Annotated in this window: 40 protein-coding genes and 1 other RNA gene (2 of these 41 cut by a window edge); 16 read left to right on the top strand and 25 right to left on the bottom strand. The window is 35.2% G+C overall.

All coding sequences use genetic code 11. The features are described 5' to 3' along the window. Positions 1–192 carry the final stretch of a sulfatase gene (locus tag FS85_RS0101870; RefSeq protein WP_050809600.1) on the top strand. It extends 1224 nt beyond the left edge of the window, so 192 of the gene's 1416 nt are visible here — the last part of the coding sequence; its start codon lies off the left edge, out of view; it ends in the stop codon at positions 190–192. A gap of 36 nt (positions 193–228) precedes the next feature. Here the strand turns inward: FS85_RS0101870 and FS85_RS0101865 are convergent, their stop codons facing one another. Further along, a complete protein-coding gene (locus FS85_RS0101865; protein ID WP_010134281.1) occupies positions 229–1581 on the bottom strand; it encodes a UDP-N-acetylmuramate--L-alanine ligase in 1353 nt (450 codons plus the stop codon). Positions 1582–1679: 98 nt separating this feature from the next. Between FS85_RS0101865 and FS85_RS0101860 the strand changes: the two genes are divergently transcribed. The 3 genes from FS85_RS0101860 to kdsA all read left to right on the top strand — a co-directional run bounded on the left by FS85_RS0101860 (position 1680) and on the right by kdsA (position 9792). After that, on the top strand, positions 1680–8297 hold the full coding sequence (locus tag FS85_RS0101860; protein WP_010134280.1) for an alpha-2-macroglobulin family protein: 6618 nt from the start codon (positions 1680–1682) through the stop codon (positions 8295–8297). A 73-nt stretch (positions 8298–8370) separates the two neighbouring features. Continuing rightward, positions 8371–8844: a hypothetical protein gene (locus tag FS85_RS0101855; RefSeq protein WP_010134279.1), complete on the top strand. Its 474-nt coding sequence runs from the start codon at positions 8371–8373 to the stop codon at positions 8842–8844. Positions 8845–8973: 129 nt separating this feature from the next. Then, entirely contained in the window at positions 8974–9792 is an 819-nt protein-coding gene (gene kdsA, locus FS85_RS0101850; RefSeq protein ID WP_010134278.1) for a 3-deoxy-8-phosphooctulonate synthase, read from the top strand. Between the two features lie 544 nt (positions 9793–10336). Here kdsA and FS85_RS0101845 read toward each other — a convergent pair. Beyond that, entirely contained in the window at positions 10337–10558 is a 222-nt protein-coding gene (locus FS85_RS0101845; protein ID WP_010134277.1) for a DUF3820 family protein, read from the bottom strand. A gap of 67 nt (positions 10559–10625) precedes the next feature. Here FS85_RS0101845 and ssrA point away from each other — a divergent pair. The 5 genes from ssrA (at position 10626) to FS85_RS0101825 (ending at position 13257) form a co-directional block, all read left to right on the top strand. Then, positions 10626–11025: a transfer-messenger RNA gene (ssrA, locus tag FS85_RS16315) on the top strand. Between the two features lie 277 nt (positions 11026–11302). Continuing rightward, positions 11303–11536 carry a hypothetical protein gene (locus FS85_RS0101840; RefSeq protein WP_010134276.1) on the top strand — a complete coding sequence of 78 codons (234 nt, stop codon included), beginning with the start codon at positions 11303–11305 and terminating at the stop codon, positions 11534–11536. Between the two features lie 61 nt (positions 11537–11597). Next, positions 11598–12320, top strand: a complete 723-nt coding sequence (locus FS85_RS0101835; protein ID WP_029489194.1) for a hypothetical protein — start codon at positions 11598–11600, stop codon at positions 12318–12320. Between the two features lie 8 nt (positions 12321–12328). Further along, positions 12329–12592, top strand: a complete 264-nt coding sequence (locus tag FS85_RS0101830; RefSeq protein WP_010134273.1) for a DUF2024 family protein — start codon at positions 12329–12331, stop codon at positions 12590–12592. 53 nt (positions 12593–12645) lie between these two features. After that, on the top strand, positions 12646–13257 hold the full coding sequence (locus tag FS85_RS0101825) for a MarR family winged helix-turn-helix transcriptional regulator (protein WP_010134272.1): 612 nt from the start codon (positions 12646–12648) through the stop codon (positions 13255–13257). Between the two features lie 173 nt (positions 13258–13430). On the opposite strand, the gene FS85_RS14930 is transcribed toward FS85_RS0101825, so the two are convergent. The 3 genes from FS85_RS14930 to FS85_RS0101810 are packed head-to-tail and all read right to left on the bottom strand — an operon-like array spanning position 13431 to position 21234. Continuing rightward, complete coding sequence (locus tag FS85_RS14930) at positions 13431–16628, bottom strand: glycoside hydrolase family 2 TIM barrel-domain containing protein (protein WP_010134271.1); 3198 nt, start codon at positions 16626–16628, stop codon at positions 13431–13433. A 50-nt stretch (positions 16629–16678) separates the two neighbouring features. After that, the gene (locus FS85_RS0101815) at positions 16679–18370 is read right to left on the bottom strand and encodes a hypothetical protein (protein ID WP_033194505.1); all 1692 of its coding nucleotides are present in this window, start codon (positions 18368–18370) and stop codon (positions 16679–16681) included. Positions 18371–18381: 11 nt separating this feature from the next. Then, on the bottom strand, positions 18382–21234 hold the full coding sequence (locus FS85_RS0101810; protein WP_010134267.1) for a glycoside hydrolase family 2 protein: 2853 nt from the start codon (positions 21232–21234) through the stop codon (positions 18382–18384). Between the two features lie 281 nt (positions 21235–21515). Between FS85_RS0101810 and FS85_RS0101805 the strand changes: the two genes are divergently transcribed. Further along, positions 21516–22709, top strand: a complete 1194-nt coding sequence (locus FS85_RS0101805; protein WP_010134266.1) for a hypothetical protein — start codon at positions 21516–21518, stop codon at positions 22707–22709. 93 nt (positions 22710–22802) lie between these two features. Here FS85_RS0101805 and FS85_RS0101800 read toward each other — a convergent pair whose 3' ends face one another. From FS85_RS0101800 to FS85_RS0101735, 14 genes are all read right to left on the bottom strand, one after another. Further along, positions 22803–24620, bottom strand: coding sequence for a T9SS type A sorting domain-containing protein (locus FS85_RS0101800; RefSeq protein ID WP_237706931.1), 1818 nt, complete (start codon positions 24618–24620; stop codon positions 22803–22805). Between the two features lie 19 nt (positions 24621–24639). Next, positions 24640–25668, bottom strand: coding sequence for a pectate lyase family protein (locus tag FS85_RS0101795; protein ID WP_139062120.1), 1029 nt, complete (start codon positions 25666–25668; stop codon positions 24640–24642). A 505-nt stretch (positions 25669–26173) separates the two neighbouring features. After that, on the bottom strand, positions 26174–27742 hold the full coding sequence (locus tag FS85_RS0101790; protein WP_010134263.1) for a sulfatase family protein: 1569 nt from the start codon (positions 27740–27742) through the stop codon (positions 26174–26176). Between the two features lie 2 nt (positions 27743–27744). Further along, positions 27745–28590, bottom strand: coding sequence for a LamG domain-containing protein (locus tag FS85_RS14925; protein ID WP_010134262.1), 846 nt, complete (start codon positions 28588–28590; stop codon positions 27745–27747). Positions 28591–28717: 127 nt separating this feature from the next. Next, positions 28718–31249, bottom strand: coding sequence for a glycoside hydrolase family 2 TIM barrel-domain containing protein (locus FS85_RS0101780; RefSeq protein ID WP_010134261.1), 2532 nt, complete (start codon positions 31247–31249; stop codon positions 28718–28720). A gap of 23 nt (positions 31250–31272) precedes the next feature. Beyond that, positions 31273–32391 (bottom strand): glycoside hydrolase family protein, encoded by a 1119-nt coding sequence (locus tag FS85_RS0101775; RefSeq protein ID WP_029489191.1) that lies wholly within the window; start codon positions 32389–32391, stop codon positions 31273–31275. Positions 32392–32403: 12 nt separating this feature from the next. Then, positions 32404–34194, bottom strand: coding sequence for an arylsulfatase (locus tag FS85_RS0101770; RefSeq protein ID WP_139062119.1), 1791 nt, complete (start codon positions 34192–34194; stop codon positions 32404–32406). 39 nt (positions 34195–34233) lie between these two features. Then, entirely contained in the window at positions 34234–35751 is a 1518-nt protein-coding gene (locus FS85_RS0101765) for an alpha-L-fucosidase (protein ID WP_010134258.1), read from the bottom strand. 21 nt (positions 35752–35772) lie between these two features. Beyond that, complete coding sequence (locus tag FS85_RS16515; protein ID WP_010134257.1) at positions 35773–36435, bottom strand: L-rhamnose mutarotase; 663 nt, start codon at positions 36433–36435, stop codon at positions 35773–35775. A 4-nt stretch (positions 36436–36439) separates the two neighbouring features. Continuing rightward, a complete protein-coding gene (gene fucP / locus FS85_RS0101755) occupies positions 36440–37699 on the bottom strand; it encodes an L-fucose:H+ symporter permease (RefSeq protein WP_010134256.1) in 1260 nt (419 codons plus the stop codon). 10 nt (positions 37700–37709) lie between these two features. After that, a complete protein-coding gene (locus FS85_RS0101750; RefSeq protein ID WP_010134255.1) occupies positions 37710–38726 on the bottom strand; it encodes a zinc-binding alcohol dehydrogenase family protein in 1017 nt (338 codons plus the stop codon). Positions 38727–38730: 4 nt separating this feature from the next. After that, a complete protein-coding gene (locus tag FS85_RS0101745; RefSeq protein WP_010134254.1) occupies positions 38731–39672 on the bottom strand; it encodes an aldo/keto reductase in 942 nt (313 codons plus the stop codon). A gap of 107 nt (positions 39673–39779) precedes the next feature. Beyond that, entirely contained in the window at positions 39780–40541 is a 762-nt protein-coding gene (locus FS85_RS0101740; protein ID WP_010134253.1) for an SDR family NAD(P)-dependent oxidoreductase, read from the bottom strand. Then, positions 40541–41629 (bottom strand): mandelate racemase/muconate lactonizing enzyme family protein, encoded by a 1089-nt coding sequence (locus tag FS85_RS0101735; RefSeq protein ID WP_010134252.1) that lies wholly within the window; start codon positions 41627–41629, stop codon positions 40541–40543. The genes FS85_RS0101740 and FS85_RS0101735 overlap by 1 nt, the downstream gene beginning before the upstream one ends. 176 nt (positions 41630–41805) lie before the next feature. Here FS85_RS0101735 and FS85_RS0101730 point away from each other — a divergent pair, with 176 nt between their 5' ends. The 3 genes from FS85_RS0101730 (at position 41806) to FS85_RS0101720 (ending at position 44800) form a co-directional block, all read left to right on the top strand. After that, entirely contained in the window at positions 41806–42672 is an 867-nt protein-coding gene (locus FS85_RS0101730) for an AraC family transcriptional regulator (RefSeq protein WP_010134251.1), read from the top strand. A gap of 94 nt (positions 42673–42766) precedes the next feature. Continuing rightward, on the top strand, positions 42767–44032 hold the full coding sequence (locus tag FS85_RS0101725; protein ID WP_010134250.1) for a putative DNA modification/repair radical SAM protein: 1266 nt from the start codon (positions 42767–42769) through the stop codon (positions 44030–44032). Further along, entirely contained in the window at positions 44033–44800 is a 768-nt protein-coding gene (locus FS85_RS0101720) for a TIGR03915 family putative DNA repair protein (protein WP_010134249.1), read from the top strand. A gap of 56 nt (positions 44801–44856) precedes the next feature. Here the strand turns inward: FS85_RS0101720 and FS85_RS0101715 are convergent, their stop codons facing one another. The 4 genes from FS85_RS0101715 to nadE all read right to left on the bottom strand — a co-directional run bounded on the left by FS85_RS0101715 (position 44857) and on the right by nadE (position 52215). Further along, positions 44857–47511 (bottom strand): WD40/YVTN/BNR-like repeat-containing protein, encoded by a 2655-nt coding sequence (locus tag FS85_RS0101715; RefSeq protein WP_010134248.1) that lies wholly within the window; start codon positions 47509–47511, stop codon positions 44857–44859. Positions 47512–47752: 241 nt separating this feature from the next. Beyond that, positions 47753–50452, bottom strand: a complete 2700-nt coding sequence (locus FS85_RS0101710; protein ID WP_010134246.1) for a TonB-dependent receptor — start codon at positions 50450–50452, stop codon at positions 47753–47755. Positions 50453–50455: 3 nt separating this feature from the next. Next, entirely contained in the window at positions 50456–51310 is an 855-nt protein-coding gene (locus FS85_RS0101705; RefSeq protein ID WP_010134245.1) for a GLPGLI family protein, read from the bottom strand. A gap of 116 nt (positions 51311–51426) precedes the next feature. After that, positions 51427–52215, bottom strand: coding sequence for an NAD(+) synthase (gene nadE / locus FS85_RS0101700; protein WP_010134244.1), 789 nt, complete (start codon positions 52213–52215; stop codon positions 51427–51429). Between the two features lie 60 nt (positions 52216–52275). Here nadE and gldB point away from each other — a divergent pair, with 60 nt between their 5' ends. Both gldB and gldC read left to right on the top strand, forming a co-directional pair. Beyond that, positions 52276–53235, top strand: a complete 960-nt coding sequence (gene gldB, locus FS85_RS0101695; protein WP_010134243.1) for a gliding motility lipoprotein GldB — start codon at positions 52276–52278, stop codon at positions 53233–53235. A 57-nt stretch (positions 53236–53292) separates the two neighbouring features. Further along, positions 53293–53643, top strand: a complete 351-nt coding sequence (gldC, locus tag FS85_RS0101690; RefSeq protein ID WP_029489189.1) for a gliding motility protein GldC — start codon at positions 53293–53295, stop codon at positions 53641–53643. A 76-nt stretch (positions 53644–53719) separates the two neighbouring features. Here gldC and recA read toward each other — a convergent pair whose 3' ends face one another. Next, entirely contained in the window at positions 53720–54733 is a 1014-nt protein-coding gene (recA, locus tag FS85_RS0101685; protein ID WP_010134241.1) for a recombinase RecA, read from the bottom strand. Between the two features lie 281 nt (positions 54734–55014). After that, entirely contained in the window at positions 55015–57330 is a 2316-nt protein-coding gene (locus FS85_RS0101680; RefSeq protein ID WP_010134240.1) for a TonB-dependent receptor, read from the bottom strand. A gap of 114 nt (positions 57331–57444) precedes the next feature. On the opposite strand from FS85_RS0101680, the gene FS85_RS0101675 reads away from it, so the two are divergent. After that, on the top strand, positions 57445–57671 hold the start of the coding sequence (locus FS85_RS0101675) for a metal-dependent transcriptional regulator (RefSeq protein WP_010134239.1). Its footprint extends 442 nt past the window's final position; the window shows 227 of its 669 coding nt (coding positions 1–227); its start codon is at positions 57445–57447; its stop codon lies beyond the right edge, outside the window.

Here is a 57671-nt window from a genome sequence, read left to right as displayed (position 1 = left end):
CAGCTATACAATCTTAAAGAAGATCTTGGGGAAACTAAGAATGTGGCCATTCAGAACACCAAAAAAGTAAAAGAGTTACTTCAAGATTTAAATCAATGGAAACAGGATGTTGGTGCTCAGTTACCCACTCCAAATCCTGATTATGATGAAACTAAAAATAAGTTTTACTTTGATAAAAGTATAAAACACTAAAATAAAAGGCTTCTTTGCAAAAAAGAAGCCTTTGGTTTATAACAATCTTTTTACTTCCTCAAAATTGAGTCCTCCGTAGTTTCCTGAACTCATCAACAAGACAGCAGAATTGCTCAGGTTTTGTGAGAATAAAAATTCTTGAAACGCTTCGGGTTGGGTGTAAACAATCAAATCGTTTCTTTTAAAAGCCTTTTTTATTTGTTTTTCAGAAATTTCGTCTAATTTTTTAATAGCCAATGCTTTGGGCGAATAAAAAACAACCGCTTTGTCTGCTTTGTCTAAGGCTCCTGCGTATTCGTTTAAAAATTCAGCATTTAGGCTACTGTAGGTATGTAGTTCCAAACAGGCCAATACTTCACGGTCTGTGTATTGATTTTTTACCGCTTGGGTAGTTGCAGCTACTTTGCTAGGAGAATGGGCAAAATCTTTAAAAATAACAGTTTGGGTATTTTCTGCAATTTTCTCCAATCGTTTACTAGCTCCTTTAAAGCTCTCAATTGCTTCGTAAAATTCTTCTTCGCCAATTCCCATGTGTTGACAAATCCACTTGGCACCTGCCAAATTTTGTAAATTGTGCTTGCCAAAAACCTCCAAGGGCAAATCTCCTTCAGGAGTGTCAAGTAACGTTAAACCGTTTTTGATGGTATATGTAGGTGTTTGGTAAGGATATTTTTTAATAGGATTTTCAGAATTCTCTACGACTTTTTTAACAATTTCATCTTCAGAATTGTATACCATAATTCCACCAGGAGTTAGGCTGTCTGTAAAAATAGAGAACTGCTCTGCATAGTTTTCAAAAGTAGGAAATACATTGATATGATCCCATGCAATTCCACTAATCAAAGCGATATTGGGTTGATACAAATGGAATTTAGGTCTGCGATCTATAGGGCTTGATAAATATTCGTCCCCTTCTAACACCATAAACTCGTTTTCTTCGGTTAAATGTACCATAGTGTCAAAGCCTTCTAGTTGAGCCCCTACCATATAGTCAACAGATACATCGTGGTAATTAAGCACGTGTAATATCATAGAAGTAATGGTGGTTTTTCCGTGCGAACCTCCAATAACAACTCTTGTCTTTTGCTTGGATTGCTCGTATAAAAATTCGGGGTAAGAATATATTTTAAGTCCCAGCTCTTGTGCTTTTAACAGCTCTGGATTGTCGGGTTTGGCATGCATTCCTAAGATGATGGCATCCAAATTGCTAGTTATTTTTTCTGGATACCATCCAAAAGTTAAGGGAAGCAGTCCGTGTTTGTCTAAACGAGACTTTGAGGGTTCAAAAATTGTATCGTCACTTCCTGTAATTGAGTATCCTTTTTTATGCAAAGCAATGGCTAAATTGTGCATTGCACTACCGCCAATGGCTATAAAATGTACGTTCATGTTTGGTGGTTTGGAATGTAAAAATAGTTATTTAACATACGATTCAACTCACAATCTACAAAATTCACTATTTTAATACTCAAAAAAATAACACGTTTATGAAAAAAATACTCTTGGTCTTGTTTGCATTGGTTTCTCTGACCATAACAGCACAAACATCTCCATCACCCTATAAAAAACAATGGGAAAAAGTTTACAAAGATGAACTGGATTTACTACCAAAATCGGCATTAGAAAAAGTGCAGAAAATCTATCAAAAGGCACTAAAAAGTAATAATGAGCAAGAGCAAATTCGTTGTTTGGTGTATCAAAGTAAGTTTGCCATCAAGCTAGAAGAAGAGGCACAACAAAAAGTAATTGATGCTTTTAAAGCCCGTATACACAGCAACAAAAAACCTGTTTATAAAGCTATTTTGAATAGCATGTTGGCCAAAATGTATTTGGAATATTACAATAGCAATCGCTGGAAAATTATGAATCGTACCGAGGTCGTCTCTAAAAATGAAATGGATGATTTTAGAACTTGGGATGCCAAACAGTTGTTTGCTACTATTCGCAGCCATTATCAACGTTCTTTGCAGGAAGCAACTGAATTACAGCAAGCAAAAACAGCAGACTTTGCTACTCTTATTGATGTAAAAAATGAAGCATTAAAATACCTACCAACACTTTACGATTTTTTAAGCTATCAGGCAATAAATTTTTATAAAGACACTCAGGGAGATTTAACACAGCCCAAAGAACCTTTTTTAATTGATGATGATAAGTATTTATCTCAATTTCACAATATAACGCTCAAAACAACGGATGCTACTTCACATACATTTTTAGCTTTACAGACTTATCAACGGTTGTTACAATTTCATCAACAAAAACAAAATAAATTACCTTTTTTTAAGGTTTGGATAAGTGCTTTTAAGTACATAGAAGACCATGCTGTTTTTGAAAATCCTGTTGAGGTAAAATTACAAGTATTGGAGCAGATGATACAAGAATATCCTCTTAACGAAGCCTCATCTTTGGTGTATTTTGAATTGGCAAAAACTTATTTTGAACTTACTAAAAGATATCCCCAAAAAACCAATCAACCTTATGATTATGAAAAAGCGTTGGATTTGTGTCAGTTGATTTTAAAAAAAGTATCTAAAAGTCATGTGGTTGATGCTGCAGAAGAACTAAAAAAGGTCATTCTTCAAAAAAGTGTAAAAGTCCGAATGGAAGAGTATCTGCCCATTCATCAAAAATCGAAATTATTATTAACCTACAGAAATACTTCAAAAGCTCAGTTTTCTATAGTTCGCTATGATACAACAGGCAAAGGTGATTTTTATAACAAACGAAGTAAAGAGGAACAAATAAAATATATAGAAAGTTTGCCTAAGCAAAAAGAGTGGGAGGTAGTTTTGCCCACTCAAAAAGATTACAAATCCCATCAAACAGAAATCGTGTTGCCAGCTTTGCCGCAAGGAGCTTATCGATTGATTGCCAAATCATCACATGATAAAAATTATTACGCTACAACTTTTTGGGTAAGCAATTTAACGTTGTTAAAAAGAGAAGACAATATTTTTCAGGTTTTAGACAGACAAAATGGTGCTCCTGTTGCCAATGTGAAGGTGCGTTTTGATAAAGAAAAACGTTACAGAAATGATGTTAGTTATCACAAAAAATTTAAAACCGATTCTTTGGGAGAATTTAAGGTAAACGATTCAAAAAGGTATTATAGTTACATAACAGCTACCTTAATGACGGAAAAAGACACGGTGGTATTTGATGAGAATAGCATTAGCAAAAATAGAAAAAAGTATACCAACAAAGCTAGTACATGGCATACACGCGCTTTTGTGTTTACTGATAGAAGTATTTACAGGCCTGGACAAAAAGTATATTTTAAAACCTATTTGCTAGAAAAAAAAGACGAGGAAACACGAGTGCTATCAGATCAAAAAGCAAAAGTGATTTTGTATGATGTAAACAATCAGCCCGTAGAAGAAAAAGAACTAGAGTTGAATGATTTTGGAACTGCAGCAGGTACTTTTCAATTGCCTATTGACGGACTAACGGGACGTTTCAGATTTAAAGTTTTTATAGGGGCAAATGAATATGATGTAGGTAATAACATTTCGGTTGAAGAATACAAAAGACCTAAGTTCGAAGTAGATTTTAAAACCGTACAAAAAGGATTTAAAATAAACGATAGTGTAACAATTGTGGGTAATGCTATGGCTTTTGCTGGGAGTCAAGTTTCCGATGCCAAAGTAGTGTACAGAGTGGTGAGACAAACACGCTACCCTCGCTGGTGTTGGTGGGTGCCAAGAAATAACAACAGTCAAGAAATTGCTCAAGGTAGCATAGTTACGCAAGCTGATGGCAGTTTTAAGATTGTTTTTAAAGCACAACCCGATGCAAATGTTTCTAAAAAAAACTTACCTACTTTTTACTATTCTGTTACAGCCGATGTTACCGATATTAATGGAGAAACAAGGAGTGCTAGTACTAAAGTAGCAGTGGGGTATCATAGTTTACAACTTTCGGCTACTACTCTAGAAAAGTTGTCGGTATCAGCCAAAGATGTTCCAATTCATTTAAGCACAGAAAATTTAAACGGTGCTTTTATGCCTGCCAAAGGCCAAGTAAAAATTTACAAGTTGCAAGCACCTACGCATCCACAGAAAAAAAGACCTTGGCCGCTACCAGATTTGCCTAGTATTGATGAAGATGACTATCAAACATGGTTTCCTAACGAAACGTTTCAAGATTTAAATAGCCCTTTTAAGTGGAAAAAAGGAGCGCTGGTTTATGAAAAGAGTTTTAACACAGCAAAAGAAAAAACACTTTTGATTGCTGCGTTGAAAAATTGGCAAATAGGGAATTATCTTTTGGTAATGACAGCAAAAGATGAAGCATTGAAAAAAGAAGTTAAAGATGAAAAGGTTATTGTGGTAACAGACCATCATGCATCAAAGGTAGCAGACAATCAGTTGTTTGAGATTTCGTTAGATGCAAATGAATACCAACCCAATGATAAAGCATTGATTAAAATTGGTTCTGCTGCTGAAAACATGACGGTATTTTTAAGTATTGAAAAAAATCATCAAACAGTAGCCAGACACAAAATTGTGTTAAATAACGAAATCAAAACCATTCAAGTTCCCGTTACTGAACAAGATCGGGGAGGTTTTGCTATCAAGTGGCACTGGGTATATATGAATACTTACGACAGTGGAGTAAATTATGTATCGGTATCTCATAAACCGATTGATTTGCATATAGAAACGCAGACATTTCGTGATTTGTTAACCCCAGGGTCGCATCAGAAATGGTCTTTTAAAATAAGTGGAGCTAATAAAGAAAAGGCAACTGCAGAGTTGTTGGCTTCAATGTACGATGCTTCTTTAGATCCATTAAGAAAACACCAATGGAGCTTTTATCCCATTCAACAAACTACGTACAGAACGCATTATGCGGTACATGCAAATCAAAGTTTTCATCAAAAAACATTGGTAGTGGGCAAACGTAATTATCATTCTTTTTATCATTACAATCGTTTTTTACAGGGAAATTTTAAAACGTATGGCTTTAGTTTTGTCAATAATAAATGGGTTGAAAAACAGTATTTACAAAGCATATCTTATATAAAACCATCTCATAGAAAATTAAAAGACAGTTCTGTGCCAAAAGGACAGGTAAAAGTTACTGTATTAGACTCTGAAACTAACGATCCGTTGATAGGCGTAAACATTGCAAACAAAAAAGAAGTAATTGTTACTAATTTTGATGGCATTGCTTTGCTAAAAGCCAAAAGAAAAGACAAGTTGCAACTATCTTATTTAGGATATAATAATTATACGTTGCAAGTGGATAAAAAATACAACCATTATATTGTTCGATTAAGAGCAAGTGACAGCTCTTTGGAAGAGGTAGTTATTGTGGGGTATGGTGCTCAAAAAAAGAAAGAAGTTACTGGGGCTGTTAATTCAGTAAAAGCCTCGATGTTAGCAGAATCAGATGTAGCAGATGTAGGACAAGCTTTACAAGGACAGGTTGCTGGTGTAAATATTGTTGCGAGGTCAGGAGAACCGGGGCAAGAGTCTAATATAAATATTCGAGGGTATTCGTCTTTACTAAATAAAGAAAACAACCCTTTGTATATTGTTGATGGAAAAGTGTATGAGAAAGACCCAAAGCTATCCGTAGCAGAGATAGAAGCTATAGATGTGCTAAAAGATGCTGATGCAACAGCTATATATGGAGCAAGAGGTGCCAACGGAGTTATTGTAATAACCACCAAAGCAGGAGCTAAAAAATTAGCAGCACAATTAGCAGCAGTAAAAGCCAGAACCAATTTTAACGAAACTGCTTTTTTCTATCCCCAATTAAAAACCAATGTCAAAGGAGAGGTGAGTTTTGAGTTTACCCTTCCAGAAGATTTGACTCGTTGGAAATTACAATTATTAGCACATAATAAAAAATTACATACAGGGTACAAAAGTTTAGAAACCATTAGTCAAAAGCAATTGATGGTGATGCCTAACTTGCCAAGATTTTTTAGAGAAGGAGATAAAATTACAATCAGCACAAAGATTTCTAATTTAAGTAATGATGTGTTACAAGGACAAGCACAGCTAAAATTAACAGACCCTATTACTGGTAAAAATATTGATGCTTTGCTTCTAAACTATCAAGAAACCAAGCCTTTTAAAGTAGCTAAAAAAGGAAATACTTCAGTTTCTTGGCAATTGATGTTACCCGAAAATGTATCGGCAGTACAGTACAAAATTGTAGCTGCAAGCAAAGATTTTTCTGATGGAGAACAACATATTGTTCCCGTACTTTCTAACCGAATGTTGGTTACAGAAACGTTGCCTCTGTGGGTTAATAGTGGGCAGACCAAAACGTTTCATTTCAAGGGCTTAGAAGAAAATAAATCTCAAACGTTAAAACATCATCAACTTACGTTAGAAATGACCTCCAACCCAGCATGGTATGCTGTGCAAGCATTGCCTTATTTGATGGAGTTTCCGCACGAATGTGCAGAACAAACTTTTGCAAGATTGTATGCCTATGAGCTAGCAAACCATGTAATGGTTACTCACCCTAAAGTAAAAGAAGTGTTTGAACAGTGGAAACAGTCCGAATCTTTACAGAGCAATTTGGAGAAAAATCCTGAATTAAAATCCATTTTGATTTCGGAAACTCCTTGGTTACGAGATGCTATATCTGAAAGTGAACAAAAAAAACGTATTGCTTTGCTTTTTGATTTGTCTAAGATGAAACAACAATCAGAAAATACAATAGAGAAATTAGAAGATATGCAGCTAAGTAATGGTGGTTTTCCTTGGTTTAAAGGAGGTGATATTGCCAATAGATACATTACGCAACATATAGTTCAAGGATATCATCATCTTAAGCAATTAAGGGTAGTGCTAGAAGATAGAAGATTGAAGAAAATTATTAAAAAAGCAGAAGAATATTTAGCATACGAAATCGCTTATGCTTATGAAAAGCTGCTAAAAAGAGCTCAGCAAATTAAAGAAGAAGAAAAAGATACACAAGAAGGAATAAGAAAAGAGCAAGCGTTTTTAAGTCAGTTTCATTTAGGCAGTTTTGAGTTGCAATATTTATATGTGTTGAGTTTTTCCAAGGACCAAAAAAATGCCAAACAAGTAAAAGAGGCAGTAGCTTATTATACAGAACAATCAGCTACTTTTTGGTCACAGTTATCTTTATACAACAAAGGGCTAGTAGCATTAATTCATCAAAGAAATGGAAATAAAGAATTGGCCAAACAAATTGTACGCTCTTTAAAAGAAACCAGTGTGATGAACGAGGAATTAGGAAGATACTGGATTGAAAATAAGTCGGGTTGGTTTTGGTATAGAGACCCTATTGTAACTCATAGTTTAATGATTGAAGTTTTTACCGAAATTGGGAATGATGCGTTGTTGGTAGATGAATTAAAGCAATGGTTGTTAAAAAACAAACAAACCCGACAATGGAAAACCACCAAAGCTACTTCGGAAGCAGTATATGCACTTTTATTGCAAGGTTCCGATTGGTTGGCTGTAGATGAAGCTGTAGCTGTAACTATAGGAGGCAATCCAATTTCAAAAGAAAAGATGAAGCAAGTAAAGGTAGAAGCAGGTACGGGGTATTATAAAACACGCTGGAAGGCAGATGAAATTTCATCAAAATTGGCCACCGTTACTTTAAGTAAAAAAGAGAAAGGAGTGGCTTGGGGAGCCATGTATTGGCAGTATTTTGAAGATTTGGATAAAATTGAAACTTCTAAAACACCGCTAAATATTAAAAAACAAATTTTTCTTAAAAAGCATACAGATGCAGGAAAGCAATTGTTACCCGTTACCACTGAAAATCTACTACAGGTGGGAGATTTATTAACGGTACGAATTGAGTTAAGAACAGATAGAGAAATGGAATTCATTCATATGAAAGATTTAAGAGCGGCAGGACTAGAACCTGTAAGTGTGATTTCTAAGTACAGATGGCAAGACGGGTTAGGTTATTACCAAAGCACCAAAGATGCAGCAACACATTTCTTTTTTGATAGAATACCAAAAGGAGTATATGTGTTTGAATACGATTTAAGAGTTACTCATCAAGGAAATTTTAGTAACGGAATTACGACCATAGAAAATATGTATGCACCAGAATTTAGTAGTCATAGCAAAGGAATTCGAATAAAAGTTAGATAAAGATCAATTCGCTTAAATTTGAAGTACGTAGGGTATTTCGTAAATTGCGGGTTAACCATAAAAACAAATATTCATGAAAAAATTATTTTTTGTAGTTGGATTCATATTCATTGGTTTAACAACACAAGCACAAGAATTGTCTAAACATGCTTTGGGTTTAAGGCTAGGGGACAACGATGGCTTGGGCTATGAAATTTCTTATCAAAGAGCTTTAACAGGAGCTACTAGAATGGAATTTGATTTAGGACTTAGAAGTAGTGACAATGTAGAAGCTTACAAACTTTCGGCCATCCACCAATGGGTTTGGGACTTAAGTGAATTAGCTCCAGGTTTTAACTGGTTTGCTGGTGCAGGTGGAGGACTTGGAACTTGGGAAGTTGCAGGTGAAAGCGAAACTTTTGTAAATGCAGCAGGAAATGTAGGTATTGAATATCACTTCAACATTCCGCTACAATTGTCTTTAGACACAAGGCCTGAAATAGGAATTATTAATGGAGATAGTGATTTGTCTCTAGAAATTGCACTTGGAATTAGATACAAATTCTAAGAAAATCAATACTCATCAAATGAAAAACCTTTGCATATTGCAAAGGTTTTTCATTTTTATAGCAAACTAAAATTATTGTGATGACCATGCTAGAATAATTATCTTTGACAATCAGAAATTCGATAAAAGATGAACCTAAACGTAATCCCAAAAATAAAACACGCTACGTCAGATAACTTTTTTTTATTAGCAGGACCTTGTGCTATAGAAGGTGAAGAAATGGCGTTAAGAATTGCCGAAAAAGTAGTAAGCATTACCGATAAATACGAAATACCTTATGTGTTTAAAGGCAGTTTTAAAAAAGCCAATCGTTCTCGTATAGATAGCTTTACAGGAATAGGTGATGAAAAAGCACTAAAAATATTACGCAAAGTTTCTGAAACATTTGATGTACCTACAGTTACAGATATTCACGAAGTTGCCGATGCAGCGAAAGCCGCAGAATATGTAGATGTATTACAAATACCTGCTTTTTTAGTACGACAAACAGATTTGGTGGTGGCTGCAGCAGAAACTGGAAAAGTAGTCAACTTAAAAAAAGGACAATTTATGAGTCCAGGTGCAATGCAACATGCTGTTCAAAAGGTAAAAGACACGGGGTCTGATAAAGCTTGGATTACCGACAGAGGAACTATGTTTGGTTATCAAGATATGATTGTAGATTTTAGGGGAATTCCTGAGATGAAACAATATGCTCCTACCGTATTAGATGTTACGCATTCGTTACAACAACCAAATCAAACTAGCGGAGTTACTGGAGGAAGACCCGATATGATAGGAACCATTGCCAAAGCAGGAATTGCTGCGGGTGTAGACGGTTTGTTTGTAGAAACTCATTTCGATCCAGCCAATGCAAAATCTGATGGGGCTAATATGCTAGACTTACAATATCTAGAGAAATTACTATCAGATTTAACAGCAATCAGAAACGTTATTAATACGCTGTAATTAATTTTTAGAAAAAGTAAAATCAGAAAGGAAGCACATAGCTTCCTTTTTTTTGTGAATTTTATATAAAAAACTTTTTTTTAGATATAAATTACTAATTTAATATGTTTTTATTTAGGAATTTGTTGTTTTTATTGCTATATTAGTAAGAGATATAATTATCACCCTAATATAATATCTAGTTGATTTTAAGAAATAAATTATTTTGTCAACAAAGACCCCCAAAGTACCTATACCCCACTTATTTGAAAAAGTAAAAGTTGATTCAAGTAGTGCTGCCTAAAATAGCACACCTTGTTTCAATAGTCGTTTGTTTTCTTTAGCATAAAAAACAACGATTAGCAAAGAACGGAATCACTTCATTAAAAATTCAAATTATGGGAAATTTAAGCTCAATTAAAACGTTTTTTATTTTGTTACTGTTAAGTGCCACATGGTTTACAGCCTTATTCATAGCAATCTCTTATTTAAGGTATTAAAAAATCAATTAGCATAACAGAAATCAACCATGAGAAATCAATCATCATCATTTCTTATGGTTGATTTACTTTTTTAACTTTCGAATTAAATCTTCTAAGCCATTTAGTTTTAGTTCATACACTTCTGCCATCATTTTTCCTAAACTGCCTTGTGGGAATCCCTTTGTTTTGTACCAAACAATGTAATGTTCGGGTAGGTTAATAAGATGGTAGCCTTTATACTTTCCAAACGGCATTTTGGCATTGGCCAATTTTACCAAATATTCTTTGTCTGACAAATTGTTCATAATTTGTATCTTGGTATCTAATTTGTGAGGATAAATATATACATTTGCAAACTTCTTTGAAATTTTTGGGGGTGACTGGTTTTGACAGCGAGATCAATTGACTAGTAAGCATGCCGAGAGATGGAACTCATTCTCGTTAATCGAGGTTCCAACACAATAAACGGTGAAGAATCTTTCGCCATGGCTGCCTAATTATCCGAATTAACAGTACGATAAGGCCTAGGCTCACAAGGTGAGCAAGCTATGCATCTCATGTTAGCGCTGATAGACCGCGAACAATCTAGAGGTGTCGTAAAAGTCTAGATAGGAAAAGTAAAGCTTTGGTGCTTTTCCGAAGTTTAAGAAGATACGTTGTAGGTAGATCGTTTTTAGTTAGCCTATAGCCGACAATATTTTAAAAACTAAGCATGTAGAAAGCTACGAGGTTGCTTGTTTGGACCCGGGTTCGATTCCCGGCACCTCCACAAATACAATACAAATCCCAATTCTTCGAAGTATAGAATTGGGATTTTTTTGTTATATACCAATATTATAGCTAAACCTTTAAAAAAAATTTTATATCTGGTACTGTAAAAAGTTCATTATGAAATAAAATTAGCACTCTACAGAGTAAACAAATACAAACAAAGTTTTTTAAAAAGGATTACAAATTTTTTTATCTAAAGAAAAAAATGAATGTAAATTATTTTTTTAGTTAGTAATCCTTACTATATTTGTATTGCAATAACTTAAAATTTTATAAGAATGAGTAAATCAATTTTTTATCACGCAGGTTGTCCAGTTTGTGTAAGTGCAGAGCAAGACATCATTAATTTAATTGGAACTGAAAATGTTGAAGTCGTAAACATAGGTGAAGACCGAAGCAGAATTTCAGAAGCAGAAAATGCAGGTGTTAATTCTGTACCTGCATTGGTAACACCAAACGGAAATACATTGCACATCAACTTTGGAGCATCAATGGCAGATGTAAAGGGTTAAATTTTATATCAAATAGTTAGGATTCCTTACTTTGTGAATCCTAACTTTTAAATCAATTACAATGAAATCAATATTATTATTTCTATCAATAACCATGCTTTTTTGTACTACAAGTTCTAGTACTCAGGAAGGTGAATATAAAAATGACAGTTTTAAAATTAACAACGTAAGCGTTCAACATCAATCCGATTTAGAAATCACTATTTGGGAAATAAATGTAGATGGAGTAGCAGGCAAAACCATACCTACTAAAGTTGGTCAATTAGATGGTGCCCCTGTTCTTGGCTATGTTTTTCCTACAAGTTTAAAACCCAACGATGTAGGTTTTAGTTATACAGAAGGAATTGTAGCACTAGCTATTACATCGCATCCAGATTTTGATGATACACCATTATGGGATGAGAATAGCGACTCTATTTTTGATAATGATGGATATGTATGGCATCCACATTGGGTAGTACTCTGTAAAGATAAACGTGTGGCTGGTGGCTTGGCTGTAAAGCAGTTTGATAAAGAAGATAATTCGGTTAAATTACCACCAACAAACCCAGGAATGCCTATGTATATGGATTCACCAGGTTTTTCTGTAATAACTAAAAATAATACAATTAAAATAATTGTTCCAGATTATCGCATAAACAACCAAACAGATTTTACTTATGATGGTGTTACAGCATTTATGAAAGTAAATACAAAGAATAAGAATTTACCTATGTTAGGAGTATATGAAGTTTTTAGTGTAGCAAGTGATGATTTGTCTATGCCATATAAAGTAAAAAATTAATTGTTTGTATGAAAGTAGCAGTTTGGGACACCTATGTAAAAAGAGAAGATGGCAATACGATGCATTTTGATATTCTTGTTCCTGATAATCTAACTAATGAACAAACCATTTTCAATTTTGGTAAAGATTATCTAAAGACTAAAAATTTTAAGACATTTCAATTATCATCAAATGAATGCCGTCTTTGTCATATTGAAAAAGTAACGGATGATATAGCTTTATCGATTAAGGAAAAAGGATATTTTATACTAGAAATGGAAAACTGTAATTAATTTAATTAGGATTGCTAACTTTGCCTATCAAATATATTTGATAGGCTTTTATTATGGAGAAAAGTACATTTAACCCAGTACATCAAGAAAAAGATATTTCTAGTAAAATTGTGGCAGGATTAGAACGAATATCAGAAGTGTTCAAGGTATTGTTATGGGAAAAAGCAAAATTAGTTGGTTTAAGTCCTATCCAAATTCAAATATTAATTTTTATTGCTTTTCATAAGCAAGAATTATGTAATGTAAGCCATTTGGCCAAAGAGTTTAATGTAACCAAACCAACGGTTAGCGATGCGGTTAGAGTGTTGAATAAAAAAGAAATGGTTTCAAAAGATTTTTCATCTTCGGATAGTCGTAGCTACTCATTACGGTTAACGGAATTGGGAAAAAAATTAGTATCAGACACAAATGATTTTTCACAACCATTAAAAAAACAGATAGACAAGTTTAATGAAAATGATTTAGAAAGTCTGCTTGGTTCTATTAGTGAACTGATTTACAAATTAAACCGAAATGGAATTTTGACTGTACAACGAACTTGTTTTGGGTGTGTATTTTATCAAAATAATAATGGAACAGACTACTGCAATCTTCTTCAAAAAGAATTAAAGAGAACTGAAATAAGATTAGATTGTCCTGAATTTGAAGAAAAAGTTAGTGGTTAATTTGGAATGATTGTTGAAACATTATCCACTAAATATTAAAAACCCGCTTTCTGCATATAAAAAAAGGAAAGGTCCTCAAACATAATCGAGGACCTAATCATGTAAAGCTTTAACTACATTACCTTGCAGTAACAGGTTTTTAAAACAAAATTTCATGTTTTGCTTCTTCTATATTAATTAAAACTTAAAGTAAATTCAAACTCATAAGTTTTTACAGGTACTAAATATTGTTGTAAAGGCTTAGGCCCACAACTAGCATTCCCCAATCCAAGCATTGCAGCATCCAAACATAAAATGGTTTCTTTTCGTTCTTTTAAAAATGCAGGTCTGCTTGCTTTTATCAAATCTGAGGCATCGTAGTGTAAAGCCGAAAAAACAAAAGGTTGGTTTGAACTTATTTTAATGGCTGGTTTCTTTTGATTTTTAAACCCCATAGTAAGCCAACGTATATCCGATCTAGCTCCGTTTTCTTGTGGCACTACATAAGGAGTGTACAATTGGGTTACGGTACTTTGGTATTGTCCTAAAAATGCGGATTCTTTTCTATCAGGATAATTTTCTTGAGGTCCACGTCCATACCAATTCACCTGTTCTAAACCTTGAGCCAATCCAAGTTTTATACCTATTCTTGGTAGCACTTCTAAGCTTTTTCCTCCTTTCGGAATTACTTTGTTTTTTAGAGTGATTTGACCTTTTCCTGTAATGTTATAAATACATTCATGAACAAAAGTAATAGAATCTGATTTGTATTCTTTAACAATATTTACAGACACCAAAGATTGGTTTATTTGCTTAGATTCAATAGAAATTACCTTCTCTGTTAACTTGTTCAGTTCAGCCGCTTTCCATCCTTCTTTGTAATGATTGTCATTTTCAATAGGAGCACGGAATACATTTAATTTAGGCCCTGTTACTTTGCCAGACTGTGCAATCAATTCTTTGTTTTTAACAAGAATAGAGGTAATAGTTCCATGGTCTTTGTTAAAGCGAATTTTACTGTTTTTTGTTTGGGTAGTAATTTCTGTTGGGGTTTCTGTAATTGTAACAGTACCCCTTGTTTTTTGGGTGGATGAACATCTTTTCTGAAGAATGATTTCGTCTTTGGCTACTTCAAATCCTGCTTTGGCCCACAAAGTATTGTTTTTTAGACAATAGCTGAATTGCAACACATATTCGGATCCGTTTTTGAACTTTGGTAAAGACACTGAGATTTCTTTGGATGCTCCAGGTTTAAGATCTAAAGATGCAATGTTTCCTTGTTTTATGACTAGCCCCTCTTTTAAGAGTACCCAGCTTGCAGTAAACTCCTTTAGATTGGTAAAGTTGTATTTGTTTCTTACAGCAAACACATGGTTTTTTCCTTTAACCTGGGTTGTTGTAATAAACTGTTGTGCTTTTTTTACTTCTAACAAAGTGGGTTTGGGTGTTCTATCGGCAAATACCAATCCTTTGGCACATTCGTTGGTTAATTTCCACGTTTCAGAAAAATCGCCGTTTACAGGCAAACTGTCTAACGGATGATAATCCAAACGGTGGCTTTGGCGAATTTTGCCATTTGACATTTTTTCATCATAAGTTTGATTTACCCAATCCCAGATATACCCTCCCAAAAACGAAGGATTTTTTTCAATTACACGCCAATAATCTGCAAAATTCCCTAAGGAATTCCCCTGAGCGTGTGCATATTCTATCATAATATAAGGTTTGTTGTAACGAGGTGTAGCCCAAAAATCGAGCAATTTCCAATGCTTTTGTTTACCATCATCCTCAATAAAAGGATACATAGAACTGTTCATGTCAAAATAATCTTTTACGTCCCAACGGTCGGTTTCTCTTCCGTCATAGGAAACCAATCTAGTGGGGTCAAATCGTTTGATATAATCACTCATCAAAGCGAAATTTTGTCCAAATCCAGACTCATTTCCCAAAGACCAAATAATGATGGAAGGATGATTTTTTGCACGTTCTACCATAGCCACTACTCGATCTAGTGCACTTGCCATCCATGAAATATCGCTACCAGGCAATACGTTGGTACGTACAGATTGATCGCTAGATTCCAAGGCTTCATCCATTACGTACAAACCGTACTCGTCACACAAAGCGTACCAGCGTGGGTCGTTGGGGTGATGGCTAGAACGTACTGCATTGATGTTGTGTTGTTTCATCAACAAAATATCTTGAATCATAGATTCGGTAGTAAGCGTTTTTCCTGCTTGTGGATCGGTTTCTCCTCGGTTTACACCTTTTATCAGAATAGGTTGCCCGTTAACAAGTAATTGTAAATTTTTAATTTCTACTTCCCTAAATCCAAATCGTGAACGTGTTATTTCAACCACTTGTTCTTTTTCATCTATCAAGGTCATTATAACGGTGTGTAAATTGGGTTTTTCTGCCGACCATAATTTGGGGTTTTTAATAAAGGTTTCACAATCGAACACAGTTTCTGTACCCGGATTTCCTTGTTTCCATCCAATTCCTTTGGTAGCAAATTTAGAATCGGAAATCAGCTGGTTTTCATCATCATAAATGGCGATGTTGACTTTGTATTTCTGAACAACCTTTTCGGTATTGTTGTATATTTTTATTTTGGCTTTAAAAGTGGCGTTCTGATAAGTGCTGTCCAAATCGGAACTTAAAAAAAAGTCTCTAATTTGTACCTGTGGTTTACTTTGTAAATACACGGTTCTAAAAATTCCGCTAAAGGTCCAAGTATCACCAGATTCTAAATAGCTTCCGGTAGACCAACGTTGCACCTGAACAGCTAAGGTGTTGGTGCCTTCGGTTAAATACGGGCTGATGTCAAAGACAGCGCTTGTAAAAGAATCTTCATCATAACCTACTTTATGGCCATTTACCCATACGTAAAAGGCACTTCCTACACCGTTAAAATGTAAAAGGGTTTGTCTGTCTTTCCAGTTTTTAGGAATTTTAAAAGTGGTTCTGTAGCTTCCTACAGGATTGTCTTCTGGCAGTCTAGGGATTTTTATTTTTCCTTCTCTTACTAAAGTTCCCAAACCTCGATGCGATGGTTTTCCGTAGCCTTGTCTTTCCCAAGAAGAGGGCACGGGTATGGTGTTCCAAGAACTCACATCAAACGAGGGCTTGTAAAAATCTTTGGGTTTTTCGTTCTCATTTTTTACCCAGTTAAATTTCCAATTTCCTTCTAGACTTTGGTAGTAAGGAGAGGTTTTGTAATCACCCTTTAGAGCAGCATCTTTATTGGCAAAAACATAATGCGTAGCAGCATGGGGTTCGGTACCTAAGGTATAAACTTGCTTGTCTGTACTTAGATTTTGTGCATTTGTTCTTTGAAGAGAAAAAACAAGGAGTATTAAAAAAAAGTGGGTTATAAAGTTAAAATGTTTCATAAAAAGGAAGTTGTTTTAAGCAAATGTAGCTGATAGGAAGTTTTAGATACTTATTTTGTGGTTAATAAATTTTCTAGTTTTTCAATAGATTTGATAAACGGATCGTTCCCTTGACAGTGAATTGATTCGTAGTCCACATATAAGGTTGGACAGTTGGCATTTTCTCTTTTTAACTGAAACCACTCTTCCCATTTTTGATGGTAGCGAGTCACGATATGTTGTGCTTCTTTGGTGTCCAAAGCTTGCTCTTTTAACTCTATTCTTGCGAACATAATTTGAGTACGATAAATCAATTCGATGAGTTCGTATTTAATTCGTCCGTAAGTAGTAGACACTCTGATGAAATCTTCGTCTTTTTTGTTGGGAAGTTGAATGCTGTTGGCCAATTTTTCCATTTGGTACCAACGTTTTAAGTTTTCTTTTTTCTCTGCTAATACTTCTTTATCAATTCCTTTTTTTACAAAAATAGACATGTCTAATGCAGTAAAGAAATGATCTCGAATCCACCAAGGAGAAGTGTGTTGCAAACTAGTAGCTTGTCCTTTAAAAACAGCATCTACAGATAACATACACAGTTCTCTTAATTTACGAATGTTTTTTGGGGACATTTGTAAGATATTTTTAGCGTATTCATTAAAGATGTCTTCTTCTGGTTTTAAAGGGTGTTGCGCAAATTGTTGGATGACATGGGCGTTCAAATCCATCCAAAATTCATTTCCAAAATAAGGGCCAAACCAACCGTCTCCCCAAGTCCAGGTGTAAAAACCTTTAACCTGTTTACTGTTGTACAAATCACGAATTCCTTTTTTTTGTTCCATTTCTGGCCAACCTTCAATCACTCCTTTTCCTATGTAGTATGGGTGTGCATTTCTACCGTACATTCCCGCTTGATTGATGGAAACTTCTACAATTTGTTGATGTTTCCCAATTCCTAGCGTTTTATTAAAAGGCAATCCTCGTAAGAAATCTCCATTTACATGCTTGGTTGAAAAATACAAGTTTGGATGAGGTGCTACCGCATTGGTGATTTTTAAATAAACTTCGGGGATTAAATGGAATTTTCTTTTGATTTTTCCCCAATCCCAAGTTCGGTAAAAGATTTTTTTGTTCCTTTTAACACAAACCTCTTCTCTTAATATATTGATGATTTTTGCATGATCTTCAGGAGAATATACAGGTCTATTTCCTACGTGAAAAGGAGTGTCGTGCAAATAGGTCTCTCCAAAGCGTATAGTTAAACCTCCTAATTCAGGAAACTTCTTAAAAATCTCATCAATTTGAGCGATTATAATTTCTTGTGTTCTCTTTTTTTGAATAGATAGTTTGCCATCAATTTTCATTTCATCACCGTATTTTTCCATAACCGATTTAGGAACCACAAACACATCCATAAAAGGATAGGTTGGCATGCCTGCTGCAAGGGCATTGTTAAGTTGAATTCTGATATCTGCTGCTTTGCGACCAATCCACATTCTTTCGTTACTGCGTAGAGGAACCAAATTCAGTTCATAATCATCATAAGTAACAGCGCACTGAATTTCATACTTAGGAGCTTGTCCATTATAGCCCAAAGATTTTATGTAAGTAGGTTCGGTATATTTGGTATTGAATCTAGGTTTGCCAGGGTTGTGGTGTACCATGTTGGTAAGTATTGAGTATCTTTTAGAAGCGTTTTTTACTTGGGCTTTTAAGAGGTTCAATTGACTAATTATGAATAGGCAAAGGAGGAATGTTTTTTTCATGTTTGCTGTTTTTATTTAACTCTTCTTAATTCAAAACCATTTAACCATGTAAAACTATTGGGTTTATCTACAATAAAATCTAATTTGATTTCTTTTTCGTCTGTTACTTCAAAAAATTGGATGTAATGAATAGGTTCTCGTTCCCCCATATCATTGTGTTTGTTATAGCCTACCATATGACGTGCAGGTGTTTGCCAAGGTCTACTTTCATTAGGTGTATTGTTAATGTTGTATGGATATTGCTTTTTGTGAGCAGTAGCATTATGATACGTGATAATTTTATAGGTTCCTTTTTTGAGTCCTTTGATCCCTAATGTAATAGCTTTGTCTTTTACAAAAGCCCCATCGGCTCCCATAAAGGCTAAATCTCCCAATATAGAAGGCTCTCCCTTAGACCATTCAATGGTTGCTTCAGATGAAATAGAGAATTCTATTCCAGATTTGTTTTTGAAGCTTAGGTCTTTCTGGTCTCCGATATTCCATGCTGTCCAGTCGAATTGAGGCAATTGTTTTTGGTGGCCAATGTCTACACGATAGATAGGAAAATCATAAATAGGTTTTGCAGCTACTTGAATTTCATCACTATTGAAGTTTTCCGTTTCCAGAGTTAATGTTGATGTTTTTAACTTTTTAGCTGTTGCTTTGATTTTGATTTTCCCAGCGATGTCAGTACCTCTAACATATACAGAGGCAATTCCGTTTTCAGCTTGCATTTGGTCGATATAATCCTGCTCAGCATCGACCAATTCACCTTGTCCAGAAACTTCAAAATGAACTTTGTTTTTTGCTGCTCTTATTGTGGTTCCGTTCTTATCAACAATGTAAGCTCTAATCGTTTTGATGTCCGATCCTCCAGCTTGTAACTTTTGTGTTGGGTAATCTAGCAAAAGTTTTAGAGCGTACGGTTTTCCGGGAGATTTGCGTTCGTGAGTAGCGATTAATTTTCCGTTTCTATAAGCCATTGCTTTTAAATTTTCGTCTTTCCAGTTGTAATAGAAAGTAAAAGAAGGGTGCTCGTTGTTTGATTTTTCATGAACATTGTCAGGTCTTTGGGAGCTAATCAATTTCTCGTTAGCATATAAATCCACCCTATCAGCATTGCTATACACATGAACAATTCCATCTTTAGAAACACGTTCGTCCCCAATATGAACCATGTCTTTGTGTCCTAATTCTGATTTATACCAATGGTAAACAGGACGTTTGTTTCGGTACATATCCAAAATAGCGTAAGTAGAGTGTTTGATTGGGTCATCTGATTTTTTCTTTAATTGATAATAATCTGCTGCTACCCAAGCTAGAGTTCCGATGTTGTTTTTATGCTTTTTATATCTAGAGATATGAAATTGATTGGCAGATCCACTCTCATTACAACCATGTTCCATCAATAAGGTAAATCCTTCTTCTGCCCAGTGCGATCTTCTATAATCCATAGTAGCATAAATATCTGTAGGTCCTGCATGTCGCATTCCATTCCACGGACTCGATGCACTTGCGGTCAAGCGGGTAGGATCCTCTTCCTTACAGGTTTTAGCTAATCTAGGTACACTTCCTCTGTGGTTAATTCCCGCTCCCCAAATGGCTATAGAAGGGTGGTTTCTATGGTTACGAATCATCACACGAGCTGATACATCCAAACGATTCATCCATTCTCCTTGTTCCCATTTTATCCAAGTGGCTGGTTCTTCGTAAATCAAGATTCCTAATTCATCACAAGCATCAATAAAAGCATTGTCTTGTGGATAATGAGAAAGTCTAATGGTATTAAATCCTGCTTCTTTTAATCGTAATGCTTCTTCATAATGCAAAGAGTTAGGAACGGCATCTCCAATATGTGTAAAGCTTTGGTGTCGGTTGGCTCCAATCATAAAGAACGGTTTGCCATTTAGTAAAAGCCCCTGACCATCTACCAGTTCTAATTTTTTAAAACCAAAGTTGTTTTCTACGCGGTCTAACAATTGATTGTCAGAATAGATATAAGAAACAGCTCTATATAAATAAGGTTGATCTGGAGACCAAGTAAAGTAGTCATTGTCTTCTAAAACAGCAGATTGTTTAAAAGTATAAGAGTTTTTAGGTATTATTGTATGTTCATCTGTTAAGGTTTTTAGTACCAATCCGTCTGCGTTTACAATTTTAGTGATGACTTTTGTGTGTTTAGTAGTATCATAATCATTAGCGACTGTAGTGTTGATGGCTGTAATTCCATAACGTCTTTTTACTGTTGGGGTTGTGATTCGAACCCCAGTTTCTTTGTCTTCCCAGTTGAAGTTTACATGAAGCTTGTTTGTTTTTACAATATATACATCACGATAAATTCCTCCCCATTTGATATAATCTGTTCGATGAGGGTCTGGAGCAACAAGTTTGTTAAAACGGTTGTCTGCTTTTACGAGAATTTGATTGTTTTCTCCTGATTTGATATAAGGAGTGATGTTGAAATGGAAGGGAGTATATCCGCCTAAATTATTTTCTCCTACGAACTTTCCGTTGACCCAAACTTGAGTCACAGAATGAACGCCTTCAAACTCAATAAATACCAATTCGTCTTTTAGGTGAGAAATATGTATTTCTTTTTGATACCAACTAATGTCTCTCATTACATTCGATTGAGGCCATGTGTCTACAATTTCTTTCATGGTAGCCGATACAGGGTCTGGATTATGTGGAATAGCTACTTTTTTCCAATCAGAAGCACTGAGGTTTAAATCTTTTGGGGTTTCTTTATTGGCTTTTTTCCATTGCCAGTTTAGGTTGATGTTTTCTTTGGATCGTGGAGCGTTTGTGTACTCTTGTAGTTGTGCATTAAGTAGATGGCATGTTAAAAACAATAATAAAAAACAGTTTTTTTTAAAAAAAATCATCAGTTTGATCGGTTTTTTGCTTGTGAAAAGTACTTTTTGTTAGAATGTAGTGTGATTACTTCAAATAGGAAAGTTATAGGGAATTCTTGGTAAATAATAGGCAAATATAAAATTAACCGAAACTAGTAACGGTTAATATTTGTTTTAATATATTGTTTTTCAATGGTTTGTGCTTTTTTATTTCAGGGCTTTGTACAGTTGAAGTTAAGTTGCGTTTACAAAATTTACAATTGGTGATTTTAGCAAATCAAATGGTTAATAAACCTTATCTTTACCTGTCGATGAAAAACAGTATTTCCAAAGAACAAGTTCATCATTACTTAGAAAAAATAGCAACCTCTCGTCATTTTTCTAAGTCGAAACGTTATACCCAATTGCTTCAATTTTTAACAGAACAATCATTACTTCAGCAACCTTTAAAAGAGCAAACCATTGGGATGGCTCTTTTTAACGAAGGTTATAATCCGGTAAAAGATGATGGAAAAGTACGTGTATATATGTACAACCTTCGCAAAAAATTATCGACTTATTATGAAGAAGAGGGAAGTGATGACCTTTTGTTATTTGTGCTGGAAAAGGGAAGTTATGATATGCAATTTGTACCTGCCAATGAACAGCAAAACAAAGGAACTCATTCAGATGATGCATTGCCTGTATCGTCGATTTATCCTCCCCAGAAAAATACAATTTGGGTTTGGGGGCTTAGTCTTACTCTATTGTTAGTATTGGTATACTATAACTGGTCGTACTTTGTAAAAAAAGAATTGTATTGTTGGAATGCTTTTATGAATTCTAAAGCAATCAATACCGTTGTATTGGCGGATCATGTGGTTATGCACAAATCTAACAAACCTGTAGGAACGCTTTATATGAGAGATGGTGTAAACAGTGTTAATGAGTTTATTGCTTATCAACAAAAACATCCTAAAGATACTTTACAGCTTTCTGATTATACTTTTTTCACCAAGTCTGTGCCGTTTTCTTTACTAAAATTGGCAACCTTCTTGACAGAGCACAACGCAAATATGATTCCCAAAATGGAAAGTGAATTTACTTATGATGTGATTAAGAGAGGGAATATGTTGTATGTTGGGCAGCAAAAAACCATGAGTCTGTCTAAAGAGTTGTTTTTAAAAAATAGTCAACAGTTTACAGCGAAAACCAATGCTTTTATCTCAGTAGTAGAGGGTAAGAAAACGGTATATCGATCTCAACATGGAGAAAATAAATTAGTTGAATATGCCATGGTTTCTTACGTTCCTATCAGTGATGGACACAAGGCTTTATTTTTTGTTTCTGATCATGATATTGGTGTAATGGCCACTGTAGACAGGTTTACCCATATAACTTGGTTGGAAGAGTTTTACCAACAACTACCTTCTAACAAAGTTTATTTTAATGCGTTGTTTAAAGTAGAAGGGCTCAATAGGTTAGATGTAAGTTGTGAGTTGGTAGCGTTGGAAGTGATTAACTAATAAAGCTGATAAAAAAACGACTCTAACGTTACTAAAAAATAAAGTTAAAAATCCTATCTATTACTAGTATTAGATAGGATTTTCTTTTTTGTATTATAGATACAGTAATTTTTTTGAAAATGTTTTTTTAGGGTTTACCAACCTTACAATGTATAAACCTTTGCCAATTGCTAAACTGTTTAGGTTTAAAACCAAAGTAGGGGTGTTTAGTTGTGATTGATAAACAATTCTACCTGCAGTATCCACAATCTGAATCGTTCCAACATGAACTGAATTGTCTAGAGTAATCTTTAGGTCACCTACTGTATATGGATTAGGATACACATTAAACCCTGTTTCCTCGTTTTTGATGAATTCTTCAATCTGAATATCTGTTGTTAACGCCTTAGAAGTTCTTGCACTTTCAGATGTAATTTTAAATCGTTGCCAATCTCCTGAACCATTACCTGTAAAGGTCATGTCATTTTTAAGAAACAAATCATTTGGAGCATTTCCTTTTATAGTATAAATATCATTACCATAATCGGTTAGCATGAATTTTTCCCAAGCTCCAATGGAAGTTCGGTTACAAGTAGCTTCTTTATTTCCATTTTCAGAGCTCATGTAAAGTCCATTACTACATTTAAATGAATATGTTCCATCGTTGTTATCTACCATTTCAAATTTTTCATCGTTTCCAACATTCAATGCACTACTTACTAATTTTTCTGAATTAGAACTATTGATATACCTAAAACCTCCTTGGTTTTGTATAGAGACAATTGGATTGGCATTTGTGATGTTAAAAAATGTAGATATATCTTTGTAGTTTGTACTGTAACCACCTCCTACTTCTCTAATTGCCAATCCCAGTTTGTAATTGTTAGCAAGAGGCCAATTTGTAGGTTGAGTAATTCTTAAGGTGATGGTACCTGTTCCAGGATCGACTGTTTTAGTATCATTATTCAACCAAGTTCCGCTAGGGGAATTTACCAATCCTACGATATCACTTCTTTTAAATGCAGTATAGTTTACCTCAAAAACAACATCATTACCAGTACCTACCTCAGTAGGTACGTTCACAAAGTTAATTTCGAATAAATTATCAATAGAACAATCAGAATTATAGGTGTTGTTATTGGTAAACGGAGTTAAAGAAATACCTGATGGTAAGCTTCCTGTCACACTATAAGCATTTGCAGAAGTCAGCCCTAAAAAGTCATTATCTTGAATAGTTAAATTTTGAGATCCTGTATATAATTGTAAATCATTAGCTAACTGATTACATCCTGCAAAAGTATTGTCTTTAATCGTTACATTCTTTACCTCTCCTCTCACTTTAAAAGGATGTTTTCCATCCATATCCGCAAAGTTATTATTGATGATTTGATGTCCTCCAAAAGGATACAACATAGGCTTTACACTTTCTAAAACAATGGCATACTCAGATGGGTTCGTGATGGAGTTATTTTGGATGATAATATCTTCATTACTATCCTTAATCCAAATTTCACCATCTTCTAAGATATTATTAGTGAAACTTGAGTATCCAGCTGTGTCTGGGGTTCCAATGGAATGAAAGTAAATATGATTGTGCTTTATCTTGTTATTTCTTATGTCGATGTAACGACTATCAGAAATAATCATACCATAACTTCTCACTGTACTCGTAGGATCACCAGTACCTGAGTTACGTAGTATCACATCAATATCATTGTTTTCTATCAATACATTTTGAGTATGTTCTTCAAGGTGGATTGCTTGATTGTAGGTGTTGTATGATTGTAAGTTTCTACTGTAGAACGTGTTATTACGAATTTTAACATCATTAATTCTGGCAATTGCTACTCCAAAATGGCTGAATTCGGTAAACTCATTGTCTTCAATCACAATGTTATGCGTATCTGATACTTGATCTAAGGTAATACACATGTTACATTGTCCTTCGAATTTATTTTCTCTGAAAATTAGTCCATCTTGATTTTTTTGTCCCCTTAGTTGCAATCGCTCTTAAAGGATATAAAAAAGTATTCTTTTCAAAAACAATATTCTCTAAATGACTATACATTCTAATCATTACCACATTTCCTGATTCTTCATAGGTTCCTTGAGCTACAGTGTAGTTACCAACAAAGGTGTTGTTTTTAAAAGTTACATCTCTTGCGCTATTATCCACAATAATTACTTCGTGTGTGTAACGTCTAGTATTTTGAGTAAAGTCTACACTAATATTGTCTATGGTGTTGCTTCCTTTTAAAAACCACATTCTATCTTGTGTAAGAATAAAGTTAGGTTGTGTAGTTCCTGTACCTTTAATAGATACAAAACGAGGAATTGCTAAATTCCTAGCGGTAACCATGTACTGTCCAGATGGCACCTCAATAGTACCTCCATTTGGTAAAGCTGCAATAGCTGCACTTAAACCAGCTGTTCCATCTGTAGATACGTAAGGGGAAGCAGCAGTACCATTTCCAGTTACATAACTACTTAACTGAACTACCTGTGTTGGATTTTTGTTAGCATAGGTATCTTTTGCTAATAAAATATCATGAGGCATCTGAATCGTATCTGTAATTGGGTGTTGATACTGAGATGGTGGTGATACATTAGATGATGCTTCCACAAAACTATTGATAGTTCTTACCCACAGTTTTGGAACTATAACTAATGAACCCGATTCAAAATAGTGATACTCATTATTTTGATTATCTAACGTTGCTTCTACATCTATGGTAACTGTTTTTCCTAAAAAGTCCTTAGGGTCGAATTGCCATATACTGTATTGTCCCGAACTTCTATGAGAGAAAAAAGACAAAGTGGTGGTGGTACCATCCGCTTCGTATAAAATAAAATATTCACGAGGCATATCTGATACATGCTCTCTTGCATACAAACGTGTAAAGTATCCTGTTTTTTGATAATTAGTTTGTGCATTCACACTCGTTAGCCCTAAAAAGAGGAGCATAACAAAAAGTGCCATTTTTTTTAAAAAAATCATGATTAAATTTATTAGTTAGTAGTTAGTGAAATTTTAAAAACTACAGCAATCAGTAATATATTTATGCAAACACTCTTGACTAGTATTGAGTTTTTAATAAAAACCACACTAATTGTTTAAGTTTTTAAAAAATAGGTATTTAAAATTAGGAAACAATTCTATTTGAAGTTGTTCTTTTTATATCATAAATGTATAATTCCATAATTGAAATGGAATGTTAAGTTATTAGGACAAAAACCACATATGTTGCAAACAATTAATTATTAAAAATTGATGATTTAATATCATAACTTGCACAAGTTCTTACTTAAAAAAACTCACTAATAATTGATTGTATGAGGTATAATATCAGATACATACGTCAAAACACACCCCTCCTTTACGACATAGATAAAATCAATCAGAAAGAGAACGTTATAAAACATTTATATCAAGCAAAAAGTTCCAGAGAAATATCTCTGGAGCTTTTTGATGCTTTTAGAAGAGATTAATTCTCCCAATACTTGTTAACAATAGCTTGAATTTCAGGATAATTTTTGTCTGTTTCGTTCAAGTCAATGCGTTGTTGTTTAAGTTGTTGCTTTAATTTGGCAATCACCTCTTTGTATTTTGGATTGTTGTATTGGTTGTGCAATTCTTGTGGATCGTTTTTTAAATCGTAAAACTCCCAAGTGTGAGGTGTTTCTCTATCAATACCATAGTATTGTTTTCCCCAGTAGTGATTTTTAAACTCTGATGGATCCATATAATGTTTTCCATAGTAAAAAATCAACTTGTAGTCTTTAGAGCGTACTCCAAAATGAGCAGGTACATAGTGGTGAATAATGTGCATCCAATAACGGTAATACGTAGTTTCTCTCCAGTTTTTTTCTTCTTTCCCTTTTAAGGTGTTGATGAAACTTTTTCCTTGCATGTAGTCTGGAGTTTTTCCTCCAGCCAATTCAATCATGGTAGGAGCATAGTCTGTATTGTTGATAAGCAAATCAGAAACCTGTTGAGGTTTGATCATTTTTGGATAATGAACAATGTACGGCATGCGCATAGACTCTTCATACATCCAACGCTTGTCTTGCAAATCGTGTTCTCCTAACATCATTCCTTGGTCTCCAGTATAGATGATGACTGTATTTTCCCACAATCCTTCTTTTTTTAAATAGTCAAACAAACGACCTAAATTGTCATCCACACCTTTTACACAACGCAAATAACGTTTCATATAGGTTTGGTATCCTTGGTGTGCAGATTCTTGTCCTTTGTACTTACCACCATTAAGCATCCAGTTGTAGTTGCGGTACATATGACGATCAGATATGGAGGTTCCGATGTAAGTTTTTAGTGAATCATTGATTCCTCTTACTCCCTCGGATCCCCAGTTGGGTTGATAGTACAAGCTAGTAGGTTCTGGAATTTCGGTATCTGCCAAATAATCTTCATATCTAGGAGCATATTCAAAGAAATCGTGTGGTGCTTTGTAATGATGCATCAAAAAGAATGGCTTTTTTTTATCTCTATTTTTTAAATAATCTATTGTAATGTCTGTGATAACATCACTTGAATGCCCTTTTGTTTTTACTTTGTTTTTAGGCCAAGTACCCTTTCCTTTTTCTAAAAAAGAAGGATTGAAATATTTTCCTTGTCCAGGCAATACTTTGTAATAATCAAAATTTACGGGTTCATTTTTTAGATGCCATTTTCCTACCATAGCCGTGCTATATCCTAGTTTTTTCATCTCTATAGGCAAGTACTGTTTGTCGGTATCTAATTTGTGATCTAGGTCTAACACACCATTTGTCTGTGGGTATTGGCCACTAATAATAGAGGCTCTACTTGGAGTACAAATAGAATTATTGCAAAACGCATTGGTAAAACGGATACCATTTGCTGCTAGTTTGTCCAAGTTTGGAGTGGGATTCAAGCTAGACAAACGACCTCCATAAGCCCCAATGGCATGTGCTGCATGGTCGTCAGACATGATGAAAATAATGTTGGGTTTTTTCTTTGCTTGTACTTGGCTAAGAGCTAATATTGCCAAGCATAGGAATGCTATTTTTTTCATTTTTATTTATTTTTCAATTCGTAAACTCTAATCCAATCCACTAAGGTGGTTCTTTCGTCTTTGGTTCCTGTAGCTACTTTGCTGCCCTTTTCTGGAATCGGATTCCAATCATAGGCTTCTATAGAAAATTGCAAAATTAAATCTTGATCAAAAGGTACAGGTGGGGTTAGTGTGTACACATATTCACCGTCTAAATAGAACAACAATTCTGTCGCACTTTTTCTGTAAAATCCATAGGTATAAAATTTATCAGAGTTATTTACATCTAAATATTTAGCTTTTTGGTCTCTTACCGATTTGTTACAAGCTGTTCCTCTGTGAATGGCGTTTGAGTGCATGATGCGATCCCAGTCATGAGCCCATTTGTGGGTGTTTTTTGTTAAAACTCCTACAGATTCGGTGATGTCAATCTCGTGTTTTTGTTCACATGTCCCTTGGTGACATAGCCAAAAACCACCTCCCATTTCGGTTTTGTTCATTTTCATTCTACACTCGTAATAATGCCCAATGTTGGTTTTTTTGTACGAACGTAAAATTCCTCCATGATATTTATAGGTTGATTTTCCTAAGGTTACAGGGTTGTCTAATTCTCCTACTTCAATACGCAAATAACCATCGCCTATAGAAAAACTTTCTTTTTGAAATAAGGCAGGAGCACGTCCCATCCATTTTAATTCATAATGTTCAGCGGGTTCAATATTCCATTTTTTAGTGTTTATCTTTTTGCCATTAAACTCATCGCTTAAAGCTTTTACTTTTTTCCATTGTTTTCCCTCTATTTTTGGGGGTTGTGCTTGTAGGTTTGTCATCCAGCAAAATAAGATGACGTAAAGAATGTTTTTAATCATGACAGTGTTTTTTATTGATTCGAATTTATTTTAGATGCGTGTAAAATTGGAACACTCAAGGCTTATCGTATAGGACAATTGTTTTGTTAGGTTAAAATCTAGTTTAGAGTCTCTTTTTTTGATGTTTTTAGTTGATGTTCAGGATGATTGGTGCGCTAGTAATAGCCCCTACTTTTGCACAAATAGTAACCCTACCTTTTTCTTTTGTCGATTTTACGATGGCCAGTGCTCTTCCTTTATGCGTAATTACTTTATTGGTGTTATGAGGTGCAACGTTCATTTCCCAACCATTATCCACAGCAACTAATTCAGCATTTCCTTCAACTTCAAAACGTACTTCTTGCTCCTTATTTCTGATTGCATTTCCATCTGCATCATACAATTGTATGGATACATGAGCCACATCATAGGCGTTTGCTAACAAGGTGGTTTTGTCAACGCTCAACTTTATTTTTGATACTTTTCCAGTAGTGGCCAACATATATTCATCGACTATTTTTCCGTTGTTGTACCCCACTACTTTTAACTCCCCTTTTGTATAAGGTACCAACCATTTTAATATATGATCGGTATCAACCACGGAAGACAATTGTTGTTTGCCTAAACTCTTTCCATTCAAAAACAACTCTGCCTCTTCACAATTGGTGTAAGCCTGAACCACAATAGGTTCTTGAGTTTTATAATCCCAATATTCATTGACTTTGTACCATTCCCACAAACGTAGTTTGTTCCACACAGGAGGAGCTGTGTATTGCATGTTAAATTTCCATCCCTCTTTATTTGTGTAAGAAAACTCCGATTCGCTAGCAGGAGTGGTTACCATATATACTTTAGGGGTTGGTTTCCATAAACATTCAAAAAAATGTCCACGAGGATTTTTAAATCCTGCAAAATCAAACAAAGAAATATTGAGACCCTTTCTTGGCCAAGGTCCTGCTTCTCCTATGTAGGCAAAACCTGTCCACATAAAAATTCCAGCAACAAACTCTCTGTCTGCCACCGCTTTCCATTCCGAATAGGCTACCCAGTTTTCTGAACCAATAATCGGTTTGTTTGGATAGGTTTTGTGAGCAATGTCGTAGTTATGAGGTCTGTAATTGAAGCCCATTACATCTACAGCATCTCCATAACCTGTTGCCATAGAAATAGAGGGGCGTACACTACCACAAGTTACGGGACGAGTTGTGTCTTCTTCTTTTACCCATTTAGACAATTGCTTTGCAACCAGCGCTAAGGAGTCAATTCCTCCACTTATTTTGTCGAATACAGGTTTGATTTTTTCTGCATCAAACTCGGGAACACTTATATAGGGAATCGCATTGGGATTTATCTCGTCGTAAGCTTTTGAATAATAAGGAAACGTCCACTCAATTTCGTTCCCAATACTCCACATAATAACGGACGGATGATTGTAATCTCGACGAATCAAACTTTTTAAATCTCTTTCTGCCCAGTCTAAAAACACCTTGCTATAACCTTTGTCTCCTTCTTTGGCAACATCGCAACCCAAACAGGTTTTGTTTTTATCTTTTGCATGGTGCCACTCATCAAAAAACTCGTTCATCACCAACATCCCTTGCTCATCACATACTTCCATTAGTAATGGTGAATGTGGATTGTGAGCCATACGAATGGCATTGACTCCAATAGATTTTAGTTTTTTAATTCGATATTCCCAAGTTGCCTTGGTAGCAGCCGCTCCTACTGCTCCAGCATCATGATGTAAATTTACCCCTTTGATTTTTACCGATTTTCCGTTGAGCAGAAATCCTTTGTCAGCAGTAAATTCAATACTTCTAATACCAAAACTCTCTGTTACCTTATCTACAAGCACACCATTTTCCTTAACCAGAATTTCAGCAGCGTATAAATTAGGGTTTGCAATTCCCCATAGTTTTGGGTTTGAAATCTTTATTTTTTGTACAAACTGAGACTTGGTATCAAAAAGCAAATCTTTTAACTTGGCAACAACTTGGTTTTCACTATTTATAATGTTAATATCCATTGTAATGGTTTTAGAAGAACCTGCTACTTTGGTTGCTATTTGTACAATTGCTTCATTATTGGTTACGTAGGGTGTTGTAATTTTTACTCCCCATTGAGGAATATGGGTTTTAGAAGTTTTTACCAAGCGTACATCTCTATAAATTCCAGAACCTGTGTACCATCTAGAGTCTACATAATTGGTATGATCTACTTTAACCGCAATCACATTTTTTTCTCCAAAACGCAAATAATCGGATAAATTATAAGAAAAACTAACATATCCGTTGGGTCTAAAACCTAATTTGTGACCATTAATCCATACGGTTGTATTGTTATATATACCGTCAAACTCAATCCAAATGTTTTTTTCTTTATCAGTTTTAGGAATTGTAAAACTCTTTCTGTACCAGCCAATGCCTCCTGTAGTAAACCCAGTACTTGCAGCAGTCCCTTCTTTTTGATAGCCTGACAAAATAGTCCAATCATGAGGTAATTGTACTACCTGCCAACTACGATCATCAAAAGTAGGATTTGTAGCTTCCATTTGGACTTCTTTACTGAATTTCCAATTAGCGTTAAAATCTTCTACAGTTCTAGGTGCTTTTACCTCTTGCTTTGCACAAGAAAATAGCAAGAGAACGGATGCGAGTAAAGTATAGAAATTGATTTTCATGTGTTTGTTTCTTTAAATTTGGATTAGTTTTTTCCTGCTTTAATTGGTATTTGCACATTCCATGAATGCAAAACTCCTTTTACATCCGTAGTATCTGCAGCACAGAATAAGGCCAGTGGTTTTCCATTTTCTAAATAAATTTGGGGTCTTTCCAAATGCTTTAATTTTAGAATACTACCGTCTTCCCATTGGATTTGTAGTTTGGAAACCAGTGGGTTTTTAGACAACTTCCAATCAAAACCATCAATAGATTCAAATAAAACCAAGGCTTGTCCAGCATCTGTAAATGCACCATGCATATCTTTTACAATGGCTCTGAACTTTCCTTCTTGATACCAGATGTAAGGATCCTCAGCGGGGAAATCTGTCCCTTGAGCTTTAAAAATAGGTTCGTTATGTTTTACAAAAGGTCCCATTGGACTATCAGCCGTAGCTACACAATGTACTACAGGCCCTCCTGAAATTCGTTTTATCTTTTTACCAACAGCTTTATAAACCATCACATACTTACCATCAGGTCCTTTTGCTATGGACGGATTGTTGGCCAATAAAGCATCTAAAGCATTTTCATTTCCACTGGCATCTATCAATGGGCTATCAAAACGTTGCCAAGGTCCATTAGGATCATCAGCAACAGCTACACCAATTCGTTGATTGTTACGATGTGTCCAATTGTATTTAATCTTACCAGGCACACAAGGATTCACTCCATCACCAGTATTTCCCATATAATACAAATAGTACTTCCCATCAAATTTATGAACCGTTGGATTATGCGTACACAGTCCATCCCAATATTCAGCACCACGAGCAGAAAAAGTAACGTCTTTAAATTTAAAAGGACCAAAAGGAGATGTGGATACAGCATGAGCAATCTCTGAATGAGTTACCCAAGCCCAACCTAACTCTTTTTTCCAACGAGAATAAAACATATGATACAAACCATCTTCACCTTTTACGGTTGAAGCTCCCCATACGGTTATATCATCTCGGTCTTTAAAGACAGATTGTTTAGAAACTCTTCCTAGTTCCACTTTAAAATTATCTGTAGTGGCTAATTTTACGTTTTCGTCTTGTTTTGCTTTTTGACCACAAGAAATCAATAAAGTTAAAAGAGATGATATGTATACTATTTTATTCATTTATAAATATTACTACTTTAATTTAGAGAGATATACATAGTAAACACCGGCTATCAAATTTCCATTAGCATCTAACATCTCTCCTTTAATTTTAGTATCTCCCCTAGGTAATTCTACATCAAAAGAAATGTGCGTGTCTTCTGTAGTAACACTTGCTGATTTTTGTTGTTTTCCAACAGTAAGACTCACTGTTTTCACAGGTAATGCTTTCATTTTACGTCCATACAACAACCTATCTACCTTTCCATCTCTAGACCAAGCATCTACTTTTTTATTAAAGTTGGGTACTCCCGAAATGGTTGCATTGGCTTCTCTAGGCCACCTTCTACATTCAATTCTGTAAGTTCCCGCTTTTTCAACAGTAACATCCCAGGCACCAGACAAAGGTTTTCCTTCTGCAATCTGTGCATGATTCCAAGGCACTTTAGGTAAATACCAATCAGAAGATGTTAAAAAAGTCTCTTGGTCTTTAGAATTTCCTACTACGGATCTAGGTAGTTCACGATCGTTAGGTGTAACCTTATTCCAGTAATCTGTAAACTCCTTACGAATTTTAGCAGCTATTTCTGGATGCGCATCGATCACATTTTTTTGTTGACTAGGGTCTTTAGAAAGATCATACAACTCTTTATTATTCACCAATCTCCATTGTTCATACATCCCCGAAGTATTTTTCCACGCTTGCGCTTCAAAAGTTCTTTGAGATTCTACAAATAAGGTACGATGAGCTAACTTGGCTGTTGGATTGAACAATTGATTTTTAAAAGTTCTCCCATCAAATTGTGTTTCTTGGGTCGTCTTTAAATTACATAGATCTACTAGAGAAGGTAGTACATCTATATGAGCCGTTAAGCTTGCTATATCTTTTCCATGCGCTAAATTCCCGTTAGGCCAATGAATAAAAAACGGAACTCTATGCCCTCCTTCGTAAGGCTGTCCTTTTTTACCTCTCATTCCTGCATTGTAAAGCTTAACCCCTGCAGTTCCTCCGTTGTCAGACATAAAAATTAAAATGGTATTGTCTGATTTTCCAGATGCTTCTAGCGCTTTTCTTAATTTCCCTATATTCTCATCTACTCTATTGATTCCGGCAAAGAAATAGGCTGTGTGTTTGAATACTTTTTCATCGTAAATTTCAGCCAGTTTAGGATCTGGAACAGAATGAGGATTGTGTGGCAAATAAGTAGCTACATATATAAAAAAAGGATCTTTGTGATCTTCTTTTACAAAATCTATCGCCTTATTAAAAAATACATCGGGTGCAAAACCTTCATGTTTTTCTCGCTTTCCGTTGTGCCAGTAATAATCATTTATACGATCATTATCAAACCAATCGTCAGTAGTTCCTGTACCACCATCACCGTTACCTAACCATTCATCAAAACCTCTATCCATAGGTCTGTAGGGATAATTAGCTCCTAAATGCCATTTCCCAAAAAGAGCTGTTCTATAACCTGATGCTTTAAAAACATCCGCCATTGTTTTCTCTGTGCTTCTTAGGTGATTTCCTCCACATACCGTATGCCACACTCCTACATGATGTGAATATTTACCTGTCATTAAAGCGGAACGGGTTGGAGCACATGTGGGATCTACATGGAAATCTGTAAAACGAACAGATTCTGCATGCAGCTGATCCATGTTTGGAGTTTTGATATATGGATTTCCATGACAACTTAAATCTCCATAGCCTTGGTCATCAGACACTATAACAATTACATTAGGCCTTTCTGACTTTTTCTGAGCCATCGCCTTAAAACAAAAAGATGTTGTTAAGACCAACAATAGTAGCCCTAACAACATCTTTGATAATAAACTCTTACTATTTAACACCGTTTATTTTTATTTTAAAATCTTAAATACCCATGCATAATCTAAATCCACTCCTTTTGGTAATTTAATGGTAGTTCCGTTTGCTGATTGCTCAAAAGAAATGCTTCCATTGTATCCTAACAATTCAATAGATTTAATTTGAATTTTAGCATCTGTTAAATACTTGATATGAATATCTTCTTGAGGTGTTTTTAATACGGTTGCATACAAAGTTCCTTCTTTGCTTTTTGTAAAGCGGATATCTGCAGGTGTAAATCCTTTGTTTTTACTCTCAGACAAATGACCTGTTGCAGTTTGGGTAGGTCCTTCACCATACACATCGTAATAAGTAGCTCCGTAAATTGCTTCACCGTTGGTTGTTAACCAGCGTCCTATATCCAAAAGTGTTTTTTTCTGATCGTCTGGGATAATTCCATCTTTTCTAGGTCCAATATTCAATAGCAAACAACCGTTCTTGCTTACAATATCTACCAAATCTGCGACTAAATCTTCTGCAGATTTTGGAATCCAGTTGGTTGCATAGTACCACGAGTTTTTTCCTATTGAAGTGTCTGTTTGCCAGTATTCTTTTTTGATGGCATTCATTTTAGACCTTTCTAAGTCTAACATGTGCGTACCTTTTTTGTACGACTCAAATTTGTAGTTTTTGGTTTGTAAAACTACGTCTGTATTTCTTTGTAGCCCTGAGTTGTAGTAGTAAGCAGCTAGTTTTTTATGATACGGAACAAATTCAGGTCTGTCCAAATAAAAATCAAACCATAAAATATCAGGTTGGTATTGGTCTATAATTTCTTTGGTTCTTGGCCACCATGTTTTTGCCAACCACTCCGCACTTACAGAATCTCCCATTTGGTGAGGAGGTGCATACAAATCAGCATACTTAGGATTGGAATTGTCAAAATACGGTTGCTGGTTGTAAAAGTTGTAGTTAAAGGCCAAATGAGAGCTTACTCCACAAATCAGGCCTTGTTTTTTTATTTCATCAGTTAACTCTTTTAATACATCTCGTTTAGGTCCCATGGCTACTGCATTCCAAGGTGTAATGGATGAGTTGTACAATGCAAATCCATCGTGATGCTCTGCTACAGGTACTACATATTGTGCTCCTGCTTGTTTAAACAAATTTACCCATTCTTTTGGATTGAAGTTCTCCATGGTCCACATTGGTATCAAATCTTTGTAACCAAAGTCTTTTTGATCTCCAAATTTTTCTTTGTGATAAGCTACTGCAGGATGTGGTTTTCCGTTCACAGCTTTTCCTGTTTGCGGGTTTGCAACTCCATTGTCAGAATACATCCAGCGTGGATACCAATCGGTATATTTTTCTGCAACTGAATTGGGACCCCAGTGAATGAAGATTCCAAATTTGGCATCTTTCATCCATTGTGGAATTTGGTAGTTTTGTAAACTTTCCCAGTTTTCTTCGTAAGTAAATGTCTGTTTTTCTGATTCTTTAGAGGCTTCTTTTTTGTTAGGTTGACACGCAGCTAAAGCCACCAATGCCAATGCTCCTATTATTTTTTTCATCTTAGTAAATTCTTTATTTGTTTATTTTGATGTAATTAAGGTCATATCTTGCCACTTCTCTTGAATGGAGCTTTCTGGATTTGTTCTCTGAAATTTAGCCACGTATTCTTGCCATTCTGTTTCTCTTGGTAGCTGTTGCCATTTGGGACCTATTTTTTCTAAATCAAAGTTGGGAACAGTATCCATAATTAAAATAGCTTGGGTTCCTGATAGGTAAATCTCCATATCCTTTACTCCTACTGTTTTCATATTGGCAGTGACTTCTGGCCAAGCTTGCCCCATACTATGAACTCTCTTATACTCAGCCATTAATTCAGGATCTTCTTGGAGTAACAACGTCCAAACAAATCTTTTGTAAGGAGCCACAGTTGTTTTTAACTGTCCATCTTTAGCTTTATAAACAGATTGTTGCTCAAATTCATAAATACGTTCCAAAGGCTCCTCCTCAAAAGAAAAAGAAGGCAACTTAATGCCTAGCTCCGAACATATTTTGTGAACCACATAACTATCGTAAGCTATTTTGGTATCAACCAATATAAAATAGTTATTCTCTTTCTGGTAGATTTCAAATTGGTAAATCCCCGCTATTTCTAAACGTTCTTTTGTTTCCTTAGATATTGTTAAACTAGAAATATCAACATCAGAAACCAAATAAGTAAAGCGACGAAATTGTATTGCATCCATCTATTTATGCTTTAATTTTAACTTTGTGGCCTTTAATTGCAAAGAATAATAAGTACACATAACATATTAATGGAATTACAAATGAAAATTTAATTCCAGCCGTATCAGATATATATCCCATTAGTGGAGGAACAATGGCACCACCTACAATTCCTAATAGGAATACTGATGATCCTGTTTTGGTGTATTCTTTTAAGTCTTTCATGCTTAAACTAAAAATAATAGGATACACGATAGAGGTAAACAAACCTACTACTGCCAAACAAGTCAAAGAAAAATAGCCGTTAGAAACTATGGCAAGTGTAACCATTGCAAAAGCACTAATGCTACAAAAAGCCAATACATTTTGAGGTTGGAATTTTTTTAAAATATAGACTCCCAACAATCTACCTAGTAAAACCAGTCCCATAAAAGCAGTAATAAACTGTGCTGCTTTTTGCTCTGTTAATTCTGGAATTTGAAACCATTTAGCATAACGGATGATGAAACTTACAATTCCCACTTCGGCACCTACATAAAAGAATTCAGCTCCTACACCATACAATGTATGTTTAAATTTTAAAATGTCTAACAAAGGTTTTTTAGCTCCTCCTTGTTCGTCTTCAATTTTTGGTAGTTTGATGAAAATAACCACCAAAGCAATGGCAACTAAAATTCCTGTCAATATCAAATACGGAGGTTTTACCAAAGCGGCTTCTTCAGACAAAAAAGTTTCTAATTGATTAGGTGTATACGTATCAATAGTCGATTGGGGCACATCTACTTCGTGTAAAAATAGGAGTGATGCCAATACAGGAGCCACGGTAGCTCCTACAGAACCAATAGCTGCTGCCATACTCAATCGGCTAGAAGCCCCTTCGGGTTTTCCTAGTTTGGTGATGTACGGTGAGGCGGTTACTTCTAGAACTGCAAAACCTGCTGCCATTACAAATAAGGCCACTAAGAAAAATGGATAAATTCTAGTTTCTGCTGCAGGATAAAATAAAAATGCTCCTGTGGCAGCAATTAATAAACCTGCGACCATTCCTTGACGGTATCCTTTTTTTTGGATATACCAACCTGCTGGTAGAGCCATGATAAAATAAGCTCCAAAAAAAGCTGATTGTACCAATGAGGATTGGAAATCGGTTAGTTGACAAGCTCTTTTTAAGTGGGGAATTAATACGTCATTAATGTTTCGGGCTAAATTCCAGAAAAACATCAAGGCCATAACGATAATTAATGGAGCTAAAAACTGTTTGTTATTTTGTTTTGATGAGGTCATAAGGTATAGTTTATAGTTCTATAATGGCTTTGATAAGATTGGGTTCTTGATATAGTTTTTCAAATTCATCAGGAACTGCATCAAACGGAATTCTGTGCGTAATAAAAGAACTTGCATCTATTTTGCCGGCTTCAATCAAGCGAATAATACGCCCAAAATCACTTCCCATAGCCGCTCTACTTGCTTTTAGAGTCAATTCTTTTTTGTGAAAAGAAGGATCGTGAAAAACAACATCACCCATAAACAATCCAATAAACACAATTGTGCCACCTGCTGCTGCATAGTTAAAAGTATTCATCATAGATTTTGGACTTCCCGTAGCATCTAAGATGACCGTAGGCAAGTCTCCGTTTAATAGTGTTTTTAAATCCTCTTCTACATTGCCTAAAGCGTTTATTGTGTCTTTTACCTTTGTGATTTTTTTACACTTTTCCAGTTTGGCATCGTCTATATCCATAGCAATAACTTTTGCTCCTTTTAGCTGTGCAAACTGAATGGTTCCTAAACCAATAGGACCTGCACCAATTACAAGTACAATATCATCTTCCTTAATGTCAGCTCTATCTACTGCATGGCAACCAATTGCTAAAGGTTCTATCATAGCCAACTGATCGTCTGACAAAGAATTGGTTGCATGTAAAAACTCCGCAGGATATACAAAATACTCTTGCATTCCTCCATCTACATGTACCCCCAGTACTTTTAAGTGTTCTCCACAATTGGTTTTCCCTCTTCGCACCGCTTGTCCAATAACTTCATTGTAGTAAGGCTCTACCGAGCATCGGTCTCCTACCTGTACGTTGGTCACATCGTCGGCAATGGCTACAATTTCTACCGCCAATTCATGACCTAATATTCTTGGATATTCAAAAAAAGGTTGTTGCCCTTTGTAGGCATGTAAATCTGTTCCACAAACTCCTATTTTTTTCACCTTTAACAAGGCCTGTCCACTTGCTAAATTAGTGGTGGGTTGTACTATTTCCAGCGTTTCCCATTCCCCAGGTTGTTTTAAACGAACTGCTTTCATAAGCTTATTTTTTGGTGATGATGTGTGTGATTTTATCAAAAATATCTTCTGGTAATTTTCCTAAATTCCAATCGGCAATAGTAGCCTTTATTTGTGCTGGAGTTCTAGCTCCCATAACTACTCTGTCGGCTTCTTTTACAGAAAATAAATATCGTTGGGCTAGAGTAGCCAAGGGTGTATCTAGCTCTTTGGCAATCTCGTTTACTTTGATGGCATTTTGTAAATCTTGCTGGGTGATCCACTCACCGTCAACTCCCTCATCTACATATTTCTGAAAACGATTTCCTAGTAAAGAAAAGTGTAGGGCAGAAGCAGCATAATATCCAATGTTTTCTTTTTGATATTGTTGAATTTCACCATTAAAGACCGATAGGTTGCAAGCATTTAGTTTTAAAAAACCAGAAACAACATCAAAATTTTCTTTGGTAATGTAAGGTTTAAATTCTTCTGATGGATTTCCTCCTACGCCAATTCTATCAACCATTCCTTGAGCTTTGAATGATTTAAGCGTGTCTAAAATTTCATCCATCTTGTCCAAAGGCACTAGTTGTGGCTCGTGCAGAAATAACAAGTCAACTTTAGAAAGTCCCAACGTTTCTAAGCTATTCTCTATGCTGCGTTTTAATCCATCTGGAGTATAATCCAACTTTGTGTCAAAAGCATCTGCTCCTTTCAATCGTCCAATTTTGGTGCTCACAAAAGGTCTTGTACCTTTCCATTGCTTTAATGCTTTTCCTAGGTAATTTTCAGCTTCTCCGTAGGATGGAGCGGTATCAAAAACAGAAATTCCGTTTTCTAGTGCGTACAGCAGTGCTTCAATAGATTCAGATTCTTTTACCGCTCCCCAAACACCTCCGAGTCCAGAAGTACCATAAACCAATCGGCTTTGATTGTTAAAAAAAGGGCTTTTACTTGAGTCTCCTTGTATGTATGTTGGTTTTATCATTTTTTTGTTTGCTTTGTGCTGTAGGCCTTAGGCTGCAAGCTTTGTCTTAGTTATTTGTGTCCTGTTTTTTTCACAACTACGTTATTGAAAAAAGACACTGTGTGTCTCTAAAAATTCACCGTTGCACCACCATCTACAGGTAAAATAACCCCTGTAATATATTTGGCAGCTTGTGAACTTAGGAACACGGCTGCATTCCCAATATCTTCGGTAGTCCCAAAATGATCCATGGCAATACGATTGGTAATTTGTTGTTTACGAGCTTGGTCTTTGTTCACTGCATTTAAAAACATATTCGATGTAATCCACCCTGGAGCAATAGCGTTTACTCTAACATTGTCTTTAGCATATTCTGCTGTTAAACTATTCACCAATCCTGTTAAGGCTGTTTTAGATGCGCTATAGGCAATTACTCTGTCTATTCCAAACAAACCTGCCATAGAACCAATCATAATTATGCTTCCTTTTTTACGTTTTAGCATATATTTGGCACATTCACGAGTTAGAGAAAACACACTAATGAGGTTGGTTTGTATAATACGTTCAAAATCTTCATCCGTAGTATCCTGTGCCCACGCTTTGTGATGAATTCCAGCATTGTTTACCAAAATATCAATAGGTCCTTCGTTAGTTTCTATATCCGAAACCAAGACAGGAATACTAGCTCTGTCTGTAATATCGTTGACTCTATAAGATGCATTGGCTCCCAGTTCCTCAACTGCTTCTTGCAATACTTCTTCTCTACGACCCGTAATAACGACTTTAGCACCCGCTTCTATCATCGCTTTGGAAATCCCCAAACCAATTCCAGTTCCACCTCCTGTAACTAAGACTCTTTGATTTTTTAAGGAAAATACGTTTAAGTTCATTAGAATTTAATTTCGGTTAATGTATCCTCTATAAAATTGAATCCCCAACCTGGTAAATCATGAGGTTTGGCAAAACCGTCTTGAATAACCATAGGATTGTCTATCAACGGATCTACCCAATCAAAAGATTCTGCACCCACACCGTTAGAAATAGTACACAATAAAGGCACATCGTAATCTTTGTAATAATGTGGCAATACTGGTAAGTTGAAACTTTGAGCCAAAGCAGCACTTTCTCTCCATTTTTCTACTCCTCCAATTCTTAAAATATCGGGTTGCCAAATGTCCAAGGCATTTCTAGTTACAAGCTCTCTTAAAGGCAAGGTGTCGTATTCACGCTCTCCCATAGCTAAAGATATTCCTGCTTGTGTTTTTAAAAGTTCAAAAGCTTGAAAGTTTTGATGATTTACAGGTTCTTCAAACCAGTTGATATTTAGTTCTTTGGCACCTCTAGCTAGTTTCATGGCAGAAGGTAAGTCCATTCCCTGATTGGCATCCATCATAATGTCTACCTTATTTCCTACGGCTTCACGCACCAAGCGCAAACGTTCTAAGTCGGTAGCTACTTTTGGCGATCCTACTTTTATTTTAACCGCTTTAAATCCACGATTTGCATAATCGGTTACCTCTTCTATTAGCTCGTCCACAGAATAGGAAATCCATCCACCACTACCATAAATAGATACCTTTTCTTGATGTACTCCTAAGATTTTATGAACAGGTTGATTCAGCGTTTTTCCCCAAGCATCCCACATAGCAATATTTACAGCAGCTTGTGCCCAACGGTTAATTCCTTGGTTTCCAAAGTACTCTGCCAAATCGTCTAATTTGTTATACACAATTCCCATTTCATTGGTTTTGTGTCCAATAATATAAGGGATGGCATCTTTTAATGCTCCTGCGATGGCATTGGGTGAATACTGAAAGGACAGTAAGTATGACTCACCAATTACTCCGTTTTCTAGTTGAATTCTTAAGACTAAGAAAGAAATTTCGGTAATGGTGTGTGTAGCATCCGATATGGGTTTTTTTAACGGAGCAATGGCTTTATAAATTTTGGCTTCCCTAATGGCAATGTCTTTGGACATAAGTTGTATATTTAGTAGTTTTAATTTTAGTTACATGTATTAATCACAAAAATATCTATTGTTTGTTGATACTTTTTACACAATATAACTATTCATGTACACTATTCTGTGTTTTTTATTGATATGTACTTGTATTATATACAAAAAGATATACTTTTAAAGATAAACCAAACCCAATGAAAGCAAAATATCATAAGATAGTTCCCTCTTCAGGGAGTTCTTTTAGAACCGTGTTGTTTCAGGAAAAAGAGTTTCCTGCTGCATGGCATTTTCACGAAGAATATGAGCTGACTTATATTGTAAAAAGTACGGGAGTACGTTATGTGGGGAATAGTATAGAGAGTTTTGATAATGACGATTTGGTAATGGTAGGAGCTAATCTGCCTCATTGCTGGAAAACCATCGGAGAACAAACAGAAGATGTGGAATGTATTGTAATACAATGGCGAGAAGATTTGTTAAAACACTGGTTAGACAAGGAAGAAATGAAATACATAAAAGACTTGCTAAGCAGATCGCAACAAGGCATCCGTTTTGATGTGAATTTGGCTTTAGAAATAAAACCTATGTTGTTAAAAATGGTTGCTATGAAACCTTTTGAACGCTTACTCCTTTTTATGAAAGTATTACAAAAATTGGCTGTTACAACTCAGTTTAATTTGTTGGCAGGAGCTAATTTTACTAAAAGTTTATCGTATAAAGAAAGTGAACGTATCAATGTGGTGTATGATTATTTAAAAGAGAACTACTTAAATAAAATTACGATTGATGATATTTCTGAGGTGATGAACATGAGTAGTGATACTTTTTCCCGATTTTTTAAAAAAACATTTCACACCTCATTTTTTACTTTTTTGAATGAATACAAAATTAGTATTGCCTGCAAAATGCTTATCGATACCGACTTGTCAATATCAGAAATTGGTTACAAAGTGGGTTATAATAATTTGACTTTTTTTCATCGACAATTTCAAAAAAACATGAAGATGTCTCCTTCAAAATATAGAAAATCCTACCAACGCATTCCAATGCGATCTCAATAAAATTTATAGCCTTTCTAAATATCAGAAAAAAATACCTGTGTGAGTAGGTTGCACTTATAAGTTTTAATTTTATACAGTTAAAACAATCATCACTATGTCTTTTGATCGTATTCAAGAAAAATTAAAAATTTTGGCCGATGCTGCCAAGTACGATGTCTCTTGTTCATCTAGCGGTAGCAACCGAAAGAATAAAAATAAAGGGTTGGGAGATGCTTCTAAATCTGGAATTTGTCATACCTATACCCAAGATGGACGTTGTGTGTCGTTGCTAAAAATATTGTTAACCAATCACTGTATTTTTGATTGTGCTTATTGTGTAACACGCAGTAGTAATGATATCAAACGAGCAGCTTTTAAAGTGCAAGAAGTGGTTGATTTGACTCTGAATTTTTACAGAAGAAACTATATAGAAGGACTGTTTCTGAGCTCGGGAATTTTTAAAAATGCCGATTATACTATGGAACGATTGGTAGCAGTGGCAAAAAAGCTGAGATTGGAAGAAAACTTTAACGGATACATTCATCTTAAATCTATACCAGGAGCAAGTGATGAGTTGATGAGAGAAGCAGGTTTGTACGCAGATCGGTTGAGTGTGAACATTGAAATACCAACCAAACAAGGGCTAAAGTTATTAGCTCCCGATAAAAATCAAGCCGATTTTTTAAAACCGATGCAGAAGGTTAAAAACGAAATTATTCAGTACCAATCGGAACGAAAAATAATCAAAAGCACTCCCAAATATGCACCCGCAGGTCAAAGTACCCAAATGATAGTTGGAGCTACAGGAGAAAACGATTTACAGATTATGAAAACCTCTAATTTTTTGTATAAAAAATACGGAATGAAACGTGTGTATTATTCTGGATACATTCCCATCAGCCATGATCATCGATTGCCACAAATTGGCACTCCCGTTCCTGTGATGAGAGAAAATAGATTGTATCAAACAGATTGGCTGTATCGTTTTTATGGTTTTGATATCGATGAAATTGTAAACGAACAGCATCAGTTTTTAGATTTAGACATTGATCCTAAACTTAGCTGGGCATTAAGAAATTTGCACGAATTTCCTGTGGATGTAAACAAAGCCGATAAAAGAATGTTGGCAAGAATTCCTGGGGTGGGGATGACTTCTGTTGCTAAAATTTTGCAAGCCAGAAAACATAGAAACCTGAATTGGGAACATTTAAAAAAGTTGGGAATTGCCCTTAACAGAGCTCAGTATTTTATGACTTGTGCTTCTAGTAAATTCGAAAGAAAAGATTTAACTGCTCATCAAATAAAAGGACTTATTCAGCAGCAATCTACAAGTAAATACCGTAGTAATTTTAACAATCAGCTTTCTTTATTTGGTGCTTAAATGATTCAGACGGTTACATATGATGCTACTTTTGACGGACTTTTAACCGTTGTTTTTACTGTGTATGAGTTGAAGCTCAAAGACATTGTTATACAGAAACAACACCAGCAACAACAAGTTTTGTTTGGAGAGGTTTTGTATGTGATGAGTGACAAGGACAAAGCGGACAGGGTCTGGAAAAAATTAAAAGAGAAAACCAAAAATAAAGCAACCTATAAGTTATACGCGGCTTTTTTAAGTGAAACTCAGGGAGTTGAAAACATTATTTTACAAGCCGTTCAGTATATCCTTGCCTCTAAAGAAAATGTAGGGTTGGATTATGGGCATCCTGCTGTGTTAAAAATTAGCAAATTGGCCAAGAGTGTAGGAAGGGAAAAACATAGAATGGAAGCTTTTGTGCGCTTTAAACTTACCAAAGACGGGGTGTATTTTGCTGTTGTATCGCCAGACTTTGATGTGCTTTCGTTGATTAGCAATCACTTTAAAAACAGATACGCAGACCAGCAATGGATTATTTACGATTGGAAAAGAAATTATGGATTGTTTTATGATTTACACAAAGTAGAAGTTATCCATTTAGAATTCAATTCCAATTTTGACCCCACACAAACTTCTGATGAAATTTTTGCACCTATAGAACTGGAGTTTCAACAATTGTGGAAAGATTATTTTAAAAGTACGAATATTGAGTCTAGAAAAAACACCAAACTACACATACAACATGTGCCTAAACGTTATTGGAAATATTTAAGTGAAAAACAGCCTTAGTAGAAAAAGCTCTGTTAGTTATTAACAGAGCTTTGGTATTTGTGTAATTACAATTTTTAGTTAGACAAAGGCAGTAAAGCGGTATAAATTCCAGAAGATTCACAAGCTACCCAAACTCGGTTGGGAGTTCCCGAATCAAAAGCAACACCACCAATCATCATACCTCCTCTACCTTGGTTGAATTTTGTCCAGTGTTTTCCACCATCGGTGCTGTAAAAAGTTCCTGCATCTTTTTTGTGATTGCTCGATGTTTCTCTAGTGACAATCATCATCAAATTCTCGTCAAAAGGACTGGTTGCAATATGAGAGACAAAAGGATGTTGATCAAAAATTTGTTTCCAACTAGAGGTTTTGTATTTGCCATTGGCTTTGTAATCGGCTACCCAAACACCTCCTATACCTACATCGGCAACACTTCCGTCTCCACCTGCAGTAATATAAATTTTGCTAGGTTTTCCGTTTTTGTGTTGTAACCAAACATCCCAAACAGATTGAATGCCATTCGGAATTTTTATTTCTGACCATTGTTGTGCACCATTTTCCGTTCTAAACAAACCTCCTTGCACCCAACCCGATTTGCCCTGAGGAGCTCTATATTTTCTTACCGCTGCATACAATACGTTTTCTTTTGCAGGATCCATAACAAACGATTTAATAGCAGCACTGTTGGTGCCATATACCAAGTTGTTTTTACGTCCGCCTGCTGTAGAGGGTAAATTATTGTTTACACAGGTCCATGTTTTTCCTTCGTCTAAAGATTTGTACAACCCTTTTCTAGATTTTGGGTTAAAAATGCGTACTTGTCCCATGGGTCTGTTGTCTGTATCTATAATTTCGGATACGGCATACATGGTTTTTCCATCGTTGGCAATGGTTAAGTCAGACCAATAAACTACCTTCATTTTAGGGACTACAATAATATCTGGCACTTCAATAGGCTCGCCCATAATTTCTTTTTTCTGACCGTTTTCGCTAATTTTCATTACCTCACCTGTACGAGAAGACATCACGTAAAACACAGAAGGATCTGTGGGATGATTGGCTACGGTGGTAGGGGTGTTAAACGGTTGTCCTGGTGCCCATTTTTTCCCTTTGTCGATGAGTGCTGGAATGGGTTTTACGCCTACAATCCCAGGATATTCAGGATGCGTATTGTTGGACGATTTCCAAGCAGACAATTCGTATTGCAATAAAAACATTTCACCAGGATGGTGTTTGTCAGGGACAACATTAAACGCTCCTGTGTCTGCATTTCCATGTCCGTAATAGTATCCGTTTTTGTAAGTGTTATCAGCACTAGTCCATTGGTCTTTTTCTACGTTGTAAATAGCAGTGTAATATCCTTTTACAGAAGATGCATATAATGTTCCGTCTGCAGTAATGGCCATGGAGCGTACTGCTCTACGACCGTATCGCCAATGGTCTGGAAATTTCTTTTTGTGAATTTGCAAATCCACATTTCTACCTGTGTGTTCGGGCTGTTTACTTTTCCAATAAGTATCTTTATCAAAACCAACTCCCGCTCTAAAGGCTGCAAACCATTGTTTTCCTCCGTTGGAAGTTGCCCACAAAGGACCGCGAACAGGTTTGTTTTCAGAACCTCCCCAAATAGACATGTAGACTTTGTTGGCATCAGTTGGATCGCACAAAATATCTGTATAGTTCTGAAAAAATGAAGTAGGATATTGTGTGCTAGTTTTGTGGGTTATGCCAAACCATTTTTTGAGCATCCAATCAAAAAGTTGTCGTTGTACTTTGGTTTGTGTCAAGTCAATATACAAACTCTCAGAGGTGTTTTCCCATGCGTTGTTTGCCGTGATTGTGGCAGGTTTGGTGGTTTTAAATACCCCACCTTTAGAAACCAAATTATCATCTTGTAGCTCGTAAGTGGCTTGTTGCAGCACATATACTGTTAAGGTTTTCGAGTTTTTGTCCCAGTTGTAATCTGCTTTTGTAGCACCATTTATTAGTTTTACCCAGTTGGTAGCAGCATTGTCTTTTCGGTAAAAACCTGTAGAAGTGGCTGCGAACAACATATTAGGATACTTTTTTACATCTGGATGTGCAAACAAATCAAACACAGCTGTTGCCGCTTCCATTCCTGTTCCGTCCACAGGCTCTATATTTCTTTTGTTAGAACTGATGTGGGTTACTTTCCATACTTTGCTTTCGTTTTGATGAATTTCTTTTAATGGGTTAGGGGTGACACCTGTTCGGACTTCTTTATTGTCTAGTCCACAACCTAGATACCAAGTGTCTTTTTCTGTTGGATGTGGATACGCTGTGTATAAACTAGACTTAGGACCTGTTCCTTTTTTATAAGATGCTATTTTATGAAAGTGATGACCACCATCGGTACTTAAGTTGATGAATTTTCCTTTTAAACTTAATACAATTTGGTTGTCTTTAGGATCGCTGACTACACACACATCACTAAGCGTATTTCGCTGACTCCATACGCCATCACTAGGTACGATGGTTTCCCAGTGTTTTCCTGCATCAAGCGTAATGTAATCGTTTCCCATGTCGGGAGCCACCCAAAGTTTGTTGGGGTTTTTGCTGTCTGCATAAATGGCTCTATTGCTTCCTGCCATTCCTGGAGCTACTTGTCTCCAATGACCTTCAACTGAATTTTGGTTTTGAGCACACAATACTTGACATGCTATAAAAAATAGGTTGCTTAGAAATAAATTGGATAAGCTTTTTTTCATTGATTGATGATTTACAAAAAAATGTTTATCCGATAAAGATATTTTGTAAACCTTAAAACTCCTTACTTTTTAGGTGTTGTCTAGTTATAAATCTAGGTTTTATTGAGTGAAATCGTTTCCGAAAAGTGGAGTTTGATAAGTGTAGATAGTTAAAATTAAGGAGTTTTGTTTTTTATTTCTAAAAAAACAAAACCCCTCTTAATATTGCTATAAGAAGGGTATAGTGTTGTATTTTATTTTTTTACAAGTTGTATTTTATGCTAAAGATTACATATCTAGGTTGTACAAAATATTCACTTGTGCTAGCAAAGGTGTTATTTAGGTTATCTGTGTTTAATGATTTGTTGTTTAGTAGGTTGGTTGCCGATAGTTTGTATTCCCATTTGCTATCTTCTTTTTGATAAGACAAGCTAGCATCTAAAAAATTGTATTTATTTAATGTTTTGTCTTGATTCTGATAATTAGAGTACGTATAATCAGCCGTAAATAAAAAGCTATTTAGAAAATAAGCATCCATATTTACAAAAGGGCTATGAGTATAGAAAGTAGTATTTCCGGTTCCTTGGTTGTATTGATTGATTTTTACACTATACCCTGCCTCGAAATTAGGAGCTTTATCAAAGTTAGTATTGAATTTTGTGTTGTAGGTTTGTGTAAAAGACTCATTAACATTTACTCTATTCTGAACAAATTGGTTGAATTTACTGTAAGAAACATTTGCCCCTACACTTCCTTTAATATCCCAAAGTGTTTTTTCCAAACGTCCGTTTAAACTAATAGATTCATCATCAAAATTAGAATTGAAAGGACTAGCGGTTTGGTTGGTGCTTCCTGAAATAGGGTTTATTTTATTTCTTATTTGATTTACACGTTTGCTATAGCTTAATGTGGCAAAAATGTTGGTGTAATTAAACATATTCATACTAAAAAACCTTAAGCTAGCGTTGTGTGTTAGCGAGTTTTCCAATTCTCTATTTCCCGAAAAAAGTGAGTTGTAATTGTTAAACACAAAACCTTCTGCCAGTTGATTTACATCCGTAAAGGTGTTTTTCATGCTGTAGTTTATGGTTATGGTTTCTGATTTTTTTAACTGAATTAACGTGTTGAAAGAGGGTAAAATACGGAAAAATGTTTCTTGGTGTTTGCTGTCTAATTGCAAGTTTTGTGTATCGTATAGGTGCACACTAAATCCAGGTCTAAAAGTAAAAATTCCTGTTTTTAACGTGTATAAAAATCCAGCGTAAGCATCTTTTAAGTGGTAGGTTACCTCATTTTTTGTGGTAGAACCGTCTATTTCTTGCTCAATAGTGTTGCTGTCTCCATTGTCTAAAATTTGATAAATTTCAGAGTTAAAACGTTGTGTGCTGGTCATTCCCCCCAAGGTTAGGTTGATGTTGCTTTTGTCGTTTAAGACATACCAATAATCGGCTTTGGCATCTAGTTTGGTTGTTTTTACACGTTTTTCTTGATTTAGATTGTAATAGTTTTGTTGATTGTTTAATCCTAGCAAGTCAGCAAATTTAAAAGTATTGTTGTTGCTTTCTAAAATAGCTTGGTAAAAAGGGTCTTCGTCTTGAATTAAATTTTGTACCTCTACTGCAAAAATGTTTTTAGGGTTAAGGGTGTAGTAATAATTTAAATTCTGATTCAACGTAAATGGATTTTGACTTTGGTTTTCATCAATATTTTGCAACACAGAAGAATAAAAATCATTGTTTTCAGTTTGTTTAGAAACTTTAGCAAATAAGTCGATATCTAAATGGTTGTTACTATTAGGGATATATTTAGAGCTTATTTTAAACAATCCTAAATCCGATTTTTGTGTGGTGTTACTTTCTGTGTTTTCATCAGGTTGATCAAATCCTTCTGTATAGATTTTAGAACTTTCTTGTGAAATTATGGTCTTGTTGCCAGAGTATATGGCAAATCCACTTAAATCCCAAGTTTTGGTAGGGGAGTAGTTAAAGTTTCCAGCTGCAAATTTAGCATCAATAGACTGAGCTCTGTTGTTTTGCAATGTTAAAAAACCAATATCAGTAGATTCTACGTTAAAATCGGTTCCGCTATCTCTGTTTGCTCCTCTAAAACCTCCAGTAAACTTAAAATAATCTCTGCGGGTAAAAGGCACTTGTCCTATGTTATTTAAATCAGTAATAAGATTTAAGCTGTATTTAGGGCTGTAATAAAATAATTTAGGATGTGCTAAAAAACGTTCGTCTAAGCCAGCACCAGCGGTTACTTCTCCAAACCAGAAATTCTTTTTTCCTTCTTTTAAGCGAATGTTAATAGCAATGCTCTCATCGTTGTTACGTACATTTCGCAATTGGTTTACCTCGTCGTAATTTTTCAGAACTTCAATTTTATCTAGTGCGTTAGAGGGAATGTTTTGGGTGGCTAATTTAGAGTCTCCATCAAAAAAGTCTTTTCCTTCTACCATCACTTTTCTTACGGTTATTCCGTCTACCTGAATTTCTCCATCGTCGTTTACTTCTACTCCAGGTAGTTTGTTTAATACATCTCCTAGCTTTCTGTCTGTTTTGTTAGAGAAAGAATCTGCATTGTAAATAAGAGTATCTCCTTTTACCTGTACCGGCATTTCGTATACCAATTCTACCTCATCCAGCTGATTGTCTGCTGCAAGGATAAAATTTTGAGTAAGATCGGTGTTTTTTATAGCAAGAAAAGTTTCAAGAGGTTTCATACCAATATAGCTGATTTGTAAGGTATAATTGGTGTTGGGTTTTAGGTCTAAACGGTAAGCTCCTTTATCGCTTGTCATTCCATAAGAATCTAGCATTTTGGTATTTTGATTAATAGCTACTACGTTTGCTAATACCAAAGGGTTTTGCAAACTATCAGTAACGATACCTTCTACTTTTACCTGAGAAAATCCTATGGCTGTTCCTAACAGCCATAAGATTGCGTATAGATATTTTTTCATGGATTACCTTCTTCTGCCAGAGTTTTGTCCTCTACTTCTTCTAAAGTTTTCTCTCATTTCGGTAAACTTTTCTAAAGAAATAATTGCATATTCTTTTTCTGTAACTTCTTTTCCTTTGGTAGGCTTTTTAATTTCTATTTTTTCTTCAGGATTTAATACGATTTTAGAGCACAAAATGGTGGTTTTGTCTGCGTTAACTTCTAGAATTAGGCCCGGTAGTCCCCAATAAACATCGGGTCCGTTACTTACAGGAATTTGCATGGTGTACCAAGCCGTAACGGTAACTTCTTTTTCTTTAATGCTAGGTTTTTCCTCTTTTTTATTACCTCTTGATGGAGGGCCTGGTGTACCCGCATCTAATATGGTTCTTTGGCTAGTAGCTTTAAAACAGGTGTATTGACCAATGTTTTTGGTTTCACCTGTCATTTTCCACTCAAGTTTTTCTAAAGGATCTACAATTAAGAATTTTTTTCCAAAAAGTTCTGCTTCTTTACGAGTTTCTTTTTCTTGAATGTTTTTGTATCGGTCTCCATCTATAGCCCCACTCATCATTGCACCAAATTGTGCTCCACGTCCGCCACCAGCTTGTGTAGGAGCTTCTAGTTTTTCTTCTTTTTTATAGATAGATTCTGTGGTGTTAAAAGATAAGATAAACGTTTTCTGAAACATGTTTTTCATACGTTCAAGAATGCGTTTTTTTTGTTCCTCACTAAAATCAGGATTGTCAAATCTGCTCATATCAATACTTGTGTTAGAGAAATAATAGGCTTTTCCCTGAAAGTTTTGTTGAGCAAAACCAATGCTGGTTAGTAATGCAAATGCACTAAAGATAAGTGTTTTGTGAATTTTTTGAATCATAGGGTTGTTGTTTTTAACGAGTGCTAATTTCTTTAGACCTACTGTTTTGGTAAAAGTTTGTTTTTTTAAAGAAAAAAACGTGTTATAAACAACAACCGCGAGTAAGGTTTATGGTGTTATTTCCATTCAGGTGGAATTTCACAAACAGGGATTGGTTGCATTTTATGTTGATTGACCTTGTTGAGTTTGCTATAAATATCAAACACTTCTTTTTCTCGCTCTATAAAATCTGCCGACGTTGCTCCAAGGTCTTGTTGTTTCATGGCCCATTCTAGCTCGTCATAACTGGCACCTAATTGATCTTCATCAGTTCTACTATCTCCAAACAAACCATCTGTAGGAGCTGCGTTTTGGATTGCTGCTGGAACTTTTAAATATGCTCCCAAGGCATATACTTCGCTTTTTACCAAATCTGCAATAGGGCTTAGGTCTACACCACCATCACCGTATTTAGTGTAAAAGCCAACTCCAAAATCTTCTACTTTATTTCCTGTTCCTGCTACCAAACTGCTGTGCAATCCTGCAATATAGTATAAGGTAGTCATTCGCAATCTTGCTCTAGTATTGGCTAAGGTTAAATTCAAAATTGCTTCGTTATCAGAATTAGGAACGGCATTTTTAAAAGTCTCAAAACTTTGGGTTAAGTCTACACGTTCATCACATACATTGTTAAAACGATTTTTTAGCTGAGCAATGTGTTCTTGAGCACGGCTTACCTGATCTGGATGTTGATGTATAGGCATTTCTACACAAACTGTTGGCATTCCTGTGCTGGCACATAAAGTAGATGTTACGGCAGAGTCAATTCCACCAGAAACCCCTACAACAAAACCTTTTACTCCTGCTTTGTTAGCGTAATCTTTTAACCAAGTACTAATATGTTCTGCGATCTTTTGAGTCTCCATATTGCTTATTTCTTATTTTTGTTGCGAGTTACACAAATTTACTTAAAAATCTGGTACTGTATGAAAAAATGGATGTGTCTATTGTTGGTTAGTTTTCTGCTATATGGCTGTAATTCTACCTCAAAAAAAGAAGAAAAAATCAGCAAAGTAGCTATTGATGTTTCGTTTGATTTATTTCACAATGCACTTTTTACAGCAACTCCAAAAGATTTACCAAAATTAAAAAAAGAATATCCATACATGTTTCCTGTGCAAATGCCCGATAGTGTTGTTGTTAATAGAATGCAAGACTCTATACAGCAATTTTTGTACAAAGAAGTAAGAAAAGTATATGGAGATTTTGCATCACAAAAAAAAGAGTTGAAAAACTTGTTTCAGCATATAAAATTTTATCAAAAAGACTTTGTTTTGCCTACAGTGGTTACAGATCTTACAGGGGTTTCTTATCAAGATCGTGTGTTGTATGCCAATAACTTGTTGCTGATATCGTTGGATATGTTCTTAGGCAAAGAACACGAAATTTATCAAGGTTTTGCCTCGTATTTGGCAGAGAGTTTTACTCCCAAGCATTTGACAAGTCAGGTAGCAAAAACAATAATTGATCGTCAATTATTGTTTGATAGAAATCGTACTTTTTTAGGGAAGATGGTTTTTGAAGGTAAAAAAATGTACCTGTTGGATTTGTATTTGCCACATGTTACGAATGGTATAAAGATGGGTTATACTGCCAAAAAAATGCAGTGGGCTATAGAAAATGAAGCAGCTGTTTGGAGTTATTTTATTAAAAATGATTTGTTGTATAGTAACAGCTCAGACTTAAAAGAACGGTTTATAGATACAGCTCCGTTTTCTAAATTTTATACTACTGCCGATATGGATTCTTCAGGGCAAATAGGGGTGTACATGGGGTGGCAAATTGTAAAAGCTTTTATGGAAAACAACTCAGTTTCTGTTCAAGAAATGATAAAAATGGATGCTCAGGAAATTTTAAACTTATCTAAATTTAAACCCAGAAAGTAGTTAGTGTGTACTCCGTTGGTATTGCCTATCTTTGCACAAGACAAAAACAAAATTAAGATGGCAGTAGCACATAAATCTAAAATAGAATTTGAAATAGGCTTAGATGAAAACAAGGTTCCTGAAAGCATAGAATGGTCTGCAACCGGTGGTGGTGTAACCAAAGACCGTGCAAAGGCAACGTTGATTAGTGTTTGGGATAGCAAAGACAAGGAAACTTTGTATTTGCCTTTGTGGGTAAAAAAAATGCCTGTAGATGAAATGAAAGTATTTTTTCATCAAACTTTGGTACAAATGGCAGATACGTTTGAAAGAGCTACGAATGATGAAAAGATGTCTGCAACCATGCGTGATTTTTGTGATTATTTTGCAGAAAAATTAGAGTTAGAAGACAAATCAAAAAAAGCTTAATTTTTGAAAGCTAAGGGATAAAAAAAACAGGCTGTATCAAAAAAAGATACAGCCTGTTTTTTGAGTTGAAGTTTTTTTATTCTTCAGGATTTTTAATCGCTTCAATAATTTTAGCTTCTAATTCTTCGGCCAATTCAGGATTGTCTTTAATTAGGCTTTTTACAGCATCTCTACCCTGTCCTAATTTTGTGTCTCCGTAGCTAAACCAAGAACCACTTTTTTTAATGATTCCGTAGTTTACACCAATGTCTAAAATTTCACCTACTTTAGAAATTCCTTCTCCATACATAATGTCAAATTCTGCTTGTTGAAATGGTGGAGCGACTTTGTTTTTTACAATTTTAACTTTGGTAGAGTTTCCTATTACGGTATCTCCGTCTTTTAATTGAGTTCTTCTTCTAATATCAACACGAACCGAAGCGTAGAATTTTAGTGCATTACCTCCTGTTGTTGTTTCGGGGTTTCCGAACATAACTCCAATTTTATCACGCAATTGGTTGATAAAAATAACCGTACACTTGGTTTTGCTAATAGTTCCTGTCAATTTTCGTAGAGCTTGTGACATCAAACGCGCATGCAATCCCATTTTAGAGTCTCCCATTTCTCCTTCAATTTCACTTTTAGGAGTTAAGGCAGCAACAGAGTCAATCACAATAATATCTATAGCTCCAGAACGAATTAAGTTTTCAGCAATTTCCAAAGCCTGTTCTCCGTGGTCAGGTTGCGATATAATTAAATTGTCTATATCCACTCCTAAGTTTTCTGCGTAAAAACGATCAAAAGCATGTTCTGCATCAATAAAAGCAGCAATTCCTCCTGCCTTTTGTGCTTCGGCAATAGCATGAATCGTTAAGGTGGTTTTACCCGAAGATTCAGGTCCATAAATTTCAATAATTCGTCCCTTAGGATAGCCTCCTACGCCCAACGCCAAATCTAGTCCTAAAGAACCCGAAGAGATAACTTCTACATCTTGTGCAGCCATGTCTCCCATTTTCATCACAGCTCCTTTTCCGTAAGTTTTATCCAATTTATCTAGGGTAAGCTGCAAGGCTTTTAATTTGTCATCCTTTTCGTTTTTCTCTTTTGCCATAATGATTTGTTATAGTATTTTGATATCTGCTAAAATACGAATTTATCAAGCTTAAAAAATAAAATGATGTGTTTTTCCTATTTGTAAATAGTAGCTGTTTATTTTTCTTAAGGTTTTTTTAAGTGTTTGATTATTAGTTTTTTGTTGGGTTTTTAGTTTCAGTGCTTTTAATTCCTTTTTTTTAATTCAGTAAGTGTGCATGTGTACAGCGCATATTGTGTGCTAAAAAGAAAAAGTGAATTAACAATTCGTAAAATTTAGGGAATAAAAGTGTTTGGCTACTACAATCCAAATTTGCAACCCACAAAAACGGTTCTTGGACGTTGAGGTCCGTAGATATAGCTAACGTCTCTATCTACACCTTGGTCAAAATCGCTTTGATATGCATTAAAAATATTTTGAATTCCAGCTGAAACCTCTAAATAAGTATGTTGATGATTGCTTAGGTAAAACTGATAAGAAGATTTCCAATTCAGTTCAAAAAAGCTGGGTGATTTTTCTAATTTATCATTAGAAATAAATCCAGCTAGGTGTTGTACATGCATAGGGCTCGTAAAAACTCCAGAAACGTTGTTTTGAAATTCTTTAATAGGAGCATGTGTAATCACAAAATTAGCATAGAAATTAGGGGTTTTGTTAAATTCTCTTGTAGCTTGATCTTGTTCTTCTTCAGACCAAGCAACTTTTTCATCGTACAAAGCACGCTGAATGGTGGCACCTGCCTGAGCTAGCCATTTTTTGTTGGGAGCGTATTTTGTTTCAATGTTTAGTCCGTATACTTTAGCTCCAGAAGAATTGCTTCGAATCCATTCAAAAATTTTAGAACCTGGAGCAGTCTCAGGGCCTTGTTCCAAAGCAAAAGCATCGTTTAGTTGGGTGTAAAAGGCTTCGGTTACTAATGAAAAATCACCTTCACTTAATTCTTTTGACCAGTCTAACGAAGTTAACAGACTGTGCGAAGTTTCCGACTTTAAATCATCGTCATTTCTAATTCTACTAATTTCTCCTGCTGCTAAAGAGGCATGTACATCTTCTCCGTAGATCTGAGGAGCTCTAAAGCCTTTGGCATAACTAAATCGCCAACGTAAATTTTCATGAATGTTGTATAGAATATTGGCTCTAGGGTTTAGTATAATGTTTTCCTTAACCAAATTGTGTTTGTCAGCTCTTAATCCTCCTAAAATTCTTAAGTTGTTGTTTACAACCCACTCTTGTTGTGCGTATACTCCTATTAAATGTGTTGTTTGTAAAATAGGTTCAAAATCAGGGTTTTCTTTTCGGTCGTCAATGTCATTGTATTTGTATTCAATCCCCCCTGTAAAAGTTCCTGTGTTGTTTAAAAACTGATCAAACTTATGTGCGTATTGTGCACCAGTTACAAAAGTAATATCTTCTGAATTTCCATAGCCTTCAATACTTTCATCAATGTTGCTTTCGGTTGCTTGGTTTCCTGCCAGTCCTCCATAAAAGTTTTTGTTTTTAGAAAAAGAAGTTGATGCATATACAGAATAATTGTCTTTTTTAGAAGGGGTTAAGTATTCGTAAGTTAACCCTCCAGACACAATGGTAGATTCTATTTGTTCAGTAACATCCGATAAAAAAGGCAGTAGGTTCAATTGGTTACCACCTCTTCTAAACTCGTTATTCGCATTAAATTCTGCTGTTATTTTTTTTCTGTCGTTAGGTCTGGTAAAAGCCTTTAGGCCAAAAGAAGTGTTTTCTAGTTGTGTGATTTCAGTAAAACCATCGTTGTCATAATCAAACGCCTCTCTAGCTCTTTTCATCCCAAACAATGCAATTCCCGTATCTAAATTTTTGTTGATGACAGTTCCGTTAAATAGCAATGTTTTGTCTTCTGATTTTCCATCAATCAGTGCCAAATTAGTTCCTATGCTAAAGCTATTTTCCAAAGGGTCTTTGGTAATAATGTTGATGGTTCCTGCAATGGCATTGGATCCGTACAAAGCAGAACCTCCACCACGTACAACTTCTATTTGTTTGATGATATTTGCTGGAATTTGATCCAATCCGTAAACACTGTTAAGAGCACTAAAAATAGGTCGACTGTCAATTAAAATTTGACTGTAAGAGCCATTTAGTCCATTCATCTTTACTTCTGATGTTCCACAATTTTGACAGTTGGTTTCCATTCTTAAGCCTGGTTGAAAATTCAGCCCTTCAGATAGGCTAATTGCTTGGGTAGCCTCCAAAACTTTGGCATCGGTCACGGTAACAATTACCGGGGCTTTTTTTCTGTCTAGATAACCTCTAGTAGCAGTTACTACAACTTTGTTTAGTCCTAAAATATCTTCTTTTAGTTCTATGTTTTTAACTAAGGTTTGATCTTCTTTTAATACAACAGATAGTTCTAAGGTTTTGTAACCAATTGCCGAAATTTCTAAAGTCTTGGTACCAGGAGAAGTAGCAATAGCAAATGTTCCATCTATTTCGGTACCAGTAGTCAGGTTGTTTTCTTTAATATTAACAGTTGCCAAAACAGGTATGCCATTACTTTCTACCTTACCTGTTAGTTTGCTTTTTTGTGCGTATACGGTATAACAGCATAGAGATATGAGGATGGCTATTAGAGTTTTCATTATAATAGTTTTTTGAATAATTTATTTGTTTTATGCAAATCTATATATTTTTTTTAGACTTGTCTAAAAAAAATTTTAAACAAAACTGTTGTATTAATTTATATATTTGCAATAATGAAATTTGATTTGTCACAAACAGAAGAGAATTACCTAAAGGCTATTTATAGCTTGTTTGTTGTAAGTAACAAAGCGGTAAGTACCAATAAAATTGCAGAAAAGCTAGCTACTAAAGCTTCTTCTGTAACTGATATGGTAAAAAAATTATCAGAAAAAGAATTGGTGAATTATGTAAAATATCAAGGAGTTTCGTTAACTGAAAACGGTAGAGAAATTGCCATACA

This window comes from Ochrovirga pacifica, assembly GCF_000220525.1.
Lineage (GTDB): Bacteria > Bacteroidota > Bacteroidia > Flavobacteriales > Flavobacteriaceae > Ochrovirga > Ochrovirga pacifica.
This window is presented reverse-complemented; position numbering and strand designations above follow the sequence as displayed.

Coding starts and splice junctions, on each gene's coding strand:
- FS85_RS0101840 (WP_010134276.1), top strand. CDS start 11,303: ATGAGTAAATCAATTTTTTATCACGCAGGTTGTCCAGTTTGTGTAAGT.
- FS85_RS0101780 (WP_010134261.1), bottom strand. CDS start 31,249: ATGAAAATCAATTTCTATACTTTACTCGCATCCGTTCTCTTGCTATTT.
- FS85_RS0101730 (WP_010134251.1), top strand. CDS start 41,806: ATGAAAGCAAAATATCATAAGATAGTTCCCTCTTCAGGGAGTTCTTTT.
- FS85_RS0101845 (WP_010134277.1), bottom strand. CDS start 10,558: ATGAACAATTTGTCAGACAAAGAATATTTGGTAAAATTGGCCAATGCC.
- FS85_RS0101735 (WP_010134252.1), bottom strand. CDS start 41,629: ATGTCCAAAGACATTGCCATTAGGGAAGCCAAAATTTATAAAGCCATT.
- FS85_RS0101795 (WP_139062120.1), bottom strand. CDS start 25,668: ATGGCACTTTTTGTTATGCTCCTCTTTTTAGGGCTAACGAGTGTGAAT.
- FS85_RS0101770 (WP_139062119.1), bottom strand. CDS start 34,194: ATGTTGTTAGGGCTACTATTGTTGGTCTTAACAACATCTTTTTGTTTT.
- FS85_RS0101715 (WP_010134248.1), bottom strand. CDS start 47,511: ATGAAAAAAAGCTTATCCAATTTATTTCTAAGCAACCTATTTTTTATA.
- FS85_RS0101835 (WP_029489194.1), top strand. CDS start 11,598: ATGAAATCAATATTATTATTTCTATCAATAACCATGCTTTTTTGTACT.
- FS85_RS16515 (WP_010134257.1), bottom strand. CDS start 36,435: ATGGATGCAATACAATTTCGTCGCTTTACTTATTTGGTTTCTGATGTT.
- fucP (WP_010134256.1), bottom strand. CDS start 37,699: ATGACCTCATCAAAACAAAATAACAAACAGTTTTTAGCTCCATTAATT.
- FS85_RS0101765 (WP_010134258.1), bottom strand. CDS start 35,751: ATGAAAAAAATAATAGGAGCATTGGCATTGGTGGCTTTAGCTGCGTGT.
- FS85_RS0101680 (WP_010134240.1), bottom strand. CDS start 57,330: ATGAAAACTCTAATAGCCATCCTCATATCTCTATGCTGTTATACCGTA.
- gldB (WP_010134243.1), top strand. CDS start 52,276: ATGAAAAAATGGATGTGTCTATTGTTGGTTAGTTTTCTGCTATATGGC.
- FS85_RS0101710 (WP_010134246.1), bottom strand. CDS start 50,452: ATGAAAAAATATCTATACGCAATCTTATGGCTGTTAGGAACAGCCATA.
- FS85_RS0101740 (WP_010134253.1), bottom strand. CDS start 40,541: ATGAACTTAAACGTATTTTCCTTAAAAAATCAAAGAGTCTTAGTTACA.
- FS85_RS0101815 (WP_033194505.1), bottom strand. CDS start 18,370: ATGAAAAAAACATTCCTCCTTTGCCTATTCATAATTAGTCAATTGAAC.
- FS85_RS0101745 (WP_010134254.1), bottom strand. CDS start 39,672: ATGATAAAACCAACATACATACAAGGAGACTCAAGTAAAAGCCCTTTT.
- FS85_RS0101855 (WP_010134279.1), top strand. CDS start 8,371: ATGAAAAAATTATTTTTTGTAGTTGGATTCATATTCATTGGTTTAACA.
- FS85_RS0101705 (WP_010134245.1), bottom strand. CDS start 51,310: ATGATTCAAAAAATTCACAAAACACTTATCTTTAGTGCATTTGCATTA.
- kdsA (WP_010134278.1), top strand. CDS start 8,974: ATGAACCTAAACGTAATCCCAAAAATAAAACACGCTACGTCAGATAAC.
- FS85_RS0101725 (WP_010134250.1), top strand. CDS start 42,767: ATGTCTTTTGATCGTATTCAAGAAAAATTAAAAATTTTGGCCGATGCT.
- FS85_RS0101825 (WP_010134272.1), top strand. CDS start 12,646: ATGGAGAAAAGTACATTTAACCCAGTACATCAAGAAAAAGATATTTCT.
- FS85_RS0101810 (WP_010134267.1), bottom strand. CDS start 21,234: ATGATTTTTTTTAAAAAAAACTGTTTTTTATTATTGTTTTTAACATGC.
- FS85_RS14930 (WP_010134271.1), bottom strand. CDS start 16,628: ATGAAACATTTTAACTTTATAACCCACTTTTTTTTAATACTCCTTGTT.
- FS85_RS0101805 (WP_010134266.1), top strand. CDS start 21,516: ATGAAAAACAGTATTTCCAAAGAACAAGTTCATCATTACTTAGAAAAA.
- gldC (WP_029489189.1), top strand. CDS start 53,293: ATGGCAGTAGCACATAAATCTAAAATAGAATTTGAAATAGGCTTAGAT.
- FS85_RS0101800 (WP_237706931.1), bottom strand. CDS start 24,620: ATGTGTATTACCTTAGATCAAGTATCAGATACGCATAACATTGTGATT.
- FS85_RS14925 (WP_010134262.1), bottom strand. CDS start 28,590: ATGATTAAAAACATTCTTTACGTCATCTTATTTTGCTGGATGACAAAC.
- FS85_RS0101790 (WP_010134263.1), bottom strand. CDS start 27,742: ATGAAAAAAATAGCATTCCTATGCTTGGCAATATTAGCTCTTAGCCAA.
- FS85_RS0101860 (WP_010134280.1), top strand. CDS start 1,680: ATGAAAAAAATACTCTTGGTCTTGTTTGCATTGGTTTCTCTGACCATA.
- FS85_RS0101720 (WP_010134249.1), top strand. CDS start 44,033: ATGATTCAGACGGTTACATATGATGCTACTTTTGACGGACTTTTAACC.
- FS85_RS0101750 (WP_010134255.1), bottom strand. CDS start 38,726: ATGAAAGCAGTTCGTTTAAAACAACCTGGGGAATGGGAAACGCTGGAA.
- FS85_RS0101775 (WP_029489191.1), bottom strand. CDS start 32,391: ATGAATAAAATAGTATACATATCATCTCTTTTAACTTTATTGATTTCT.
- FS85_RS0101830 (WP_010134273.1), top strand. CDS start 12,329: ATGAAAGTAGCAGTTTGGGACACCTATGTAAAAAGAGAAGATGGCAAT.
- FS85_RS0101865 (WP_010134281.1), bottom strand. CDS start 1,581: ATGAACGTACATTTTATAGCCATTGGCGGTAGTGCAATGCACAATTTA.
- recA (WP_010134241.1), bottom strand. CDS start 54,733: ATGGCAAAAGAGAAAAACGAAAAGGATGACAAATTAAAAGCCTTGCAG.
- nadE (WP_010134244.1), bottom strand. CDS start 52,215: ATGGAGACTCAAAAGATCGCAGAACATATTAGTACTTGGTTAAAAGAT.